This is a genomic window from Bacteroides sp. OM05-10AA, from assembly GCF_003439055.1.
Classification (GTDB): Bacteria; Bacteroidota; Bacteroidia; order Bacteroidales; family Bacteroidaceae; genus Bacteroides; species Bacteroides intestinigallinarum.
The window spans coordinates 1-57671 of record NZ_QSUR01000023.1; the positions used below are offsets into that span (position 1 = coordinate 1).

The following is a 57671-nucleotide window of genomic DNA, read 5'->3' on the forward strand; positions in this document are numbered from 1 at the left end:
AGCCTTTTTATTTTAATACACTATATAGAATCGCGGAGACGCTTACAGGTGTGAATGGTGTGAATACCGTATTTTATTTGATTAGTTCACCGGAAGCACCTGTAAATGAGTTGATATGCGTCTTGTGAAAGACGTGAAGAATGGATAATGAAGTTAAGATAGGTAAGATTGTGCAAGGATTATCACCAGATGTAGAATAAAATTCGTAGCTTTGCCACATAATTTATAAGAAAGATTATGATCGAAGTTGTAGAATCTGCATTGCAAAAGGCAGCGGGTGAAGGAATGGATGAATTCATCCAAGTGTTTACTGATAAATATAAGGAAGTGATTGGCGGTGAATTGACTGCTGATACGATGCCTTTGCTCACTGGCGAGCAACATTCTTTGCTGGCATATCAGATTTTTCGTGATGAAATAATGGTTGGTGGATTTTGCCAATTAATTCAGAACGGCTATGGTGGATATATCTTTGATAATCCGTTTGCGAAAGTGATGCGTTTATGGGGGGCAGAAGAATTCTCTAAATTAGTTTATAAGGCTAAGAAAATCTTTGATGCCAATCGGAAAGACTTGGAAAAGGAACGGACGGATGATGAATTTATGGCTATGTATGAGCAATATGAAGCTTTCGATGAGCTGGAAGAGACTTATTTGGAAATGGAAGAACAAGTTACAGCATTGATTGCGAGTTATGTAGACGATCACTTAGAGCTTTTTGCAAAAATAATAAAGTAATGGATGCAGTATTTTTTAAGTCCTTGCATTTATTAATTATGAATTAGAATTTATATCTTTGCAAAATCTAAAAAATATGTTTATGAAACAGATGAAATTTTTCTTGGTGGCTTTGATGGCTGTGGTTATGGGTATGTCAGTTACTTCATGTATGAATGGAGATGATAATACAATTGTTCAGCGGAATGACTTTGTACGAGTTGTTCAAGACTTTCCTGTTTATTTTAAAGATATGGCTGGTAATAAACTGGTACCTACTTCTGCAATAACAACGTCAGAAACTATGGCATTGATAGCATATCAATATGATAGAGCTACAATTGCAGAAAATGCAACTTCTGTAACTATCACTTTATTGGCAGAACCTTCTTATATAAAGGAATCATATGCGACCACTACTCCATATGTAACGTCTAATTCTCCAGTGATGACATTAGAACCTTCTACGATATATGGTGTATTAAAAGGTGGCTTTTTTGATAAGAATACATTGATTCTTCCGATTGCTTATAAATACAAAAAGTATGAAAAGGAAGAAGATGCACAGGCTGAGTTGAATAGACATTCTTTTGAGCTATATTATGATTCTGAAACAGGTTTCAAAGATGGGATTTTGACTTTGCGTTTGCATCATAATGCTCAAGCTATAGAGAGTGAAAGTGGAGATGGTAAGACTGTAGAAAGAAAGGATAGTAATTTTGAGTATAAAGCATTTAATTTATCAATGATTCTTCGTACATTATCTTCTGTTCCAACTAAGGTTTATGTTGTGATTGATCAAAACGAAAGTAATGATAAGTTTGATGAAGGAAGTATTAAGGATGCAAAATTCCCATATGAGTATCTATTTAAAGAATAACAATTGAACTACAAAGAACTATTTAACATAGCAATGAAATTGATTTCCTCTCCGGCCAAGGCCTGGGAGGAAATTTCTATGGAAGAGGATAGGCGAAAAGTATATATGACTTTTGTCTATCCTATGATTGGTTTATGCGGTCTGTCCGTGTTCGTCGGTTCATTATTGACGAATGGATGGGGAGGTCCGCAAAGTTTCCAGATAGCTATGACCAACTGTTGTGCCGTAGCTGTGGCCCTGTTCGGTGGCTATTTTCTGGCAGCTTATGCCATTAATGAAATGGGAACAAGAATGTTTGGCATGCATAGCAATATGCCGTTGACACAACAGTTTGCAGGATATGCATTAGTTGTGCCTTTCCTGCTTCAGATAGTAACCGGACTATTACCTGATTTTAGAATTATTGCCTGGTTGCTGCAGTTCTACATCGTCTATGTGGTATGGGAGGGAGTTCCTGTATTGATGGGAGTAGAAGAAAAACAACGATTAAAATACACCCTTTTGTCGTCTGTATTGTTAATACTATGTCCGACGGTGATACAGATTGTATTTAATAGACTGACGGCTATACTTAATTAATGAGTGAAGATGAAACAACCTTCTGTAAATATAAAGAATAAACGGGCCACGTTTGATTACGAGCTGATAGATACCTACACAGCAGGTATTGTGTTGACCGGTACGGAAATAAAATCCATTCGTTTGGGAAAAGCCAGTCTGGTAGATACGTTTTGCTATTTTACGAAAGGCGAATTGTGGGTGAAGAATATGCACATCGCCGAATATTTCTATGGATCGTACAATAATCATACGGCACGTAGAGAGAGGAAGTTGTTGCTTAGTAAAAAAGAATTGGAAAAACTTCAGCGGGAGATGAAAAATCCCGGCTTTACGATTGTCCCTGTACGTTTGTTTATCAATGAGAAAGGTTTGGCGAAACTGGTCATAGCTTTGGCGAAAGGTAAGAAAGAGTATGATAAACGGGAATCCATTAAGGAGAAAGACGACCGTAGAGATATGGCAAGAATGTTCAAGCGGTAAATAAAACGCTATAAGATAAAACGCCGGACTACGAGAAGTCTGGCAATGTTGGCAGAGTGGTAATTAGGTATTAATGTGATAGGGTAATGAAAAAGACAATTTCTCAGATCGTATCCGAGCGCATCCTTATTCTGGATGGGGCAATGGGTACAATGATTCAACAATATAATCTCAAAGAAGAAGATTTTCGTGGTGAACGGTTTGCGCATATTCCCGGACAGCTGAAAGGGAATAATGACTTGTTGTGTCTGACACGTCCCGACGTGATTCAGGATATTCATCGTAAATACCTGGAAGCGGGTGCGGATATCATCGAGACCAATACATTTAGTTCAACCACAGTTTCTATGGCCGATTACCACGTAGAAGAATACGTGCGTGAGATGAATCTTGCAGCCGTAAAACTGGCTCGTGACCTTGCTGACGAGTATACAGCCAAGAATCCCGATAAACCACGTTTTGTGGCCGGCTCCGTAGGACCTACCAATAAAACCTGTTCTATGAGCCCGGACGTGAACAACCCGGCTTATCGTGCTTTGAGTTACGACGAACTGGCTGCATCCTATCAGCAACAAATGGAAGCAATGCTCGAAGGTGGGGTTGACGCCATTCTGATTGAAACAATCTTTGATACCCTAAATGCCAAAGCTGCAATTTTTGCAGCCGAACAAGCTATGAAAATGACAGGCGTAGAAGTGCCGATCATGTTATCTGTAACAGTGTCTGATATTGGTGGACGAACATTGTCCGGACAAACATTGGATGCATTTCTAGCTTCTGTGCAACATGCCAATATCTTTTCAGTCGGTTTGAATTGCTCATTCGGTGCCCGTCAGTTGAAGCCGTTCCTGGAACAGCTGGCATCCCGTGCACCTTATTATATTAGTGCCTATCCGAATGCCGGGTTACCGAATAGTCTGGGTAAGTATGACCAGACACCTGCGGATATGGCTCATGAAGTGAGAGAATATATTGAAGAAGGATTAATTAATATTATTGGTGGCTGTTGTGGTACGACAGATGCTTATATTGCTGAATATCCTGCCCTTGTAGAAGGAGCTAAACCACACGTTCCTGCCTCTGCGCCGGATTGTATGTGGCTCTCCGGACTTGAACTGTTGGAAGTGAAGCCGGAAATAAACTTTGTGAATGTCGGCGAACGTTGCAACGTAGCCGGTTCGCGCAAGTTCCTTCGTCTCATCAATGAAAAGAAATACGATGAAGCTCTCTCTATCGCCCGTCAACAAGTGGAGGACGGTGCTTTAGTGATTGACGTCAATATGGACGATGGATTGTTGGAGGCAAAGACAGAGATGACTACTTTCCTGAACCTTATCATGTCTGAACCGGAAATAGCCCGTGTTCCGATCATGATTGATTCTTCCAAATGGGAAGTTATTGAAGCCGGACTGAAGTGTCTTCAGGGCAAATCAATCGTCAATTCTATTTCTTTGAAAGAGGGAGAGGAAGTTTTCCTTGAACATGCCCGAATCATCCGGCAATATGGAGCCGCTGCTGTGGTTATGGCGTTCGACGAGAAAGGACAGGCAGATACAGCCGCCCGTAAAATCGAAGTTTGCCAACGGGCTTACCGTCTTTTGGTTGACAAAATCGGTTTTAATCCTCATGATATTATTTTTGACCCCAATGTGCTTGCTGTAGCTACGGGGATTGAAGAACATAATAACTATGCTGTAGATTTTATTGAAGCTACCGCTTGGATAAAGAAAAATCTCCCCGGTGCACACATCAGCGGAGGAGTCAGCAACCTTTCTTTCTCTTTCCGTGGCAACAATTATATCCGTGAAGCCATGCATGCGGTGTTCCTTTATCATGCCATCCAGCAAGGAATGGACATGGGGATTGTGAATCCGGGAACTTCCGTATTGTACACTGATATTCCGACCGATGTCTTGGAAAAGATAGAAGATGTTGTCTTAAACCGTTGTCCGGATGCGGCGGAACGGCTTATCGAATTAGCGGAATCTCTGAAAGCAAACATGAGCGAAACTGCCGGACAACCGGCTGTCAAGCAAGATGCCTGGAGAGAAGGAACTGTTCAGGAACGTTTGAAGTATGCCTTGATGAAAGGAATTGGAGATTTTCTGGAACAGGACTTGGCAGAGGCATTGCCTCTTTATGATAAAGCTGTCGATGTAATTGAAGGGCCGTTGATGGATGGAATGAACCATGTTGGTGAACTGTTTGGTGCCGGTAAAATGTTTCTTCCCCAGGTTGTGAAGACTGCCCGCACCATGAAGAAAGCCGTAGCTATCTTGCAACCGATCATTGAATCGGAAAAAGTGGAAGGAAGTGCTTCGGCAGGTAAAGTGCTACTGGCAACTGTAAAGGGGGATGTGCACGACATCGGAAAAAACATTGTAGCTGTAGTGATGGCCTGCAATGGTTATGATATTGTAGATTTAGGAGTAATGGTTCCTGCAGAAACCATCGTTCAGCGTGCTATTGAAGAAAAGGTAGATATGATCGGGTTGAGTGGACTGATTACTCCATCTTTGGAAGAAATGGCTCACGTGGCTGTTGAACTTGAAAAAGCAGGTTTGGATATTCCTCTTTTGATTGGTGGAGCCACTACATCGAAGATGCATACGGCATTAAAGATTGCTCCTGTTTATCATGCTCCGGTAGTACACCTGAAAGATGCTTCCCAAAATGCAAGTGTCGCTTCCAAATTGCTCAACCCGCAGGCAAAAGCCGAGCTGGTGAATGAATTGGAAACAGAATATGAAGCACTCCGTGAAAAGAGTGGGCTGATGAAGCGTGAAACTGTTTCGTTGGAAGAAGCACAGAAAAATAAGTTGAACCTGTTTTAAACATTGTCACAATGAAAAAGATTTTCTCTTTCTTATGTCTGATTGTAGCAGTCACTGCTATGACCTCCTGTTCTTCTGCAAAAGAAGAAAAAGGAACATCCGGAACCGGAAATGCTGTGTTGGATAATATTTTCGAGCGCAAAAGTGTGCGTGCTTATCTGAATAAAGGAGTAGAGAAAGAGAAAATCGACTTGATGCTTCGTGCCGGAATGGCTGCTCCTACGGGTAGGGATATCCGTCCATGGGAATTTGTGGTAGTATCTGATCGTGCCAAACTGGATTCAATGGCAGCAGCACTTCCTTATGCCAAAATGCTGACGCAGGCCCGTAACGCCATCATCGTCTGTGGAGATTCAGTACGCTCGTCATATTGGTATTTAGATTGTTCCGCAGCAGCACAGAATATTTTGTTGGCTGCTGAAAGTCTGGGATTGGGTGCTGTATGGACAGCGGCCTATCCTTATGAAGACCGTATGCAAGTAGTGCGTAAATATACTAACCTGCCCGATAATATTCTTCCGCTTTGTGTCATTCCTTTTGGCTATCCGGCTACAAAAGAGAACCCGAAACAGAAATTTGACGAGAAAAAGATACATTATAATCAGTATTAGTAAACAAAAGTTTTGTCTTTTCAATAATTTCCTTACATTTGCGTCTAAATTGATTAAAATCTGATACGCAAATGTTTGGAATAGACGACCCTTTTATAATTCTGCCTTACCTGCTTTCGGTGGTATGTGTGATTTTTGCTGCCTGGTTTGGGCTGAAATATTGGAATAAGGACGACGAAAAAGACGAAACCCGATGAATACATTTACTCTTGGACTAATTGTGGTAGCTTATCTGCTGTCACTGGCCTACCTCGGCTTTTTGGGATATAAGAAAACAACGAATACCAGTGACTATTTGGTAGGCGGACGTCAGATGAATCCCATCGTAATGGCACTTTCTTATGGTGCTACGTTTATTTCCGCATCTGCTATTGTAGGTTTTGGAGGAGTGGCGGCTGCTTTTGGAATGGGTATTCAGTGGCTCTGTTTCCTCAATATGTTTGTAGGGGTGGTTATAGCTTTTATCTTTTTTGGTTTGCGTACCCGGCGTATGGGGGCGAAGTTGAATGTGAGTACTTTCCCTCAATTGTTAGGCCGTCATTTCCGTTCCCGTAATATACAGGTATTTATTGCTGCTGTTATTTTCATCGGAATGCCGCTTTATGCAGCGGTTGTAATGAAGGGTGGAGCCGTATTCATCGAACAGATTTTCCAGATTGATTTCAATATCTCTTTGTTGATATTTACATTGGTCATTGCTGCTTATGTCATAGCAGGAGGAATGAAAGGAGTGATGTATACAGATGCGTTACAGGCAGTTATTATGTTTGGCTGTATGTTGTTCCTGTTATTCTCTCTATATCAGGTGCTCGGCATGGGCTTTACCGAAGCTAATAAAGAGTTGACTGCTATTGCTCCATTGGTTCCTGAAAAATTTAAAGCATTGGGGCATCAGGGGTGGACAGCAATGCCTGTAATGGGGTCACCGCAGTGGTATTCACTTGTTACTTCTCTCATTTTAGGGGTAGGAATCGGTTGTCTTGCACAACCCCAGCTGGTGGTTCGCTTTATGACCGTGGAGAGTAGTAAGCAGTTGAACCGCGGTGTATTCATCGGTTGTTTCTTTCTGATTATAACAGTAGGAGCTATCTATCATGCCGGAGCCTTGAGTAATCTTTTCTTCCTGAAAACAGAAGGAGCGGTTGCTACCGAAGTTGTGCAGGATATTGATAAGATAATTCCGTATTTTATTAATAAAGCGATGCCCGACTGGTTTGCCGCACTCTTTATGTTGTGTATCCTTTCAGCCAGTATGTCTACGCTAAGTTCGCAGTTTCACACGATGGGTGCTTCGGTAGGTTCTGATATTTACGGAACTTATAAACCCCGTTCACGGAATAAACTTACCAATGTGATTCGTCTGGGCGTATTGTTCTCTATCCTAGTCAGCTATATTATTTGTTATATGTTGCCTCATGATATTATAGCCCGCGGAACTTCTATCTTTATGGGAATTTGTGCAGCCGCTTTTCTTCCGGCTTATTTCTGTGCTTTATATTGGAAGAAAGCTACTAAACAAGGCGTCATGGCAAGTCTTTGGGTGGGAACAATCGGCAGTCTGTTTGCTCTTGTGTTTCTTCATCAGAAAGAATCTGCAGCATTAGGTATCTGTAAAGCGTTATTCGGACGGGATGTGTTGATAACCACTTATCCTTTCCCTGTGATTGACCCGATATTATTTGCCTTACCATTATCTGTATTGGCTATTGTCGTAATCAGTCTGATGACCTATAAGAAATAAGTATTAGGTATTACACCTAATACTTTACTTATGCTTTTATTTTCTTTTTGTAGGATTCATAGCGCGACATAATATCTCGAACGAAATTGTAAGTCTCGATGCCACGGAAATATCCGTTTTTGCAGACAGGATCGTTGAAGTATTCTTGATTGCTTTTAAGCAAGATGAAGTTTTCTACATTATCTTTCCATACTAATTTGTTCTTCCCGTATTTTTCGGCTAGTGCCATTGCGTCATATATATGTCCCAAACCGGCATTGTAAGATGCCAGGATAAAATTGAGCCGTTCCTGCTTATCGGGAATCATGCTGAAACTCCGGTCGGTGGCAGTAATATATTTAATAGCCGCTTTCACACTTTCCTCCGGATTCTGCTCTTTGCCGGGAGGTACTCCCATTGCACGTGCTGTGGCAGGCATTAACTGCATGAGTCCTTTGGCACCTGCCCAAGATACAGCGGTAGTGTCAAAATTGGATTCTGTATACGCTAATGATGCAAGCATGCGCCAGTCCCAGCCGATGTCTTTGGAATACTTCTTGAATAAATGGTCATAATGAGATATCTTTCCTTCTTTTAAGGAGAGGATAGGGGAGTGCGGCATCATTTTACTATTCTCAAAATAGCGTTTCATACTGGCTGTGTAAGCAGGAGAAGTCATGTTTTCCTGATGCCATTGGGTAGCGGCAGCTGCCAGTTCGGGGCTGTCTTTCCGTACCGCCCACGAAGAGCGTTGATCGAAACTGATGGACAGATCGATATTTAAATTGGGATAATAGGTCTTATTAAGTCTGGCTAAATCATTGTCGGCCACCGTATACGGAATTTTTCCTTGTGCCACTTGCGTAATCAAGTCCTCAATAGTGATACTGTCATTGGTGACTTCATGAATCCGGATACCTCCTCCTAATTCACTGTTCAGATTGACGAGGCGGTCATAATATTTCCCCGGTTTTACATATATATCTTTTCCGACCAGTTCGGTTACATCTTTCAATGGTTTCTGTTTTCCTCTCCCTTGCTGAACAATTACCTGGTGAGTAATTACATCTTCGCCACAATAAAGAAGACTGTCTTTCCACTCTTTGGTGATTGGCAGATTATAGGCAATCATGTCTCCTTCGCCTGCCAATAATTTTTGGATCATTTCGTCGACACTGTTGGCTACTTCAACCCTGAGCTTTAGTCCCAGGCTTTTAGCAAACTGTTCACTAAGTTCATACTGGAACCCCATTTCTTGTCCCCGGTAAATGAAATAGGAAGTAGAACTATATAATGTCAATACAACGAGTTCACCACTATCTTTTATTTGTGGAAGATCACGTGCTGTCTCATCCATCTTGTTATGATGCTTATTCCGGCATCCGAGCATACAACAAAATAGAATAAGAAATAAAGGAATACTCAGTGTCTTGACATTCATTTCTTAATTTTTAATTTTCAATTTTTAATTCTTAAGGTGCTTCTTGATGTACATGGTCAGTATATCAATAGCTACCCTATTACTGCCTCCTTCCGGTACAATAAGGTCGGCATATCGTTTGCAAGGTTCGATAAACTGCAGGTGCATAGGTTTTAAAACCCGTGTATAACGTTCCATTACAGCTTCGGCAGTACGTCCGCGCTCAATGACATCTCTCTGGATGACACGTATCAGGCGTTCGTCGGGATCGGCATCAACAAATATTTTGAGGTCCATCATATTGCGCAGCCTTTTATCACATAAGGCAAGGATTCCTTCAATGATAACCACTTCACGAGGTTCGATATGAATGGTTTCGGGCTGGCGTGTACATGTGAGATAAGAATAGGTGGGCTGTTCGATGCTCTTTCCTTCTTTCAGCGTCATGACATGCTTGGAAAGCAGACTCCATTCAAAAGCATCCGGATGGTCAAAATTGATATTCTGGCGTTCTTCAACCGGGACATGACTACTGTCTTTGTAGTATGAATCCTGTGGTAAGAGTACTACTTCTCCTGCGGGGAGGCTTTCTATAATTTTCCGTACGACGGTGGTCTTTCCGGAGCCCGTTCCGCCTGCTATTCCTATAATTAACATCTCTTTAAATGTATATTTGAACCAAATAGAGTATTTTTGCATTACTATTAATGTGGTAAACGCATTAACAAGACAAATATAGAAACAATTCATTAAAATAACAACGTAATGGTAAAACACATTGTATTATTTAAGTTAAAAGACGAAGTTCCTGCTGAAGAGAAACTGGAAGTCATGACTAAATTCAAGGAAGCGATAGAAGCTCTTCCTGCTAAAATTTCTGTAATTCGCAAAGTGGAGGTCGGATTGAATATGAATCCTGGTGAAACATGGAATATTGCGCTTTACAGTGAGTTTGATACACTAGAAGATGTTAAATTCTACGCAACACATCCCGACCACGTAGCTGCCGGAAAGATTCTGGCTGAAACGAAGGAGGGCCGTGCGTGCGTAGACTATGAATTATAAACCCCAAAAATAAAGATGAGAAAAATAATTTCTTTCCTGCTTTTAAGCTTTGTTGTATATGCATTGCAAGCGCAGATCAAAGATCCGGTAAAGTTTAAAACAGAGCTGACAGCTCTCTCCGATACGGAGGCAGAGGTGGTGTTTACAGCTACCATGGATAAAGGTTGGCATGTTTATTCTACCGATCTGGGAGATGGCGGCCCTATTTCCGCAACATTCAATGTTGATAATAAATCGGGTGTCGAGCTTGTTGGCAAACTGAAGCCTGTAGGCAAAGAAGTAGCTACTTTCGATAAATTGTTCGAAATGAAGGTACGCTATTTCGAGAATACAGCAAAGTTTGTGCAGAAAGTAAAATTCACGGGTGGAGCTTACGCAATCGAAGGTTATCTGGAATATGGAGCTTGTGATGACGAGAGTTGTCTGCCTCCTACTCAGGTGCCGTTCAAGTATTCCGGAGTAGCAAAAGCCGGAAATGCCGCTGCAACGAAAACAGAGCAACCGGAGCAAAAGGTAGCGGATAAGCAAAAAGAAGAACCCGTTCCTGCTGCTACGAAAGATTCTTCTGCGATGATGGAACTGGTGCCTGCAACTACAACCGAAGCTGCTACGGATATTCAGCCTGCTGTTGCATCGGGTGATCTTTGGAAACCGGTAATCAGTGATTTACAAGCCTTGGGAGAAGAACATGGTCAGGAAGACATGTCCTGGATATATATATTCATAACAGGTTTTCTGGGTGGATTATTGGCATTGTTTACCCCTTGTGTATGGCCGATTATTCCGATGACAGTCAGTTTCTTCTTAAAACGTAGTAAAGACAAAAAGAAAGGAATTCGTGATGCGTGGACATACGGTGCATCTATCGTAGTGATTTATGTGGCATTGGGCTTGGCTATTACTTTGATTTTCGGAGCCAGTGCATTAAATGCTTTATCTACCAATGCTATTTTCAACATTCTCTTCTTCCTGATGCTGGTGATTTTTGCTGCTTCATTCTTTGGAGCGTTTGAAATCAGGCTGCCGTCGAAGTGGGGAAATGCGGTAGATAGTAAAGCTGAATCTACGACCGGATTGCTAAGTATTTTCCTGATGGCTTTCACGCTTTCATTGGTATCTTTCTCTTGTACAGGTCCGATTATCGGCTTCCTGCTGGTACAGGTATCTACAACAGGAAGCGTAGTTGCTCCGGCAATCGGTATGTTAGGATTTGCCATTGCTTTGGCGTTGCCGTTCACACTCTTTGCCCTGTTCCCGTCTTGGCTGAAATCGATGCCAAAATCCGGCGGATGGATGAATGTTATCAAGGTTACGCTGGGTTTCCTCGAATTGGCATTTGCACTTAAATTCTTGTCTGTTGCTGATTTGGCTTATGGTTGGAGATTGCTTGACCGCGAAACATTCCTAGCTTTATGGATTGTCATCTTTGCTTTGCTTGGATTCTACCTGTTGGGCAAGATCAAATTCCCGCACGATGACGATGATAATAAGGTGGGAGTAACCCGCTTCTTTATGGCGTTAATCTCTTTAGCATTTGCCGTATATATGGTTCCCGGTTTGTGGGGAGCACCATTGAAAGCCGTATCTGCATTTGCTCCGCCTATGCAGACGCAAGATTTCAATCTGCATAAGAATGATGTACACGCGAAATTCGATGACTATGATTTAGGAATGGAATATGCCCGTTTGAACGGAAAACCGGTTATGCTCGATTTTACCGGATATGGTTGCGTAAACTGCCGTAAGATGGAAGCAGCGGTATGGACTGACCCGAAAGTGAGTGATTTGATTAATAACGACTACGTATTGATAACACTTTATGTAGATAATAAAACTCCGTTGACCGAACCCGTGAAGATTATCGAAAATGGTACAGAACGAACTTTGCGTACTGTCGGCGATAAATGGAGCTATCTGCAACGTGTGAAATTCGGAGCTAATGCCCAGCCTTTCTATGTATTGCTGGACAATCAGGGTAAACCGTTGAATAAGTCGTATGCTTATAACGAAGATATCCCTAAGTATATTGAATTCTTACAGACCGGATTGGAGAATTATAAGAAAGGGAAATAACGATTTCTCCGATAATGACCAATCTTGGATAATGAATAAAAAAGCGGTCTCATCTTTTCGATGCGGCCGCTTTTTGAATAGAATAAATTGAAATTTTAGCGAAAATTACATGGGTACTTCTATTAATAGAAGTTGGGTTCCTTTTAATATATGTATCGGGAATTCTTTTGTATCCCAAACACCGATACCATCACGTTTGGACAGTCGTTCTTCCGCCACTGTGATTTCTCCTTCAAGTACGAAGATATATACTCCGTTACCTTCCTGATGCATCTTATATTCGATTGTTTTTTCCGTATCGAAACTTCCCATAGAGAACCATGCATCTTGTTTGATGGAAGCCGGAGTTTTACCGTTCGGAGAGAGGATTAATGCCAGCTCATTTTGTTTCAGGAGCGGACGAATATCGAAGTTATTATACTCTGGTTTCGTATTTTCAACTCGTGGAAATATCCATATCTGCAGGAATTCCAATTGTTCTTTATCACTGCCATTGTATTCACTGTGATAAATGCCACTGCCTGTACTCATAACCTGAATATCGCCTGGAGTGATGGTTTTTGTGTTTTGTACACTGTCACCATGTTTCAGGTATCCTTTCAGGGGGATGGAAATCACTTCCATATTTTTATGCGGATGTGTATCGAATCCCATAGACGGGTCTACACTGTCATCGTTCAGCACTCGTAATGCTCCGAAATGAATTCTTTCCGGATTATAATAGTTGGCAAAACTGAATGTGTGATGGGTCTTGAGCCAGCCGTGATTAAAATAGCCTCTTGATGAAGCTCTGTCGATTACTTTTTTCATAATCTTCCTTTCTTTTTTAATAGAACTTTGGTGTGCATCGTATTTGCACTTTACTGTTACTAATAACAATAGAAAGGAGGATAAAGTTCTTAACAGGAGATTTAATAAGAAGAGAGCTTTATTTTTTTATTTCAGAAAAAATACATACGTTTGTAACATCATAACAATACCTTTGTGACCAAAAATAAAGAAAGTATGTACGCAACAGACACTCTAATGGATGAACGGGAACTAGTTCTCCGTCTGATAGACGGAGATGAAGAGGCCTTTTGCGAACTTTATGCCGCTTATAAGAATCGTTTGCTCTACTTCGCCCTGAAATTCGTCAAGTCGCGTGAATTTGCGGAGGATATATTTCAGGATGCGTTTACAGTGGTTTGGCAGACTCGTCGTTTCATCAATCCCGAAGTCTCTTTCTCTTCCTATCTTTATACTATTGTGCGTAATCGTATTTTGAATCAGTTGCGTGACATGGCTAATGAAGATCAGCTGAAAGAACAGATTCTTTCTCAAGCGATCGATTCAACGAACGAAACGAATAATCATATTCTGCTCAATGATTTGAAAGAGATTATTGCTCATGCGTTGGAGCAATTAACGCCCCGCCAGCGTGAGGTATTCAAAATGAGCCGTGAACTACAGATGTCTCATAAAGAAATAGCCGAAGCATTGGGTGTTTCTGTTCATACGGTGCAAGAACATATTTCTCTTTCTCTAAAAGTGATTCGTTCTTATTTGACTAAATATTCAAGTACATCAGCCGATGTACTTTTGATTCTATTGTGCTTGAATTTATAATAAATGTTAATCACACCCTAGCTCTTTCTTACTTTTGTGTATTACTTATACAAAGGGAAGGAAATTAATATCCTTATTTTGAATATATGATGAAAGATACTAAAACAGAAAAAGATAAATTGCATCGCTACCTGGATGATCTTTATACCCTGGATGATGCTTCACAGTTGTTGCAAAGTATTAAGGATTCAGAAAACCAAGATATATTGGACGAACTGGCAGCAGAGGTTTGGGAAGAATCCGGGAATCTGCAACCTGGTAATGATTTGGAGCGGGAAAAATATAAGAGAGAGGCACGCCAATTACTGAAGCGTATTGAACACAAAAAACGTACATGGTTTCGTCGGGCTTCTGTGGTGGCAGTCAGTACAGCGGCTGTAATAGCCATTATCATAGGGAGTGTCAACTTTTTCCGGTATATGAATGCACAACAGGTCACACTGGCTGAAATCACCACTTCCTTTGGTGAGAAAAGACAAGTGACTTTGCCGGACGGAACTCTTTTGGTTCTGAACTCTTGTTCGCAAGTGCGTTATCCGGATCGTTTTGTTGGAGATCTCCGTGAAGTGGAACTTGAAGGAGAGGGATATTTCCGTGTTGCCCGTAATGAAAAGATGCCATTTGTTGTGAGGACGAAGCGACTGGATGTTCAGGTGTTAGGTACCCGGTTTGATGTAAAATCCTATTCAACAGATGAAATAGTGTCTGTGAGTGTGGAGAGTGGTAAGGTGCAGGTCGATTTGCCGGAAGCGATGATGAGGTTGACTGCTAAAGAACAGGTGCTTATCAATACTGTTTCCGGAGAATATAGTAAGAAAGCAGAGGATAGGGGAGTGGCTGTCTGGATGAAAGGTGGGTTACGCTTTTACAGTACACCTATCCGCGATGTGGCAAAGGAACTGGAACGGGTATATAATTGCCGGATTACTTTTGCTCCCGGTCAGGATTTCAACAACTTGATTACCGGCGAACATGATAACAAGAGTCTGGAAGCGGTACTTAAATCCATTGAATTTATCAGCGGTGATATCAAATATAAGAAAGAGGGCATCAATGTACTTCTTTATAAAGAATGAGATGAATAATAGATAATGTTCAACCTTTTAAAAAATAATAGATGAAAACAGCTCCTTCATGAACCTCCCCAAAATGATAGAAGCACTCCAAAGGAATGCCTCTATCCGCAATCCGGACGGATATTCATAAGCTTCGACCCAAATGAATAACGTATCGTGCATTGCTTGTTTTTAATAACTTTAGTCAATTACTAAAACGCACAAATTTATGAATAATCTTCTTATTTGTAAAGGGATAAGTAAAAATAGCTGTTCGTTTTTAGCTTTTTTACTATTCACCTTCATTTTAATAGCTCCGGCTGCTGCTCAGACATTGAAAGAGCATGATATTACGCTTCGTGTGCAAAATGAGCCGGTAGAGAGTGTTTTCAATAAAATCAGCAAACAGACTAATTTTAAGTTTCTCTATGATCAGGAGACGGTGAACAAGGCTCCGAGAGTTTCTTTCGACATTAAAAATGCTTCATTAAAACAGATTCTGGGAGAAATTACTTCCCAGGCCAAGCTTTATTTCAATAGGACCGATCATACAATTGCTGTCAGCAAACAGCCGCTTAAAAAAGAAGAAACTGCTCAACGTGCACGCACTATCCAGGGAATAGTTGCAGATGATAAAGGAGAGCCGGTGATTGGTGCCAGTGTGCAGATTAAGGGAGAAGGCAGTGGTACGATTACCGATATTGACGGACGTTATTCATTAATGAATGTACCGGAGTCTGCAACATTGACTATTTCTTATATTGGATATAAAACGGTAAATATCTCTGCAAAGGATAAAAATACGGCGAAAATCACGTTGGTAGAAGATAGTAAGATGATTGATGAGGTAGTAGTGGTGGGATATGGAGTTCAGAGAAAAAGAGACGTCTCTACTTCTATTTCTTCCGTGAAAGCTGAACAAATTGCGGATGTTTCTGCTTCAGACTTTCGTCAGGCGTTGGCAGGTAAGATGCCGGGGGTACAGGTTACACAGCCAAGTGGTGATCCGGAGGGAAGTGTAAGTATCCGTGTTCGTGGTATCAGTACGGTTAATGCCGGTAGTGATCCTCTTTATATTATTGATGGCGTGCCGGTGGAACGTGGATTTGCCAATCTGAATAATAATGATGTCGAATCTGTGGAAGTTTTGAAAGATGCTTCGTCGGCAGCTATTTATGGTAGTCGCGGTTCCAACGGTGTAATTATTATCACGACCAAGCAGGGACAGTCGGAAAAGATGAAAGTGCAGTATGATGGATATTATGGTATCCAGAGTGTTTCGAAGAAACTTTCAATGATGAATGCATATCAGTTTGCCGAATTTGCAAAGGATGGTCATGACAACGCTTATCTGGATGCTAATCCCGGAGGTTCACCGGATGACCCGAATGGAATGCGCCCGAATTCATGGGAACGTATTCCTACCGAACTCTTTCCCTATCTGAATGGTGATAAGGGGTTGACGGATACGGATTGGCAAGATGCTATTTTTCGTACTGCTGCTACTACCAGCCACAATGTTTCTATTTCCGGCAGAGGAAAAACAGTCGGCTATTTCATTTCAGCCAACTATTATGATAAAGAGGGTATTATTATTAATTCCGACTTTAAGAAATATAGTATGCGTATGAATTTGGACGGGAAATATAAAAGACTGAAATTCGGTTTGAATTTCTCTCCTTCCTATTCTACTTCCAATCGGGTAGATGCTTCCGGATCTAATGGTATTGTGCAATCGGCATTGATGATGCCTCCGGTATGGCCGGTGTATAATGCGGATGGCAGCTATAATTATCAGGGAAATGGCTATTGGAGAATTGGAAATGACTATCAGCATAATGCCGTATTGAACCCGGTAGCCATGGCAAACTTACAATCGGATGTCGTAGACCGTATGGCGATTGTCGGAAAAGTTTTTGCTGAATTGGAGTTGTATAAGGGGCTTACTTATAACATTTCTTTTGGTGGCGATTATTATGGTTCGCATAATGACCAATATCGTTCTTCGGAACTTCCTTTATTGGGACAGAAGTATTATGATGTAAAGTCAAATCCGACAGCCTACAGTTCATCAGGTTTTTATTTCAACTGGTTGGTGGAGAATAAAATCAATTATAACACAACGATTAAGGATGCTCATTCTATCAATGTGGTCTTAGTACAGTCGGCTCAAAAAGAGACATATAAAGGAGATAATGTGACGGCAACCGATTTCCCGAACGACTATATACAAACAATTTCCGGAGGTACGGTGACGAAAGGTGCATCTGATAAAACCCAATGGACGATTGCTTCTTATCTGGCACGTATGCAGTACAGTTATAAAGGTAAATATATGGCTTCGGTAGCTATTCGTGCAGACGGTTCTTCCCGTTTTGGCAAGAATAACCGGTGGGGATATTTTCCTTCAGCTTCTTTGGCGTGGAGAATAAGCGGAGAAGACTTCTTTATGAAGGCTAAGTGTCTGTCGTTTGTTGATGATTTGAAGTTAAGAGCGAGTTATGGAGTGACCGGTAACTTTCAGATTGGCAATTATGATCATTTGTCTCTGATGGCTTTGGATAATTATGTGCTTGGCACAGGTAACGGACAATTGGTGAATGGTTACAAGCCAAGTACCATAAAGAATGAAGATTTGAGTTGGGAAAAGAATGCGATGGTGAATGTGGGTATCGATTTGCAGATGTTCAAAGGATTGCTGGGATTGACTGTGGATTATTATAATACCAATACCTCTAATATGTTGTTGAATGTACTAGTTCCCCACCTGACCGGATATAGCACTGCATTGATGAATATCGGTAAAGTGAATAATAGGGGATGGGAAGTTGCTTTGACCTCACAGAAGAATATAACTAAAGATTTCGGTTATTCGTTCAATGCTAATTATGCCACTAATACGAACGAAGTGAAGGCACTCGGTCCGGGTAATGCTCCTATCATATCTACCGGTAGCGTAGATCATGCTTATTACATAACGAAAGTCGGTGAACCTATCGGATGTTATTATTTGTTGGTGCAGGATGGAATTTTCTCCAATGAAGAAGAATTAAAAAAGTATCCTCATTTCAGCAATACCCAGCCGGGAGATTTCCGCTTTGTGGATGTAGACGGGGATGGAGTGATGGACTTGGATAAAGATCGTACAATCGTAGGTAACTATATGCCCGATTTTACCTATGGGTTTGGTGGTAAAGTCTGGTTTAAGGGATTTGACCTTGATTTTAATTTTCAAGGAGTATATGGTAATGAGATTCTGAATCTGAATCGTCGTTACATTGATAATCTGGAAGGTAATACCAATGGCACCACTATAGCCTTGAATCGTTGGAAAAGTCCGGAAGATCCGGGAAACGGTCAGGTGAACCGTGCCAACCGTAAGTCAAAGGGGTATAATGGTCGTACTTCAACCTGGCATCTGGAAGATGGTTCTTATCTGCGACTGCAGAATGTGACACTAGGATATACCTTGCCGAAGAACCTGACTCAACGCTTTTTCGTGGAAAAATTAAGAGTTTACGTTTCCGGACAAAATTTATGGACTTCGACTAATTATAGCGGATATAATCCGGAAGTAAATGCACGTCCGAGTAATTCTCTTTCACCGGGTGAGGATTATGGAACTTATCCATTAGCTAAAACATTCTTGTTTGGGCTAAACATAACACTTTAATCATCCTTTAAAATACACGTTATATGAAAAAATATAAACTAATACTATTCCTATCAACTGCCTTGTTATCAGTTGCTTGTACAGATAGTTTCTTCGATTTGGAACCGAGTAGCAGTGTGCCTACCGACAAGGTATATAAGACAGCGGAAGATTTTAATGTAGCCGTGATAGGATGTTACTCCAAATTGCAGACACAAGTTTCCTATTTTACAGAGTGTTGCGAATATCGGAGTGATAATTTGACATTGAGTGCGCCCACTGCCGGAACACAAGACCGTTATGATATCGATCAGTTTGCAGATAAAGCCTCTAACGGAATTTTGGAAGATGCCTGGGCGAACTTTAATAATGGAGTCTATCGTTGCAATCTTGTATTAGATAGAATTGATGAGGCCAACTTCGACGCAACTCTGAAAAAACAATATAAAGGCGAAGCTCTTTTTATCCGTGCCCTTACTTATTTTAATATGTATCGTTTATGGGGAGGGATACCGATGACTAATAAAGTGGTGACGGTGGCTGAAGCTCTTAAAATCGGGCGCAGTTCCGATCAACAGGTTTATGATTTTCTTGTTGGTGATTTGAATCAGGTTATTAATGAAAATATGTTGCCGTCTTCTTATACAAGTGCCGATATGGGACGAGTGACTTCCGGTGCTGCAATGGCATTGCTCGGCAAGATTTACCTGACTTTCCATAAATGGACGGAGGCTCGCAATGTGCTATCTCAACTAGTGGGGCGATATTCTTTAATGACTACTCCCGAACAGGTGTTTGACGTGAACAATAAAATGAACGATGAGATTATTTTTGCTGTTCGCTTTAATAAAGATGTCGAAGGAGAAGGACATGGATATTGGTTCTCTATTATTAATCTGACTGATGATACCAATCAGACAAAGTCTCTGAAAGAGTGCTACAAAGATGGGGATAAGCGAAAGAATCTGATTACCTATGTAAAGGTGGAAGATAAAGTATGCGTGATGAATAAATTTAAAGATGTCAAAAGTGCGACCTATAATACAGTCGGTAATGACCAGATTATTCTCCGTTATGCCGATGTGTTGTTGATGTACGCCGAAGCTTTGAATGAAATCAGTTATAGTAATTTGCAGAATTCAGAAGCTATGGTTGCTTTGAATGCTGTGCATACTCGTGCCGGATTGTCTCCGCTTCAGATAACAGAGCTTCCCGATCAGGATAGCTTCCGTAAAGCGATTATGTTGGAACGTCAACAGGAGTTTCCTTATGAAGGACAGCGTTGGTTCGATTTGGTACGTATGGGAGGTGCTAAGGAGGCTATGAAAGCAGAAGGACATATTATTCAGGACTATCAATTCCTGTATCCTATTCCAAAAACGGAGTTGGAAAGAATAAACAACACAGAACTGTTGTGGCAGAATACGGGATATTAATAGGATTAAACTAAAAGAAATCAAACGATGAAAAAAATACTATATAGCTTGTTGTTTATTTTCACGGTAGTCTTTACTGCTTGTGAAGAAGATCTGCCAAAGGCAAGTTTCGATTTATATGAACTGAAGTCACTAACGGCAACAGCCGGAGATATGAATGTGACTCTTTCCTGGGAAGCATACGAGAACGCCCGTCCGAATGAATATTTGATTCTTTGGACTTCCGGATCATCAGAAGCGGAAGGAGGCGAGATGACTGTGGATGCAAAAACAATGACTGCCACTATCAATAATCTGGTGAATGATGTTGCTTACACTTTTTCTGTGCAACCTCGTTATGCGGGAGGATTGGCCAGTAAAACTACTGCTGCCTGTACACCGAAGAATGCAAGATATCCGATTTCTGATCTGACGGCAGCAGCTGGCAATGAAAGAGTGCGTTTGAGATGGACGAAACCTGCAAGTGAACGTTTCACTCGCTATCAGGTTACCGTGAATCCCGGTAATCAGATTATCAATCTGGATGATACTTCATTGGAAGAATACATCGTTGATGGTTTGACTAACGATCAGGAATATACATTCAATGTAGTCTGTGTTTATCCTACAGGCAATTCTATTGCGGTGGAAACTTCTGCTACTCCCGGATTGATCTATCCTATTCTTGCTAGTACGGAATTGGTTGTGTGGGAGCCTTCTACCTTTGCTTATAACGATATGTATTTCATGGCTGGTGAAGTGAAATCGGTAAGTTGGGATTTTGGTGATGGTACGACATCGGGAGAAAACAATCCGGTGCATGCTTTTGCTACTACCGGTACTTATACAGTGGCCGTAACGGTGACTTATGTTAATAATACTACCGAGTCGGGCAGTCTGACTGTCATGGTCGGCAATTATAAATGGAATTCTGTCGATTTGAACTTCGGTGGACTTACCGGATATGTAAAGACCTCCAATCCGGTGTTCTCTCCGGATGGAAAAACAATGTATATCCCGACATCTACTCCTGCGGGTCATTTATTTGCTATTGACGTAGTGAGCGGTGAGTTCAAGTGGGTGTTTGCTATCAGTCAGATAACTTATGGCGGCGGTGCGTTGGTGGCTCCTGATGGTACAATCTATCAGTGTGTAAGAAATGCCACTATTAATAATGTATATGCTATTAATCCGAACGGAACTCAAAAGTGGGCAGTAAAATTGGATGCTGCGATAGGAGCTTTCCCTGCATTGTCGGCCGATGGTGTTCTTTACTGTCTCACCAATAAGAGTACGTTGTATGCGCTGGATGCATCCAGTGGTGCTATTAAATGGCAACAATCGCTTGACGGAGCAACCGGTAGTGCTGTGGCTATTGATAAAGCCGGAAATGTTTATGCAGGTACAAGTGCAGCCATTTATTCTTTTAAATCGAATAAAGAGCAGAATTGGAAATTGGAAGAAGTGAATGTGACAGAACAGGCTACGTTTGCTTTGAAGGATCAGGTACTTTATGCGACTTTGAAAAACGGAGGACTCGTTGCTGTTGATATGACAAACGGAACGAAGAAATGGACGTATCCGACTACAAAAGGAGATGCTTATTTCCCGATTGCTGATAAAAATGGCAATGTCTATTTTACTGAAAAAGGATCGCAGACTGTTCATGCAGTAAATGCCAGCGGATCTAAAATCTGGGAGAAAAATGTGGGTAACAATTTGAACTACAGTGGAGGTGCTTTGAGTACGGATGGTATTCTTTATATAGGTACCCAATCGAATAACAAAGTGCTGGGACTTGACATCACTAATGGAAACATTGTTTTTGAAGAGACTGTGGGACAACAAGTCATGGCAGCTGTTAGCATTGGCCCCGACAGACGGCTTTATTGCGGAACGATCGGATCTAATAATATCGGTTCGATAAAGGCTTTTGCTGTCAATAAGACATTAGCAACAGACTCCTGGAGTATTCGTGGTGGTGATATTCAAGGTACAAACCGTCAAAAGTAAGCGATAATGAGAGTTCCTGTTTTTATCTTATTTATGGCGATGACAATGGGTTTATATGCACAGAAATATAAAGTAGGTACGACTACAGCTTTGTGGAAAGTACCTGCTTCCACAGACTTTTCTCAAGCCCGGTCTGTAGGGGTAGAGTATGTGGAAGTAGCATTTAACCAGTGTTATAGAGGAGTTCCGGCAGATGAAGTTGTTCCTCGTATCCGGGATATGAAAGCAAAAATTGATAGTGCCGGTATCAAGGTCTGGTCTATACATCTTCCTTTCTCACGCACGTTGGACATATCGGTGCTGGATGAAAAGAAAAGGAAAGAAAATGTAGATTTTATGGCGGAGATGATTGGACAGTGTGCTCAGTTTCAGCCGAAATGTTTGGTATTGCATCCTAGTTCCGAGCCTATTGCTGACAGTATTCGGGCACAAAGAATAACTAACGCTTCCAGGTCTATCGCTTATCTGAAAAAATATGCGGATCAAATAGGAGCACAGTTGTGCATCGAAAATCTGCCGAGAACTTGTCTGGGTAATACTCCTGAAGAGCTTTTGGAGATAATCAAAGATATTCCGGGTGTGAAGGTTTGTTTTGATACCAATCATTATACTAAAGGGACGACAGAGCATTTTGTAGAAACTGTTGGTGAACGTATAGGTACTATACATGCCTCGGACTTTGACTTTGTCAACGAGTGTCACTGGCTTCCTACACAAGGTGACATTCAATGGGGAAAGTTAATGCATGCACTCGAAGGAATCGGCTATGAAGGGGTTTTCATGTATGAAGCTACCAAAGACCATGAAAACGACAATACGCGTCCGACACCGGAACGGGTGGTTGAGACTTTCAATAAAATAATTAATGACTATAAAAATCAGAAATAAGATGGATATAATAAGAAAAATACAATATTTACTGTTTTGTCTTTTGGCAATAGGTTTTGTTGCTTGTGATGATGATGACAACAACAGTACCGAAACAGGTCATGAAGGAATTCTTACGCAATTGGCAGAGGAAGTAGATGCCACTGCACAACAGTTGTGGAGTTCTTCTCCTTTGATTGTTAATACCGGACGTACCACTACTTTGACCAAGATCCAGGGATATGCGGATAAGTGTAAAGATGATTATTTCATCAGTTATCTGAATGGCTTCGATCAGGCAAGTACGAGTATGGAAAAGTGTGATCCGATTATCTATTTTTATCGGAGTGCATTTGATCGTGTGATGGATGGAATTAAAAACTCAAAAGTAGAAAATGGTACGGCAGCGATCTGGTTACTCTATAATATGGGGTATGTGGTAAAAACTCCGTCAGGATGTTTTGCTATTGACATTTCTCATCGTTGGGCGAAAGAGCTGGCACCTTATATTGATTTTCTCTGTGTTACACACAAGCACTCCGATCATTATGATAATGATCTTATCCAGGCTATGTTTGATTTAGGTAAACCGGTGTTATCCAACTATTTGAAAGATACGACATATCCTTATACTGCAAAGGGGGATAAAGATTATGAAATTGGAAAATTCAAGATTAAAACCTGTATCACTGACCATAACAATGCCGGGTTATCTAATTTTGTGACTGTGTTTTCGATCGATTGTGGGGAAGATACCGGTAATTTCGTTTTTATGCATGTAGGAGACTCTAATTATAAACCGGAACAATATACGAATCTGGCTTCTCATGTGAATGTTTTGATACCGCGTTATGCTCCCAATGCTCTGACCGAAAATAATATTCTGGGTTCAGGTGCGGGACAGGTGGAGCCTGATTATGTCTTGTTATCACATATCTTGGAACTGGCTCATGCAGGTGTTGATGAATCAAGATGGTCATTGGATATGGCACTCGAACGGGTTTCGAAGATTAACTGTGAACAGACTTATGTACCAATGTGGGGAGAAAAACTAGTCTGGAAAAACAATAAACTGAATTAAAATTCTTAATGCTTGAACTTATGAAACGGATATGTAACTTCATACTTCTTCTGTGTTTGGTGCAACTGGCTGTTGCCCAAAATAGAATAGCTGAAATCAGAGAAAATCTGCTGGGAAATCATCCCGATAAAATATTGGTTGTATCCCACCGGGCTGACTGGCGTAATGCCCCGGAAAACTCATTGCAAGGTATACAGAATTGCATTGATATGGGTGTCGATATGGTGGAGATCGATTTGAAACGAACCAAAGACGGACATTTAGTAGTGATGCATGATAAAACAATCAATCGTACCATGTCCGGAAAAGGACTGGTGGAAGATTATACATTGGCCGAATTGAAAGCAATGCGTCTTAAAAATGGAGTAGCTTGTAAGACACGACATCAGATTCCTACATTGGAAGAAGTGATGTTGCTTTGTAAAGGTAAGATTATGGTAAATATTGATAAGGGGTATGATTATTTTCAGGAAGCTTATATTGTACTCGAAAAGACGGGAACGGTTGACCAGTGTGTTATCAAAGCCGGTCTTCCTTATGAACAAGTGAAAGCCGAAAACGGTGCTGTATTGGATAAAGTGATTTTTATGCCTATTGTACAGTTGCATAAAAAAGGAGCCGAAGCTATTATTGACAGTTACCAGACTCACATGAAGCCTGCTGCTTATGAGTTAGTGTTTGATAATAATAGTCCGGAGGTGCTTAACCTGATAAAAAAAGTGCGTGATACAGGTTCTAAGTTGTTTATAAACTCTCTTTGGCCCGAATTATGCGGTGGTCATGATGACGACCGTGCAGTAGAACTTCATCAACCGGATGAAAGCTGGGGATGGATCATTAATCAGGGAGCCAAATTAATTCAAACTGACCGTCCTGCCCTCTTATTGGAGTATCTGCGCAAAAAGAAACTTCACGACTAAATAGACTTTTTCATGTTGAAACAACTTATAAACTTTTACAAGGTCTCTTCACCGAGACCTTGTAACGGGGAAGCTTTGTCTTCATCCGGCTCACAACATCTTCATTCCGATGCCCGTCGTCTGAAATACCTGAAATGGTCTACTTTCCTTTCAGCCACTTTCGGTTACGGCATGTACTATGTTTGCCGCCTTAGCCTGAATGTCGTGAAGAAGCCCATCGTAGATGAAGGAATTTTCTCCGAAACGGAACTGGGAATTATCGGTTCGGTATTGTTCTTTACTTACGCCCTTGGAAAATTTACGAATGGTTTTCTGGCCGACCGTAGCAATATCAACCGCTTTATGACTACCGGTTTACTGGTAACTGCTTTAGTGAACCTGTGCCTGGGTTTTACCCATTCTTTTATTCTGTTTGCTCTCCTTTGGGGGATTAGTGGCTGGTTTCAGTCTATGGGTGCTGCTTCTTGTGTAGTGGGACTTTCCCGTTGGTTTACGGACAAAGAACGGGGTTCTTATTACGGGTTTTGGTCTGCCAGCCACAATATCGGTGAGGCGTTGACCTTCCTAATTGTTGCGTCTATCGTTAGTGTATTGGGGTGGAGATACGGTTTCTTTGGTGCCGGTATTGTTGGTTTGCTTGGTACTTTAATTGTGTGGAAGTTCTTCCATGACACTCCCGAGAGTCAGGGCTTTCCTCCTGTGAATGCTCCCAAACAGAAAGAGGAGATGAGTATGGCGGAAACGACAGACTTTAATAAAGCCCAACGCCAGGTATTGATGATGCCTGCCATCTGGATACTGGCTCTTTCGAGTGCTTTCATGTATATCAGTCGCTATGCTATCAATAGCTGGGGTGTTTTTTATCTGGAAGCGCAAAAGGGATATTCCACACTGGATGCCAGCTTCATTATTTCCATCTGTCCGGTCTGTGGTATCGTAGGTACCGTATTTTCGGGTGTTATTTCTGACAAGTTATTTGGCGGTCGTCGAAATGTTCCCGCCCTGATTTTCGGATTGATGAATGTTCTTGCACTTAGCCTGTTCTTGTTGGTTCCCGGCGTACACTTCTGGATAGATGTGTTGGCCATGGTTCTTTTCGGTTTGGGTATCGGAGTTCTCATTTGTTTTTTAGGTGGCCTGATGGCTGTCGATATTGCTCCCCGTAATGCGTCGGGAGCAGCGTTGGGGGTGGTCGGCATTGCCAGTTATATTGGGGCCGGATTACAGGATGTAATGAGTGGTGTTCTGATAGAGGGGCAGAAGACGGTTCAGAATGGAGTCGATGTTTATGATTTCACTTATATCAATTGGTTCTGGATAGGAGCGGCTCTGCTGTCGGTATTCTTTGCATTATTGGTTTGGAATGCAAAATCAAAAGAGTCAGATTAGTTTCAGGTATATTAGATATATCAGGTATATTAGGCTAGATTGAAAAAACTTGTTTCCAAAAGAGGATGACAAATGTCTATTTTCAATGGTATCGGTTTTTATTTCGGGAAGTTCGTAGCTACGATTCTTCCCGAAATGTTTTTATCATATGTATGTTTTCTCTGCCAACCAACGATTGATATTACGAGTTTCCGCACTAAATTCCACACCGATTTTTATTATTTCCCGGTGGTCTTTCTGATAAGGAATCAGATATCCTTTCTCGTCAATTTGCTTCATCGCTTCTTCTGCTGTTCCATTTAATTTGAACTCAAACACATAGACATATTTCGGCGTTTTAACCATAGCATCGGCACGTCCACGGGTGCTGCGCACTTCCGCTTCCGTGAATTGTCCCATCAGTTTGAATACGAGATAGAAGATAACCTGATAGTGGCGTTCAGTCTGGTCATTTAATTCATACGGAATATCAGCAAAGAAAGCTTCCAGACGGGTGAGGAAAGATTCATAATCACCTGTGCGTAATTCCTGAACAAATTTGCCGATATAAAATCCCTGATCGTTGTTCTTCATTGGAGTGTAAAATGGAACAAGGAAATTAATGAATCCGTAGCGCACTTCATCATTCGGAAAATCAAGTAGATAGTTCTGAAACTCTCTGTCATAATCCTTAATAGTCAGATATCCACTTTGATAAATGAGTGGTACGGGATTATTAGCATCCATTCTATATTCTGCAAAAGAAGAGGCAGGTGCTTCTATGCCATTTAATAAAGTACGGAGATCATACTCACTTTTTTGCAATAATTCAACCAAGAATGTCGGCGTACCAGTCTGGAACCAATAGCTACCCAACTCCAGTTTGCTGAAAGCATTCAATACACTAAACGGATTGAATACTCCTGCACCATCCGGATGAAAATGATAGCCGTCGTAGTTGCGTTCCATTGCAGTGACCACCTCTTCCGGTGTCTGATTGTTTTTGCGGCCGAAAGTTTCAATTTCGGGTTCGAAAGTATTTTTCAGTTCTTCGCGGGTGATACCGCAAAGCGTGGCGTAAGAATAATCTAGACTAATGTCATTCAACTGATTCAGATCGCTGAATACGCTGACTTGTGAGAACTTTGTAACTCCGGTCAGAAAAACAAAACGGAGATATGCGTCGGCACTTTTTAGTACTCCATAAAAGGCTTTCAATGTCTGACGATATTCTTCGAACAATTTCGGACGGGTAATGGCCTGTAAAAGAGGTTTGTCATATTCATCTACCAATACGACTACACCTTTTCCTGTTTTCAAGGAAGCCTGTTCGATTACATAACTAAAGCGCTCTTCAGGACTCCGGTCTTTTTTCTCATCACCATAAATAGCTTCCCATTTTTCTAAATATTGGTTTAGCATTGCAATTAAATCTGCTGCCGTTTCATATTTTTTTGCATTCAGATCAAGATGTAAAACCGGATGATGTTCCCATTTCGTCTCCAGTTGTTCAATAGCCAAACCGTCGAATAGTTCTTTTTTTCCTTGAAAATAAGCATCGAATGTAGAAATTAATAAGCTTTTACCAAAGCGACGCGGCCTGCTTAGAAAATATGGCTTTCCTAGATTAGCCATACGCCATACAAGTGCTGTTTTATCCACATAAAGATAATTTTCCTTCCGTATCCCTTCGAATGTTTGTATTCCAATAGGAAGTTTACGCATCAAGTTGTCCATATCCGATGATTTTAGAGTTTCTTGTGCAAATATACAATATGCATATGAGAATTTAGACAGAATGCGAATATAATCTTTTCAGAATCTTTTCAGTATCATGCTTTTTCTTTGCGTAGAATAATTTACTATCTTTGCTACTTTAACCCGAAAATCAATGAGTAGAATAATATTAAATACTAAGACTTGGCTATTATTTGTGCTGTTGTTTGGATCATTTTCTGTATGGGCACAAAGTGATGATTTCAATACATGGACTAAATTCAAGGTCAATCATAAGATCGATTCTCGCTTTTCGGTTTCAGGTGATTTGGAGCTGCGCATGAAAGATGATGTGAGTAAATTGGATCGTTGGGGGCTGACTGTTGGTGGAAGTTACCGGCCCTATTCGTTTTTGAATCTGGGTGTTGGCTATGAAACCCATTTTCGGAATTTGGGTGACTCGGACTGGAAATTCAGGCATCGTTATCATATAACTGCTACTGCCAGTTTTCGTTATCAATGGTTGAAAGTAGCTGTAAGGGAAAGATTTCAGCAGACGTTGGATCGTGGCAACTCTGAAACTCGTTTGCGTTCCCGCTTGAAATTATCCTATGTTCCTACAAAAGGAATTGTTTCTCCTTATTTCTCTGTTGAAATCTATCAGAGTCTGGATGACGCTTCTTTCTGGAGAGCCGATCGTATGCGCTATCGTCCCGGAGTGGAAATAGCTTTGGCCAAATGTTGGTCGTTGGATGCATTCTATTGTTATCAATATGCATCTTCACAAGGCAGACACATTGCCGGAATAGAAGTGGGGTATTCTTTCTGAAATTAGTAGGCTCTTAATATAATAATGTGAGAGTTTAATACTTGGTTTCTGACTACTTGCTTATAACTCATTGGTTATTTGTGTTTTAACTTAAAATGTAAAATTTTCCTATAGAAACCATACTTCGGTTTAATATAATTATATACTTTTGCTTTCAAGACATCAAAATGATATCTTGAAATTGATGATTCCACAGTACAACAGACGTGTTGTTCAGTATCCCATAACCGAAAGCGAATAACTTCCTCTTATGTCATCCTTTCTGTTCAATCAAAAGTTTCTATTGGGAAATTAAAAAATAAATGTGATGAAACTATTTTATAACCTACAAAGGGGCGTGGGTTTACTTGTTTTTTGTTCTATTTTGCTTAGTGCTTGTGTGAACCATATTTCGGAGGAAGAGGAGGATAGTGTTAATAATGGAGATATTCTATTGAAATTTATTGCCGATATTCGTGAGTCAGTTGGTACCCGTATGGCAAATAATAACTTTGCCGAAGGGGATGAAGTCGGTCTGTTTGCTCTTGCCGGAACTACTACAATGCAAGAAGAACGTTATGTAGATAATCTTCATTTCATACGTTCATCCAATGGCGAGTTTGAATCTAACGAGTCGGTATACTATCCGGATGATGGAGTTACATTGAATTTAATCAGTTATTATCCTTATCAAAAGAGTGGAGTGGGGATAGGGGAGAGTACCATGCAGGTGGCGGTTTCAACGACTCAAAATATTCCTGATGATTATTCACATTCTGATTTCCTGATTGCTTCTAAAGAAGAGGTATTAGCCAGTAAGGAGGCGGTCGCTCTGACCTATAATCATCAGTTTTTTCGTCTGAAAATTGTTCTTATTCCTGGAGAGGGGGAGAATCTGGAAGATATGTTATCCGTTAAGCCTACGCTTTCGGTGAGTGGCTTTTATACTAAAACAAGTTATGATTTTCAGAAAAAGACCTTCTCTGGTTATTCCGAAGAGAAAGATATTATTCCTGCAGGAGAATGGGAGATAAAAGATGGTCGATTGATAGGAAAAGAATTTATTCTGATACCGCAGGAGGCGACTCCGGGATACCAATACATAACGTTGGAAGCTGCAGGAAAGCTATATACAAGTCTATTACCATCTACTTTACAATTAAAAAGTGGAAAGCAGCGCGAATTGGAAATAAAGTTTGTATCAGCCGAAGATGTATTAATGAGCAAAGTGAATGGGGAAATCGGAGATTGGGACGGAACCGAAATAGATCATACTGAATCGGTCACGCTCCATAAATACATAGATGTTTCGAAGTTGACTTTTGAAAAGTCGAATGTGTATAAAGTGTTACATTCGGGAAAGCAAGTAGCCGAAATATGTAAGGAGTATCTTGTTACTTCGGAATTTTCTTCGCAGGCAATCGTTGCCTATCCGATGAAAAAAGATGGTAGTGTGGACTTATCTCAAGGTGTTGTGGCACAGTTACTAGGGAAATCCGGAAAAGTGAATGGAGGAAGCGTATCATGGAATATGGAAGATCACTCATTGGCCTATGTTGACGGAACTTTGCCGATTCGTAATAATGTATATGTGATGGCAGACGGAACCGTTTCTTTATCCGTTACAATGGCAGATGACATACTACCTGTTTTGGCATTGGAAGATATCGTTCGTGATGTACGTGGAGGAATCATTCATAATTATCCGTTAGTGAAGATCGGAACTCAATATTGGATGCGGGATAATCTGGAGGTATCTTCGTATATAGACGGTGAAGCACTTTCCAGACTGGATGCAGTGACAGCGAATGTTGTCGGATATCTGCAATCTGCTACGGAACACTATTTTTATACAGCTAATGTAGTACTTTCTAATAAAATTCTACCTATTCATTGGAGTATACCGGATTGGAAAGACTGGAATATTTTAAAAGACTATCTGAATGGAGAGGCTTCTTTGCTGAAATCAGGTACTTGGTTACCTTTGAAAGCGGGAGAACAGGCACAGCCTGCAACTAATTTATCCGGTTTTAATGGAATACCTGTAGGAATGTATGTGGGGGCTTTTCAAACTGATTATGAGAAAAAACATCTGGCATATTGGACACTGGATAATGCAAATGCTGCTATCGACGCCAAGGTTTTCTATCTGAAAAGTGATACGGATATCATTGAAGAATCTAATGCAGGTGTTGATACAAAAGCCTTTGCCATTCGTTGCATAAGAAAGTAAATCGACGAAAAAGGCTTCTCTTTTCCATAAATTGCTTATATTTGGGAAGTAAAACTAACTAAAAGAGAGAACTATGAAGAAGATAATAAACCCCTGGAAAGGTTTGGAAGGGTACAACTGCTTTGGTTGTGCTTCCAATAATGAAGCCGGATTAAAAATGGAATTTTACGAAGATGGTGACGAAGTAGTAAGCATTTGGAAACCACGTCCCGAATATCAAGGCTGGATTGATACCTTGCATGGCGGTATTCAAGCTGTTTTGATGGATGAAATCTGTGCCTGGGTTATACTTCGTAAACTACAAACCACGGGGGTGACGTCGAAGATGGAAACTCGTTACCGGAAATCGATTGATATCAAAGATTCTCATATAGTACTGCGTGCGTCTATTAAAGAGGTAAAGCGGAACATCGTTATTGTTGAAGCAAAGTTATATAATAAGGATGGAGAAGTTTGTACAGAATCGGTTTGTACTTACTTTACTTTCTCGAAAGAAAAGTCGAAAGATGAAATGCATTTTTCGAAATGCGATGTAGAATCGGAAGAAATATTACCATTAATTTGAAATAAAAACTCAAGTTTTTGTGATAAATGTTTGGTAGTATCAAACAAATGCTTTACTTTTGTCGCAGTTAATAAAAGAAATATGAAATATACAGCTACACATCATCATCATCATTTTCCTAACGAATAATCGGTGGGCGTGGATGATATTGTGTATAACTATATAAACGATAACGAAGGCTTACCGAATACGGTAAGCCTTTTTTGTTTTTTCAACGCAGATTGTATTTGTAATTAATAATTAGTAATTAAATAAAGTCATGTTAAGAATCGCAGTACAAGCCAAAGGACGTCTCTTCGAAGAGACAATGGCACTTTTAGAAGAGTCAGATATCAAGTTAAGCACTACTAAACGTACCTTGTTGGTACAGTCTTCTAACTTTCCTATCGAAGTTCTATTTCTTCGTGATGATGATATTCCGCAAACGGTAGCTACTGGGGTAGCTGATTTGGGAATTGTTGGTGAGAACGAGTTTATGGAAAAGGAGGAAGATGCAGAAATCGTCAAACGTCTGGGATTCAGCAAATGTCGTCTGTCACTGGCTATGCCGAAGGATATTGAATATCCCGGTTTGTCATGGTTTGAAGGCAAGAAGATTGCTACCTCTTATCCGGTGATTCTTCGTAACTTCCTGAAAAAAAATAATGTAAATGCTGAAATACATGTGATAACCGGTTCGGTAGAGGTGTCTCCGGGTATTGGATTGGCTGATGCCATTTTTGATATTGTAAGCTCCGGTTCTACTTTGGTCAGCAACCGTTTGAAAGAAGTGGAAGTTGTAATGAAGTCGGAAGCATTGTTGATTGGCAACAAGAACATGAGCGAAGAGAAAAAAGAAGTGCTCGAAGAATTGCTATTCCGTATGAACGCAGTAAAAACAGCTGAAGATAAAAAATATGTATTGATGAATGCTCCAAAGGACAAACTGGAAGAAATCATAGCTGTATTGCCGGGTATGAAGAGTCCCACAGTGATGCCATTGGCACAGGAAGGCTGGTGTTCTGTTCATACAGTACTTGATGAAAAACGCTTTTGGGAAATCATCGGAAAACTGAAAGGACTGGGAGCAGAAGGTATTTTGGTACTGCCGATTGAAAAGATGATTGTATAAATAGATAGGAACGAAAATTCATTCCTGATAAAATATGAACCATGAAATTGATTAAATATCCCTCAAAAGAGCAATGGACGGAACTTTTGAAACGTCCGGCACTAAATACGGAAAGTTTGTTCGATACTGTTCGTTCTATTATAAATAAGGTAAGGACAGAAGGCGATAAAGCAGTATTGGAATATGAGGCTGCTTTTGATAAAGTAACCTTGTCCGTACTTGCTGTGACTCCTGAAGAGGTTCAAGCCGCCGGGACATTAGTAAACGATGAACTGAAAACTGCCATTTCTTTAGCTAAACAAAACATTGAAACATTCCACTCTTCCCAGCGTTTTGTCGGGAAGAAGGTAGAGACAATGAATGGGGTAACTTGCTGGCAAAAATCAGTGGGAATCGAAAAGGTCGGCTTATATATTCCGGGTGGAACAGCACCGCTTTTCTCAACTGTATTAATGTTGGCTGTTCCGGCTAAAATTGCAGGATGCAAGGAAATCGTACTTTGCACGCCTCCCGATAAGAATGGAAATATTCATCCGGCTATCCTTTTTGCTGCGCAACTGGCAGGTGTCAGCAAAATATTCAAGGCTGGTGGTGTGCAGGCTATTGCTGCTATGGCCTATGGAACGGAGAGTGTCCCCAAAGTATATAAGATATTTGGTCCTGGCAATCAATATGTGACAGCCGCCAAACAGTTGGTAAGCCTGCGTGATGTAGCTATCGATATGCCTGCCGGTCCTTCAGAAGTGGAAGTTCTGGCTGATGCATCTGCCAATCCGGTTTTTGTGGCAGCAGATCTTTTGTCACAGGCAGAACACGGAATAGATAGCCAGGCTATATTGATTACCACTTCCGAGAAACTGCAAACAGAGGTGATGGCAGAAGTGGAGCGTCAATTAGCAGAACTTCCCCGTCGTGAAATTGCAGCGAAATCACTGGAGAATAGTAAATTGATTTTAGTGAAGGATCTGGATGAAGCATTGGAACTGACTAACGCGTATGCTCCGGAACATCTAATCATAGAAACGGAAAACTATATGGAAGTGGCCGAACGTGTGATAAATGCAGGTTCTGTCTTCTTAGGTTCGTTAACTCCCGAGAGTGCCGGCGACTATGCTTCCGGAACGAATCACACCCTGCCGACCAACGGTTATGCCAAAGCCTATAGTGGTGTAAGTCTGGATAGTTTTATCCGTAAGATTACATTTCAGGAAATTCTCCCGGAAGGAATAAAAGCTATCGGTCCTGCTATTGAAGAGATGGCGGCTAATGAACAGCTGGATGCACATAAAAATGCCGTCACAGTTCGTCTCAAAGCAATTCAAAATTCATAATTTAAAACTTAAAGAAGTGAAAACGTTACAAGAACTAACCCGGCCGAATATCTGGAAATTAAAACCCTACTCTTCGGCACGAGATGAATATAAAGGAGTTACAGCCTCTGTTTTCCTGGATGCAAACGAGAACCCCTACAATACGCCTCATAACCGCTATCCGGATCCTATGCAGTGCGAACTGAAGACGCTGTTGTCGAAAATCAAAAAAGTATCCCCTGAACATATTTTTCTTGGAAACGGTAGCGATGAGGCCATCGACTTGGTTTTTCGTGCATTCTGCGAACCGGGAAAAGATAATGTCGTAGCCATCGACCCTACTTATGGTATGTATCAGGTTTGTGCCGATGTGAACGATGTGGAATATCGGAAAGTATTACTGGATGATGATTTCCAGTTCTCTGCCGATAAACTGCTGGCGGCTACCGACGAACACACCAAATTGATTTTCCTTTGCTCGCCTAATAACCCGACAGGAAATGATTTGCTCCGTTCTGAAATAGAAAAAGTGCTCTGTCAGTTCGAAGGATTGGTGATGCTGGATGAGGCTTACAATGATTTTTCCCAGGCTCCGTCTTTCCTCGAAGAGCTGGATAAATACCCCAACCTTGTCGTATTCCAGACCTTCTCCAAGGCTTGGGGATGTGCTGCAATTCGCTTGGGAATGGCTTTTGCTTCCAAAGAAATTATAGACATCCTTAGCAAAATCAAATACCCCTATAATGTCAATCAGTTGACCCAACAACAAGCTATTTCTATGTTGCATAAGTACTATGAGATAGAGCGTTGGGTGAAAACGTTGAAGGAAGAGCGTGATTATCTGGAAGCGGAATTTGAAAAGCTTCCATGTACCATCAAATTGTTTCCTTCTGACGCCAACTTCTTTTTGGCTAAAGTGACAGATGCTGTGAAGATATACAACTATTTGGTCAGTGAAGGAATCATAGTGCGTAATCGTCATAATATTTCACTTTGTTGCAACTGTTTGCGTGTAACTGTCGGTACCCGTGTAGAAAATAATACCCTACTGGCTGCCCTTAAAAACTATCAAGGATAATTTATGAAGAAGAAAGTATTATTTATCGATAGAGATGGTACGTTGGTAATCGAACCTCCCATTGATTATCAGCTCGATTCATTGGAAAAACTGGAATTCTATCCGAAGGTATTCCGTAATTTGGGTTTCATCCGTAGTAAACTTGACTTTGAATTTGTGATGGTCACCAATCAAGACGGATTGGGTACATCCTCTTTTCCGGAGGAGACATTTTGGCCTGCTCATAATCTGATGCTTAAAACATTGGCAGGAGAGGGGATTACTTTTGATGAAATTCTGATAGACCGTAGCTTCCCTGAAGATAATGCGCCTACCCGCAAACCACGTACGGGAATGTTGACGAAGTATTTAAATAGTCCCGATTATGATCTTACCGGAAGTTTTGTGATAGGTGATCGTCCTACGGATGTGGAACTTGCCAAAAATCTAGGTTGCCGAGCAATTTATTTGCAAGACTCGACCGAAGCTCTGAAAGAAAAAGGATTAGAAGAAGTCTGTGTCCTTGCAACTACTGACTGGGACCGGATAGCCGAATTCCTTTTTGCCGGAGAACGGAAAGCGGAAGTACGTCGTACTACAAAAGAAACAGATATTTATGTTGCTTTGAATCTGGATGGAAATGGAACTTGTGACATTTCTACCGGTCTTGGCTTTTTCGATCACATGCTTGAACAGATTGGAAAACATTCCGGCATGGACTTGACCATCCGTGTTAAAGGAGATTTGGAAGTAGATGAACATCACACGATCGAAGATACCGCTATTGCATTGGGCGAATGTATCTATCAGGCTTTAGGTAGCAAACGAGGGATTGAACGTTATGGTTATGCCTTGCCGATGGATGATTGTCTTTGTCAGGTTTGTTTGGACTTCGGCGGTCGTCCTTGGCTGGTTTGGGATGCTGAATTCAAGCGTGAAAAAATAGGAGAGATGCCAACAGAAATGTTCCTTCATTTCTTTAAATCATTAAGCGATGCAGCGAAGATGAATCTGAATATCAAAGCCGAAGGACAGAATGAACATCATAAAATAGAAGGAATTTTTAAAGCTCTCGCACGTGCACTAAAGATGGCATTGAAACGTGATATCTATCATTTTGAACTTCCATCCAGTAAAGGAGTTCTTTAATTTTTTAATAATAACATATAAACTTATGCAGAAAAGAATCCTGTTAAGTCTATTGGGAACAGTTTTGTCTGTCTTTCTTTTCGGTCAGAATCTGAAAGCAGATAAGATCACTCTACCTGACAGTGATTTAACGAATCTGTATAGAATCGATTCAGGTGTATACCGTTCAGAACAACCTTCAAAGGATGACTTTAAAGCTTTGGAAAAGTATGGTATTGGAGAAGTACTCAACTTGCGGAATAGGCATAGTGATGATGATGAAGCAAAAGGAACGAATATCAAGCTTTATCGGGTGAAAACTAAAGCACATTCGATTAGTGAAGAAGAATTGATACAGGCATTACGCATTATTAAAAATCGTAATGCGCCTATCATTTTTCATTGTCACCATGGCTCTGATCGTACAGGAGCTGTTTGTGCGCTTTATCGTATCGTCTTTCAGAATGTCTCAAAAGAAGATGCAATCCGTGAAATGATAGAAGGAGAGTATGGCTTTCATCGTATTTATAAAAACATCATTCGAAGGATTAAAGAAGCAGATATAGAGCAAATAAGAAGAAGGGTTATGTCGGCAGAGTAACTTTAGTTCGTATGCTTTATACAAATGTATCGGATTAAATGATTGTTTAATAGTGATTTATCTGTTACGCTATTCTCAAAGTATTCTCACGCTTATGAGAAAAAATTCTCACCGTGATGAGAAGATTTTCTCATAGGGATGAGAATTCTTTCTCATCACGGCAAGAATACTTTGAGAATTATAGATTATGATAATCTGTATTATAATACTTATAAATTCTCTATTTCTTTGAGCCACATAGCTGAACTTGCATCACTAGGCATCCTCCAGTCTCCTCGCGGGCTAATAGAAATGCTTCCTACTTTAGGCCCATCGGGCAGACAGGAGCGTTTGAATTGCTGATTAAAGAAGCGGCGGAAAAAAGTATAAAGCCATTTCTTGATGGTTTCTTCGTCATAGACATCTTTGAAGGCAATATTTGCCAGATAGAATATCTTGGATGGGCGGAAACCACAACGTAAGAAATAATAAAGGAAGAAGTCATGCAGCTCATAAGGACCTACCAAATCTTCTGTTTTTTGTTTAATCTCTCCGTTTTCATCTGCAGGAATCAGTTCCGGACTAATGGGAGTGTCTACTATATCAAGTAAAGTCGCTTTTGAATTTTCATCTATACCGTTTTCCGCTACCCATTGTACCAGGTACTTCACCAGAGTTTTCGGTACACTTGCATTTACTCCGTACATAGACATGTGATCGCCGTTGTAGGTTGCCCATCCCAGTGCAAGTTCTGATAAATCTCCTGTGCCAATAACCATTCCCCAAGTTTGATTGGCTACGTCCATCAATATTTGGGTACGTTCCCGCGCCTGCGAATTCTCGTATGTAACGTCATGTACATTTATATCATGGTTTATATCTTTGAAATGCTGGATGCAGGCATCTTTTATACTGATTTCACGAATCGAAATACCTAACGATTTCATCAGGTCAATAGCATTGTGATATGTACGATCTGTTGTTCCGAAACCTGGCATTGTGATTCCGAGGATATCTTTCCGGGACAATCCCAACTTATCAAAAGTCTTCACGCAAACAAGCAGTGCGAGTGTTGAATCCAATCCACCGGAAATGCCAACTACGGCAGTTTTAGCTCCGGTATGAACCAATCTTTGTGCCAGTCCGGCTATCTGAATGGAGAATACTTCTTCGCAATGCTCGTTCAGTTCTGCTCCCTGCGGCACAAAGGGATGGGAATTGAACTTGCGGGTTAAAGTCAGTTCTTTGCTCTTAACAAATTCTGTTGCAATGGAAACGGCCTTTTTATCTTCTAGATTACCTTGATTGGCGGCAAAAGTGGTGTTTATCCTGCGCTCTGCCCGGATGCGTTCTACATCTATTTCACTGATAATAAGTTGTTCTTTCATACTGAAACGTTCACTGCGTGCAAGAAGTGAACCGTTTTCATAAATCAGTCCATTACCTGCAAAAACGACATCAGTAGTAGACTCTCCGAAGCCACAGGATGAGAATACATATCCGGCAATGCAACGTGCAGATTGCTGGCTGATGAGAGAGCAGAGATAATTGTTCTTTCCAATACCTTCATTATCTGCAGACATATTGAAGATAATTTCTGCTCCTTGCAGTGCCAATGAAGAACTGGGAGGGATGGTAGACCAAAGGTCTTCACATATTTCAATACCAAAGGTCGTATCCGAAGTTTCAAATAGCAAATTGGCACCTATCGGAACTACTTGTCCGCAAAGCCGTACATTATTGGTTGTCAGTTGAAGTGCCGAAGTGAACCAGCGTTGTTCATAGAATTCTTTATAATTTGGCAGATAAGTTTTGGCAGCAACTCCCAATACTTTCCCTTTCTGAATCACTACGGCTGCATTGATAACTGTCGAATTGACAATAACAGGCATGCCAACAATAGAAATAATGTCTAATTGACGAGTATTATTAAGGATTTGCATTAGCCCCATTTCTGCCTCTTCAAGCAAAAGCTGTTGTCCAAACAGGTCGCCACAAGTATATCCGGTAATACTCATTTCTGGAAATACGATCATTTGCACTCCTTTGCCTTCGGCTACCGCAATCAGACTTTCTATCTTCTCTGCATTAAATTTACAGTCTGCCACTTTTACGTGTGGCACAGCTGCAGCTACTTTTACGAATCCGTAGTTCATCTTATACCTTGTTTATATATAATGGATGCAAAAATAGGAAATTGTTTTGAATTAAGTTGAATTGGCCGGCTTATTTGAATAAACATATGTCTAAAGATATAAGCTTTTTATTTTATGATATATAAAAAAACAAAGATTTATTTGGAAATAAAACAAAGACTTTTTATCTTTGCATTGAATTAATATTTGTAATAAATACAAATATGTAATAACGGAGAATAATGAAACCATACGAACGATTATTAGAGCATAATATCAAGCCGTCCATGCAGCGTATCGCTATCATGGAATATCTGATGGATAATCCGATTCATCCATCAGCTGATGATATATATACTGCACTATCTCCCTCGATGCCGACACTTTCAAAAACTACGGTTTATAATACATTGAAATTGTTTTCGGAGCAAGGAGCGGCCTTGATGCTTACGATTGATGAGAAGAATACGAACTTTGACGCAGACACTTCCGTACATTCTCATTTTTTGTGCAAGCGTTGTGGACACATTTATGATCTGAAATGCCCGGAAGCCATAAAGAAAGTGGAGAATGTAGACATGGACGGTCATCAGGTATCGGAAGTTCATTATTATTATAAAGGTATTTGCAAGAATTGCTTAAGTAAAGATAAAGAAACACGTATTGACTAATTAATTTAAAATTGAGAAGAAAATGAAAAAATTTAGATGTACTGTATGCGGTTACGTTCATGAAGGTGACGCAGCTCCTGAAAAATGTCCTTTATGTAAAGCTCCTGCCAGCAAATTCGTAGAAGTTGTTGAGGTAGAAGGTGGCGCATTGTCTTTTGCTGACGAACACGTTATTGGTGTGGCAAAAGGTTGTGACGAAGAAATGATTAAGGACCTGAACAATCACTTCATGGGAGAATGTACTGAAGTTGGTATGTATTTGGCTATGAGCCGTCAGGCAGACCGTGAAGGTTATCCTGAAGTTGCTGAAGCTTTCAAACGTTACGCTTGGGAAGAAGCTGAACATGCTGCTAAGTTTGCAGAATTGTTGGGCGACTGCGTATGGGATACTAAAACGAACCTGCAGAAACGTAAAGATGCTGAACAAGGTGCATGCGAAGATAAAAAACGTATCGCAACTCGTGCTAAAGCTCTGAATCTGGATGCTATCCATGACACTGTACACGAAATGTGCAAAGACGAAGCTCGTCACGGTAAAGGTTTTGAAGGATTGTACAACCGTTATTTCGGTGATAAGAAATAATTAAGCCTAATAAACTCTTAAAAGGTCTGTATTCCGCAACGAATACAGACCTTTTTTATTTATATTTGTCTATCAATTTTTAAATACCACAGTTATGAGAAAAGTACAACTATTGTTAGTTTGTTTAATGCTTTCGGTGGCTGCTTTTGCTGCTGATAAAGTGATTAAATTGCCGAAGCCTAATTTAAACCGTACCGGTGCGGTGATGAAGGCATTGTCTGAACGACATTCAACTCGCGAGTATGCTTCTAAATCATTGAGTCTGTCGGATCTGTCTGATTTGTTATGGGCTGCTAATGGGATAAACCGTAAGGAATCCGGAATGAGAACAGCTCCGTCGGCGTTGAATAAGCAGGATGTGGATGTATATGTAGTATTACCTGAAGGAAGTTATCTGTATGATGCTAAAAATCATCAGTTGACTCTGGTTGCTGAAGGAGATCATCGTGGAGCAGTAGCCGGTGGACAGGCATTTGTGAAAACAGCTCCGGTGTCTTTGGTGTTAATCAGTGATCTTTCCAGATTTGGAGATGCGAAGAGTGCACGCAGCCAGTTGATGGGGGCTATGGATTCCGGCATCGTTTCTCAAAATATTTCAATATTCTGTTCCGCTGCTAACATAGCAACAGTGCCACGCGCTTCGATGGACAATGAACAATTGAAGAAAGTTTTGAAATTGAAAGATAGCCAAATGCCAATGATGAATCATCCTGTGGGATACTTCAAATAAGGATTGGCAAGATATACAAAAGAGTGACGGTATCCCGCAAGGATACCGTCACTCTTTTCCTATTATAGCGTTACTATCCCGACCGGATAGCGTCACTATATTTTCTTCTTTACTTCAAGAGAAATTCATCAATCGCTTTTTTGTAAGTTGCCTTGTCAGCAGCTCCACGGAAAAGCTGTGGATCTCCTTTCATGGGAATGAATACAAACAATGGAATACTTGTTGCATTAAATAAAGCTGCCAGTTCTTTTTGTTTATCTACATTGACTTTGTAGATGACAATTTTTCCGGCATATTCCTTTGCCAATTCTTTCATGATAGGAGCTGTCTGGCGACATGGTCCGCACCAATCTGCATATAGGTCGATGATGGCGGGCTTATTACCTTTGTAATTCCACTCCTTTGATTTCTCATAATCGAAGACGTCTTTCAGAAACATTTCTTTGTCCATTACGACGACTTCACCGTTACCTGTTACCTCTTTTTTACCTTGATTAGTTTCCCTACTGTCATTGAATGCGTATACAATTACGCTTGCCATGACGAGGGCTACCATTACTAATACTTTCTTCATTCGTTATTATTATCTTTTTATGTATAATGCTTCTCGATAACCCCTTGCAGTTCGCTACTATGGATTACGCCGGAATGTCTCCAGACAGCCTCTCCATTCTTGAACAGTATAAAGGTCGGTACAGCTTGTATGCGATATTTAGTAGCCAGGTCTTCATGCTGGTCAACGTCTATCTTTGCAATACGTGCTTTATCTCCCACAATAAGTTTTAGTTCTTCTAAAACCGGTTTCATTGCTTTGCAAGGTCCACACCATTCTGCAAAGAAATCAACTAAAACGGGCACTGGTGACTGTATTAAATCTTCAAATTTTTCCATAATCTTTTCTTTCTTAGAGTTAAAAAGCAGTCTTTGAAGACCGCAAATATAATTTCTATTTTATTATATAACGAGAAAAAGCTGATTTTGTTCATGAAATAGTAATCATAGAGTCATCATCTTGTAATGTGAAAGAGGGAACTTTGCGTATCGAAAAATAATAGAGCTATGCATTTACGTACGTATTATCCAACAGTAGTCCTCTCGGATATTCATCTGGGAACTCAACACTCTAAAACAGCAGAGGTCACAAGTTTTCTGAAATCAATCAATTGTGACCGGCTCATCTTGAATGGAGATATTATTGACGGATGGCATCTTCAGAAGAGCGGTTCCGGCAAGAAATGGAAGTCACAGCATACGGACTTTTTCAAAGTAATCATGAAAATGATGGAGAACTTCGGTACGCAGGTGATTTATGTTCGTGGTAATCATGATGATTTTCTGGACAATCTGGCTCCCCTGGATTTTTATAATATAAAGATCGTGAAAGACTGTATCTATGAAAGCCACGGAAAGCGGTATTATGTGACGCATGGTGACATCTTCGATACGGTGACTACAAAAATGCGTTGGCTGGCGAAGCTGGGAGATGTGGGATATACTTTTTTGTTGTGGTTGAACAAGGTATATAATGCACGCAGGATAAAACAGGGTAAACCTTATTATTCTCTTTCCCAATCTATCAAAAATAAAGTAAAGACGGCTGTTTCTTATATCTCCGATTTTGAAAAAGAACTCGTGAACTTTGCACGTATGAAGAAGTGTGACGGAGTGATTTGCGGACATATTCATCATCCTGCAAATACTTATTATGACGGAATACACTACCTGAATTCCGGTGACTGGGTAGAAACGCTTTCTGCTCTGACAGAAGACGAAAAAGGAAATTGGAGTATCAGGTATTTTGATGGAGTGATTACGGAAGAGCAAACCGAAAAATTGGAAGATACACAAATAACGATAGCCTCATGAAATTCTTATTTATTGTTCAAGGTGAGGGGAGAGGGCATTTTACACAAGCAATCACCCTCGAAGAAATGTTATTGCGCAATGGGCATGAAGTAGTGGAAGTCTTGGTCGGGAAAAGTTCGACACGTACTTTGCCGGGATTTTTCAATCGGAGTATTCATGCACCGGTGAAGCGATTTATTAGTCCGAACTTTCTGCCTACGGCAGATAATAAACGGGCGAACCTGACGAAAAGCTTTACATACAATTTATTAAGATTACCGGAGTATCTTCGTAGCATGTATTATATAAATCAGCGGATCAGGGAGACAGGGGCGGAAGTTGTCATCAACTTCTACGAGCTTTTAACCGGACTTACCTATGCACTCTTCCGTCCCTCCGTTCCGTATATTTGTGTTGGACATCAGTATCTGTTTTTACATCGTGATTTCGAGTTTCCGGATAAAAATTCGTGCCAGTTATGGATGCTGCGTTTCTTTACCCGGATGACCGCTCTAAGATCTTCGAAGAAACTGGCTTTGTCTTTCCTGGAAATGGAACAGGATGATATGAATCAAATAGTGACCGTTCCTCCATTGATTCGTCAGGAAGTGACCGCTATCCGTCCGGAAAAGGGTGATTATATTCATGGATATATGGTTAATTCCGGGTTTGCTGATGGCGTAGAGAGCTTTCATGCGAAGCATCCGGAAGTTCCTTTAACTTTTTTCTGGGATAGATCGGATGCTGAAGAGGTGACACAGATTGACGAAACATTGAGTTTCCATCAAATAGATGATGTGAAGTTTCTTAATGCTATGGCGGGTTGTAAGGCTTATGCCAGTACAGCAGGCTTCGAGTCTATTTGCGAAGCAATGTATCTTGGAAAACCTGTATTAATGGTTCCGGCACATATTGAACAAGACTGCAATGCCTATGACGCAATGAAAGCGGGGGCAGGAATAATCAGTGATTCCTTTGATTTGCAACCGTTGCTTCGTTTTGCTGGAAAATATACTCCGAACCGTCATTTCGTTTATTGGGTTCGCAATTGTGAACGTCGGATAATCCGTGAACTGGAGAAACTGGCAGCTTCGCATTCAGAAATAACTTCAATACCAACATTTACTAATTATTTACCAATATGAAACTAAACAGAACGGATTATGTGCTTGAACGCGCATCAGATGGTGGCTATTATGCCTGGTTGACTGTAAATATGCAATGTAATGCTTATGGGGAATCTCCTGAAGAAGCAGTTCAGAATTTACAGAATATAATGAATGAGATGATTGACGAGATGTATATGGTAGAAGAGTTTATATAAATTGAAAGTTGAGAATTAAAAATTGAGAAATATGATGCCCAGTGGCATGACTTTTATTTCTCAATTTTTAATTCTCAACTCTCAATTTACTCAATTTACTCAATTTACTCAATGCTAAGTTCGTCGATGATATGAGAGGCTCCTGCGTATTTATCGATGATAAACAAGGTATAGCGGATGTCAACACAAGCGGCTCGCTGCGATGAAGGACGGAAAGCGATGTCTCCTGTTAAGCCTTCAAAGTTGCGGTCGAAAGCAGTTCCAATCAGCTGACCTTTGCTGTTAAATACCGGGCTGCCGGAGTTTCCTCCTGTATTATCGGTGTTTACGATAAAACAGACAGGCATTTCACCGTTTTTGCCATAACGTCCATAATCCTGGGAGTTATATAGCTCTTTTAGTTTTTGAGGCACTACGAATTCCCAGTTTTCTTGATCTTCTTTTTCCATCACACCTTTGAGGGTGGTATGAGCATCATATACCACACCGTCAGCCGGTTCATAAGAAAGCACCTGGCCGTATGTCAATCGTAAAGTAGAGTTCGCATCCGGATAAATCGGCATTCCTTTTTCCCGTCTCATGTCCATCATGCCTTTCACCCATACTTTATGAGCTGCGTCATAGTTCTGATTGGCTTCTTTCATGGCAATGGCTGTTTTCAGAATTCCGTCGGTAACAGAATATTTGAATAATACCATCCAGTCATATCCTATTTTATACAAACTTGGTTTCTTGATAAACTTCTCAAAGTTTTTAGGATTGCCGAAAATGGAATGTTCGAAACAGGCATCAACGAAGGCGTCAATACTTCCCTTGAAACGAGAATTGATGATTTCGAAGATGTTGATTCGTTGTTCTGCAGGAATGTAGTTGGCATAAGTTTTCAGCATTTCTTTCGCTACCATCCGTTCTACGTCCGGGAAGGGGACAGATGCAAAATACTTATCACCTTCTTTCTTCAGTTTTAGTTTTGCTTCTTTTATCTGCTCCTTATCTTTCGATTTCAGAGCGGTAACCAATTCTGTCGTGGAAGGAATACGCATAAAATCAAGGGCGGTGACCAATGCTTCATTGATAGCCTGCTGATGATATAGCGCATCGCGTCGGTGAGATACAATAGAGCGAATCTCATCAAAGGCTTTCTGATACGAATCATCTCCCTTCTCACGGCCGCGGGCTAATAGTTCTTCTTGCTGTGCACGTTTGGTATCCAGTACATTGAGGCGTATCAGTCCTTCATTCATGCCGATTGCATTTTTCCAATAATTGGCCGAAGAAGCATATTTGCTTGCATAATGAATACGCACTGCCGGATCTTTCAGCATTTGCTCCATAAGTACTTTCTGACGGGCTCCGCGTACATGCTGGCGCATGAAATTGGTCGTTTGCATCCGTTCTTCCACTTCGTCGGCAATCATATACCGCCAGTTACGTCCGGGGAATCCCATGACAAAGGTGAAATCTCCTTCCTGAACTCCGGCGAGGCTGATCTTCAGATGTTTTTTCACTTGCAGAGGAACGTTGTCTTTAGAATATTCTGCCGGTTTTCCATTCTTGTCCGCGTAAATACGGAAGAGAGAAAAGTCGCCTGTGTGACGAGGCCACATCCAGTTGTCGGTATCAGCTCCGAATTTACCGATGGAAGAAGGAGGAGCCCCTACCATACGAATATCACTGTATACTGTTTTGATGAACAGATAATATTTGTTTCCTCCATAAAAAGCCTTGAGCTCCAGCTTTGTTGCAGGAGTTATTTCTATATTCTCCGCTTTGGCAAAACGTTCTGCTACGTTACCAAGATAACTTGGAGATAGATAATTAACACCATCCGGGTCCGGATCTTTTTTCAGTTGTTCGTTGACGTAATCCGTCACATCGAGAATCCGGTCGATAAAAGTGACGGTCAATCCCGGAGTAGGGAGTTCCGCATCACGGTTCATAGCCCAGAAACCATCTGTCAGATAGTCATGTTCTACATTACTATGTTGCTGGATAGCTCCATAACCACAGTGATGGTTAGTCAGTACCAGTCCTTCGGAAGAGATAACTTCTCCCGTACATCCTCCTCCGAAGTGTACAACAGCGTCTTTTAGAGAAAGACCATTTGCGTTGTATACTTCCTCTATCGGAATTTCGAGGCCAAGTTCGCGCATGGCAACAGCGTTCTGTGCTTTCAGATCGGTTAGCATCCACATGCCTTCGTCGGCGTGGATGCTAAGAGTTGCCAGTGAAAATAGGACAAATAGGATTTGTTTTCTCATTTATTCTACGATTGTCATTTCATTGATTAGGTGTCCGCAGTTTCCTAACTTTTCCAGAATGAACAGGACATAACGGATATCCAGGTTAATACAACGTTGTAGGTTGTTGTCGAAATTGATGTCACCGCTTAATGATTCCCAGTTGCCATCAAAAGCACAACCGATCAGTTCTCCGTTTTCATTCAATACCGGGCTGCCGGAGTTACCACCGGTGATGTCGTTGGTCGACAGGAAGCAGACAGGCATATCACCATTTGGCAAAGCATAACGGCCGTAATCTTTCTTTTCGATCAGTTCTTTCAGTTTGGCAGGTACAACGAATTCACGGTCTTCCGGATTTTCTTTTTCAAGAATACCTTTAGTGGTCGTATAGTAGTTGTAGTGTACGCCGTCTTTCGGATCATAAGGTTTCACGTTACCATAGGTCAGACGAATGGTGAAGTTTGCATCCGGATAAGAAGGTACAGGCAACTTCATTTCACCTAGACCACGGATATAAGTTTTGTGCAGCAAAGCTAGTTCCCGATCCATATCCTTGAGCTGGGAAGCCAGTGTATCCATCAAGTCGTATTTAGACTGGCAGTATTGCAGTGCCAGATCATTGTCAATCGCTTTCACTGAAGGCTTCTTTGTAAACTTCTCGAAGTTTGCCCGGTTGGCAAAAATAGAGTTGTCATACATATCATCAACGAATTTGTTATAATCGCCTTTATATTTCTGTTCAATAACCTTATAAATAGAAGGACGTTGGTTTGCCGGAATCATTTCAGCATATAAGGGGAACAAGGCTTTCGCTACCTTGCGGTCTACTTCATGATCGTAATCTTTGTTATGGATGCTTTCGTAAGTGCTTTCCAAGGCTTTCATGCGTGCTTCGATTACAGAATCGTTTTTCTCAAGCAATGCTTCGCGTGTTTTAGTCAACATCACATTGCCAAATTCGATAGCTCCGAAGAAAGTCTCTCTCAAACAGGTGTACTGATAGTTGAGGGGAGTTGTCTTAGCTACCAGGTCATCAATGTTCTTTACTACCGCTGCATATTCAGCATTGTTTTGTGCTTTTGCAAACTCTGCGAATTTGGCTTCTTGTGCAGCTTTTGTTCCCAATACATCATTATCGATGATGGCCTTATTCATGCCGATGGAGTTTTTCCAATAGTTGCTGGAACCCGCATACTTGTTAGCATATTGAATACGGATTTTGTCACTGGCATTCATTACCTCTTTCAGGACAGCCAAACGTGCACCACGAATACGGATACGTGGATCGTTTTCCGATTCCATACGTTCTTTTACTTCTGATACAGTCAGGTAGCGGCTCGTACTTCCGGGGAATCCCATAATCATTGCATAATCTCCTTCTTTCAATCCTTTGATAGAGATAGACAAATGTTTCTTGGTTTTCAGTGGGACGTTGCTCTCGCTGTATTCTGCCGGTTCACCATTTGCATCTGCATAAATACGGAACATGGAAAAGTCGCCGGTATGACGCGGCCACATCCAGTTGTCTGTTTCACCGCCAAACTTACCGATAGAAGAAGGGGGAGCGGCTACCATACGTACATCCGGATATATTTTCTTGTAGAAAAGATAGAATTTATTTCCGGCATAGAACGGAAGAGCTTGCGGCACAATTCCTTTTTTGTCTGCCAGGTCACTTTTAAAATAAAGATCATGAGCCAGCTTTTGAAGGAATATATTGCTGAATGATTCGGATTCGGTGATTTCTTTCGCCGCAATCTTGGCATTGACAATATCCGTAATATCTTCGATACGTTCGATAAATGTAAATTTCAGTCCCGGAGTAGGGAGCTCTTTGTCTCTGGAAGTAGCCCAGAAACCATCAGTCAGATAATCGTGCTCAACACTACTATGTTGCTGGATGGAGGCGTAGCCACAATGGTGATTGGTCAGAATCAAACCTTCGGGTGAGATAATTTCTCCGGTACATCCGCCTCCGAATATACCTACGGCATCTTTAAGAGAAATTCCATTCGGATTATATAGGTCCTGTGCTTCCAGTTTTAATCCTTGTTTTTTCATCATGTCTATGGAGTGTTGCTGTTGCATCAGTTGCAATAGCCACATACCCTCATCCGCTTTAACGGAACATACAAAAAGCGCAGCCAGCGCTAATAGATAAAGTCTTAGTCTGTTCATTATTTAATGATAAAATTAAAATATATGATTGGTTAGTATTCAATTTTCAAATCTCCGTTCTTCAGTGCTTCCATGATATTAGCAGGCGGACGTTGATTCATCAGTTCGTTTTTCATAAAGTCCATATAAGGAGCTACATGCTTAAAGAACTGGTAATAGCCTTTGCATAAGTAATTCAATCCCGGTTCGCCTTCTGCCGTTTGGCTGAAACGATTTTTCGGGCATTCTCCGTTGCAGGCAAACAGGAACTCACATTCCTTGCATTGAGTAGGGAGAGACTGATATTTCATGTTCCCGAAATTGTGCTGACGCTCGCTATGCATCATTTCCACCAGAGTTTTACTATAAATGTTACCTAATTTATATTCGGGAAATACAAAATGGTCGCACGAATAAACATCTCCGTTGAATTCCATCACACCGGCATGACCGCAGGTCTTTGCCATTGTGCATATACCAGGCTGTTCGCCCATCCAATTCGCCAGAGTCGAATCGAATATTTGTACATAGTACTTGCCTACATCTTCTTTCACCCATTCGTCGAAAAGAGCACAAAGGAAGTTGCCCCATTGCTCCGGAGTGATCGAAAAATCGGCAAGGGTTCCGGCTTTATTTTCTGCAAGAGAAGCGAGATGACGACCGTCCTCATGTGAGAGAATACGTTCAACGATAGGAGCGAACTGGATATACTGACAACCGATTTCTTTGAAGAAACGATAAAAGTCTAGTGGATAGTCGGCATTGAAGTCATTAATAACTGCCATCGCATTCCATTCCACCCCATGTTTTTTCAAAAGATTGATGCCTTGCATCACTTTCACAAAAGAGGGTTTTCCCATTTTGTTTTTGCGATACTCGTCATGAAACTCCTGGGGACCATCGATAGAGACTCCTACCAGCCAATTATTTTCACGGAAGAACTCGCACCATTCGTCGGTGAGCATGGTTCCGTTGGTTTGGATGCAGTTGTCGATCGTTCGTCCGCGGGCATACTTTTTTTGTAGTTCCATCGCCTTTTTGTAGAAGGAGAGCGGTCGCATCAGTGTTTCTCCTCCGTGCCAGGTGAAAAGCACCTGCGGCATGGTTTGTGAGTTAATGTACTCGTCGATAAACTTTTCCAGAAGTTCATCGCTCATTACGTGTTTCAGATTGTCTTTGTATAGGTTGGCCTTTTCCAAATAGTAGCAATAATCGCATGCTAGATTACATACGGCACCTACAGGCTTTACCATTACATAAAGCGGTTTGGCAAAAGGGGCAAATGTTGATGTTTTCATGACCGCAAAATTAGATAAACTAAATGAAAAAAATAGCCTTATACCTATGTTTATAAGGATTATTAAAGAAAAGAGTCTTACAAGATTTAAATATTGATAAAATGTTTCTTTGAATTCTGAATCAGTTGTACCTTTGTACCCAGAATTTAATGAATAGATGAACGTGAATAAAATTTTGCCTTTTTTGCTTTTGCTTCCGTTTTTGACTTCCTGCACCAGTAAGTACAAGATTGAAGGAACCTCTTCAGTGAATAGTCTGGATGGAAAGATGTTGTATCTTAAGTCCCTTCGTGATGGAGAGTGGGTGAAGCTGGATTCAGCTGAAGTAGTGCATGGTCTGTTCTCAATGAAAGGGAAAATAGATTCCGTACAGATGGTGACACTTTATATGGATGAAGAAAGCATAATGCCGATTGTGCTGGAAAGTGGGAAGATAACTGTTACCATTAGCAATACGGACCTCAAGGCAGTCGGAACATCTTTAAATAATGCACTGTACGAGTTTATCAGCAAAAGAAACCAATTGGAAGAAAGCATTGGTGAACTGGAGCAGAAGGAAACCCGTATGGTACTGGATGGAGGCGATCTGGATGAAATTCACGGTCAGTTGGTGGTGGAAGGAGACTCACTGATGAAAGCGATGAATCAGTATGTAAAAACGTTCATCTCCGATAATTACGAAAATGTGCTGGGACCCAGTGTGTTTATGATGCTCTGTAGCTCTTTGCCCTATCCCATTATGACTCCGCAGATTGATGATATAATCAAGGATGCTCCTTATTCTTTTAAAGATAATAAGCTGGTTAGAGAGTTCCTGTCTAAAGCAAGAGAAAACATGAAGTTGATAGAAGAACATCAACGATTGGAACAAAATGCTTCAACAAATAAGTAATACTTGAGTTTTTTGTGTATTTTTGCACAAAACTCAAGTAAAGTGAAAACGACTACTGTTTCGGTATACGCCGCTTTCTTTTTTATTTTAGTCTTATCGGTTTCTTGTCATAGAGATTCGGAGGTCCCTGATGCGGCATTCCAGAGGATCGAAATGTGCATGGAATCTCTTCCGGATACAGCTCTGTATCTATTAAAGTCAATACCTCATACTGAAAAATTGCGTGGAAAGTTGCAGGCGGATTATGCACTTTTATTGACGCAGGCGATGGATCAGAACTATGTGAAGTTTACTTCTGACTCATTGATTGCACTGGCGCTGAATTACTATACTGTAGAGCGTGGTGACTCTGTTACGCGTGCTAAAGCACAGTATTATTATGGAAGAGTGTTGCGTGAATTGGGCAAAGATGAAGAGGCTTTGACGTTTTTGTCTTCGGCAAAAGAAATGTTCGGGAATATTCAATGTTGTAAGATGTTTGCAATGGCTACTGATGAGATAGGGATGATTAACCGGAAAAAGAAATTGTATCAGGAGTCGTTGAAGAATTTTCGGGAGTCATATACGATCTATGAAGAGTTGAAAGATTCTTTGAGTCTTGTCAGAGCCGGGCAAAATATAGGCCGGGCTTATTTGTTTCAGAATAAATGGGATAGCTGCTATTTCTATTATACTTACGCTTTAGAACTAGCCAGGGAAAAGCAATATCCGTCTGAAGTTTCCATTTTACATGAGTTGGGGATACTGTACCGTTCTATGGGAGAACTGAAAAAGTCAGAACGCTATTTTCTTGCTGCTTATGAAAAAGAAACGGATGAAGAAAGGAAATACGTGGAGTGTATGTCTCTCGGCTATTTGTATATACAGATGGGTGATGTAGAGAATGCCCGGAAATATTTTAAGATGAGTATCAATTCTTCTAAAGAATATACCCGTATTGATGCGTACAATAATTTATACTTTCTGGAAAAAGATATTGATAATTTTGAAGAGGCGATTACCTACCATGAAAAAGCGGACTCTATTGTGAATGTATTGGATGAAGTCGATTCGCAGGAGTTGATAACAAAACTCCAGAAGCAGTATGAGAACGAGAAACTCCGAAATGACAATTTGCAATTGAAAGTGGACCGTACGGTTTTTATATTTTGCAGTACGATTATTTTCCTGATTATAGCCTTCTATATGTGTTATTACTACTACAAAAGTAAGAATCACAGGAAGAAGATTGCCGAAATCGAATCCCAGATTAGAGATAATGAAGAGGAGATAAAGCGATACCAGCAGGAGATGGAAGAAATCCAGGAGTTGAAAGATCAAGTACTGGAAGAGAACCGCATACTGGAAGAAAATCGAATGAAGGTAGGCGAGTTGAATGGAAAGATTGTACTTCTAAGTATGCAGAACAAAACCTTATCGGGACTGTTGAAAGAACTGGGAGGAGAATTAACAGTCGGACCCTCTTCTGAACAGTACATATCCGCTTTTCGTCTGCTGCTTGCTATCAAGGAGGGGACATTAAGAGGTAAATTGTCTAATGGAGAACGCTATAAATTGTTTAGCCTGTTTGATTTACTCTATTCTAATTACGTTACCCGGTTGCTTGACAAAACTCCTTTATTAACTAAACATGATCTTGAGATCTGTTGCTTTCTTAAATTTGGACTGACCAATGAAGAACTGGCGCGTATTTTTCAGACCTCTTCCGATTCTGTTACCAAAGCAAAAGGAAGGCTGAAAGGTCGATTAGGCATTTCTCCACAAGAAGATTTGAATGTGTTTTTAAGGGATTTTTGATAAATAAAAAATGAATTGTCCGGGTCATTAATAGAACGCTAATCTGTATTTTGTTGAATTGTAGGTGTTTACGGGAAATCAGGCGCGCTGATTTTGTCCGGGTGACTTTTTTTGTGTTTTCGGATGCATGTTGTACTTTTGACCCAACAAAAACCAAATAGCTATATGAAAAATCCTAATGAATTATCTGCTACCTCTTCTTGGAGAGGTAACGAACTGCAGTTGATGGAACAAAAAGCCAGCATTGTTGTCGGAATAGCTAATTCTCGCACAAGGCTAAAGGTAGGAGTTCTATTAAGTAAATTTTCAGAGTATCAGGTGGATTATATATCCTCCGAAAGTGAAATCGGTAAACTGATTGAAGAAGCCGATTTGATTATTGGTGCGGGGATTACCGCTTACGAAGGGGTATTGCGCCGAAAGCCGGTGATTGTAGTGGGTGATTATGGTCTGGGAGGCCTAGTTACTCCGGATACATTCCGCAAGCATTATAACAATCGGTTTAGAGGGAAGATTAATGGCGTCAGAAATGAATCTTTCTCATTAGAGAATTTAGAAAAGGAGATTTATAAAAGTTTTAATTTGACTTTTCAAGAATTACAAATGATGTCAAACCAAACCATAACCTTGCAAAACATCTAAATATCTGAATTTCTTAATTTAATAGTTTGATGCATAAAACTGGTTAGGAATATGGGGGTGCGTGAGCATCCCCATATTTATATAAGATTATGTACTGACTATCGGTCTTGATCTTCGTTTTTCACCATTCCCTTGTATTGTTCCGGCAGGGCACTTTCAACCGCAGCGTAGGCTTCTGCCATGGTTGCCTTGATATTTTCCATTCCTTTCCCTTTGGGAGGAATAGGCTCATGAATAGTCAGAATCATGCGATGACGGTGTATCCATTTGCCTGTGCGTGGCAGAATTTCGAATGAGCCGTCAATGGTGACGGGTACAACCGCCAACTGTAAATCATCTGCCAACTGGAAAGCGCCTTTCTTAAAGTATCCCATGTGTCCTGTAAATGTACGCGCTCCTTCGGGAAAGACAACGAGAGAAACCCCATCTTTCAATGAGTCTTTTGCCTGCCGGATTGTTTCCAATACTTTTTTAGGACCGGATCTGTCTACAAAGATATGTCCTGCACTCTCACAGGCTTTTCCTACAAACGGCAGTTTGCGCAGGCTTTTTTTCATCATCCACTTAAAGTTTCTTCCGATGAAGCCGTAAATAAGGAAAATATCAAATGACCCCTGATGGTTAGGTACGAAAATATAGGAAGTTTTGTCATGCAACTTTTCACGTCCCTCAATCTTCACGGGAATCAACAGAAACAGACAAATTAATTGTGACCAAATCTTCCCCGGATAATATCCCCAGATGTGGGCTCCTCCCAAGAGAGAACCTACAATAGTGACGATTGCCGTGAGGATGGTCAACACTAATAAAATAGGCAAAGCGATGCAAATCTGATAAATATAATACAGTATCTTCATAGGGTTGGATTTTTATCCTGCAAATATACATGATTATTGGTAAAAAAGAGAGGCAGATGTGATATAATCTTTTTGATTGTGTTATTTTTGCCTCTTGTTATTAGAGATAGTTACAAAATTATGATACGTATATTACATACTGCCGACTGGCATCTGGGACAAACCTTTTTTGGTTATGATCGCACGGAAGAACATGAAGTATTCCTGAATTGGCTGGCAGAAGAAATTCGTCAGAAAGAGATTGATGCATTGATTATAGCCGGAGATGTTTTTGATGTTTCCAACCCTTCCGCTGCATCCCAAAGCATGTATTATCAGTTTATTTATCGGGTGACAGCGGAGAATCCGTATTTGCAGATTGTCATTGTTGCCGGCAACCATGATTCGGCAGCACGCCTGGAAGCTCCTTTGCCTCTGTTGCAAGCTATGCGGACGGAAGTCAGAGGGGTAGTTCGCAAGCTCGCAGGCGGAGAAATCGATTATGACCATTTGACTGTGGAACTGAAGAACCGGAAAGGGGAAGTGGAATTGCTTTGCATGGCAGTTCCTTTTCTGCGTCAGGGAGATTATCCGGCCGTGCAAACGGAAGGCAATCCGTATGCGGAGGGAGTTCGCGAACTTTATGCACAACTTTTGCAAAGGCTATGGAAGCGAAGGACGGAGAATCAGGCGATTCTTGCCATCGGTCATTTGCAGGCTACAGGATCGGAGATTGCAGAGAAGGATTATAGCGAGCGTACCGTGATTGGTGGGTTGGAGTGCGTATCTCCGGAAGCTTTTTCCGAACAGATAGCTTATACGGCATTGGGACATATACATAAAGCGCAGCGAGTGTCCGGAAGAGAGAATGTACGGTATGCCGGAAGCCCCATTCCGATGTCTTTTGCCGAGAAACATTATCATCATGGAGTCGTGATGGTGACTTTCGACGGAGGTTGTGCCGTGGACATTGAACGGTTGGAATGCCCGAAATTAATACCTTTGGTGAGTGTCCCGAACGGAGAACCTGTTTCACCGGAAGCTATCTTGGAAGCCTTGAAGGAACTACCCGAGACAGAAGCCGTAGCCCCATATCTGGAAGTAAAGGTATTGTTAGAGGAACCGGAACCCATGCTTCGACAGGAGATTGAAGATGCACTGGCAGATAAAAACTATCGGTTGGCGCGTATTGTTTCTACCTATCGCACTGAAACTGGAAATGCGACGAAAGAAAATGAAAACTGGAAGAGGGGATTGCAGGAAATGTCTCCTTTACAGATTGCACAGTCTGCCTTTGAGAAGATTTATCAGGTGGAAATGCCTGTAGAACTGACAGGTTTGTTTGAAGAGGCCTATCTGGCTGCTACCCGTAAAGAAGAGGAGGAAGAAGAATGAAAATACTAGCTATACGATTGAAGAATCTGACCTCGATAGAAGGAACGGTAGAAGTGGATTTTAGGACAGAACCATTACATTCTGCAGGTATCTTTGCCATTTCAGGACCTACTGGTGCAGGTAAGTCTACTTTATTAGATGCCTTATGCCTGGCATTGTATGATAAGGCTCCCCGTTTCGCTACTTCAGTGGAAAATGTGAACCTGGCAGATGTGGGAGACAATCAGATTAATCAGTCTGATGTTAGAAATTTGCTGCGCCGGGGGACAAGTGATGGTTATGCGGAAGTCGATTTTTTAGGTATTGACGGACGGCGTTACCGTTCTCGTTGGTCGGTGAGGCGGACAAGAAACAAGATAAACGGTTCTTTGCAGCCACAAACGCTGGAAGTGAAAGAACTGGATACGGAGAAAGAATTTCAAGGTACCAAGAAAGAGTTGTTGATTCAGTTGGTGGAGTTGGTTGGCCTGACGTATGAACAGTTCACCCGTACAGTATTATTGGCACAAAATGATTTTGCCACATTTCTGAAATCAAAAGGGGCGGCAAAAGCAGAATTACTGGAGAAGTTGACAGGAACCGGCGTGTATTCCCGGATTTCTCAAGAGGTCTATGCCCGGAATAAGGCGGCACAAGAAGAGGTGACCTTGATTCAGAATCGAATGAATGTGATCGAATTGATGCCGGAAGAAGAGCTGCTTGCTCTGCAAAAAGAGAAAGAACTATCGACTGAAAAGCGTGCATTAGGGATTAAACTGCTGGCAGAACAGAATGAACAACTGAATGTGGTTCGTTCATTAAAAATACAGGAAGAACTTTGGAAGAAAAAGCAGCAGGAAGAACAGGAGGAACAGGCTAGGGAGAAAGTTCTGCAGGGTGCATTGGCTTCCCAAGAGGAAGGACTGGTGCATTTTAAGGCACAATGGGAGGCCATACAGCCAGACTTGAAGAAAGCACGTCAATTGGATGTACAGATACAGTCTCAACAAAGCAGCTATATACAGTCGCAGCAGATTTTACAAGCGGCTAACAGGCAGGTGGCGGAGCAGGAACAAAAAATGCGAGTGGCTGCGGAACAATTACAGGTGTCTTATTCTTCTCTGAACCGCTTATTAAGCCATGTAGGGATAGAAGAAACACTGCAACTTGAACAGGTGGAAGAGATTCTACGGCAAGAAGAAAGCAAACTGGCTGCCGCTACAAGTACGAATGAGGAACGTTTATTGCGCTTAAATTCTTTCGGATATCCGTTATTGGCCGAAGAACAGGTGAAGTTGCAAAAGGAGTTGACTCGTCAGCAGAATATCCGGCAATTAACGGAAACGCAGACGAAAGCAAAGACGGAAATAGAAAGACTGGAGAAAGAAGTGGGCGATTGTCTGAAACAATTGACGGAGCAAGAAACCGCATTGAAAGTTACTCAACGTCTTTACGAAAATGCACGTATGGCAGTGGGAAAAGACGTGAAAGCATTGCGCCGGCAATTACAGGAAGGGGAGGCTTGTCCGGTTTGCGGTAGCACAGCGCATCCTTATCATCAGGAGCAGGAGGTAGTAGATACTCTTTTCCGGAGTATTGAGCAGGAGTATAATGTGGCAGCAGCCAACTGCCAGCAGATGAATAACCGGAGCATTGCTCTGCAACGTGATTTGGCGCATCAAAAAACGGTGGACGGACAGATCGCGGAACAGTTGGCGGCATTATATAAAGCAGGGATTGAAACCGGAAACGAAGAGCAAATACAACACCGTTTGGCGGAACTGGCAGAACGTATTTTGGAATATCGTAATCTTTATGCAGAATGGCAGCGCGGCGATGAAGAAATTAAAAAGATGCGTGCACATTGTGAAGCCCTCCGTGAGAATGTTTCTCTCTGTCGTTTGGCTATGCAGAAAGTATCGTCTGCCAAAGAACAGCTGGTAATCTTACAGAATGCTGCTTCGGCCGAACTAAAGAGATTTGAAGTGATAGAGAAAGCGCTGAATGTGCTTCGTCAGGAACGTTCTCAGCTATTGAAAGGAAAAAGTGCGGATGAAGCGGAAGCTGCCGTAGCAAAAAGAGAGAAAGAGCTGAATCTCGCTTTGGAGAAAGCACGTAAAGAAGTAGAGGCGGTACACAACCGGCTTTCCGGTTTGCAAGGAGAGATGAAGCAAATTGCACTGGCTATAGGAGAGTTGCAAGAACAGTATAAAAAGATAGAGTCTCCCGAACTGCTTCCCGAAATAATAAAGAAGCAACAGGAAGAAAACCTGAATATAGAACGTGCCCTTTCTAC

49 protein-coding genes (1 of these 49 running past the window's edge) are annotated in these 57671 nt (G+C 41.1%); 38 read left to right on the forward strand and 11 right to left on the reverse strand.

What is annotated here, in order from left to right; all coding sequences use genetic code 11:
• The first annotated feature begins 237 nt into the window (after positions 1 to 237).
• The 8 genes from DXB58_RS17450 (at position 238) to DXB58_RS17480 (ending at position 7824) form a co-directional block, all read left to right on the forward strand.
• Positions 238 to 738, forward strand: coding sequence for a DMP19 family protein (locus tag DXB58_RS17450; RefSeq protein ID WP_122137680.1), 501 nt, complete (start codon positions 238 to 240; stop codon positions 736 to 738).
• A gap of 82 nt (positions 739 to 820) precedes the next feature.
• Entirely contained in the window at positions 821 to 1597 is a 777-nt protein-coding gene (locus tag DXB58_RS17455) for a hypothetical protein (RefSeq protein WP_147338737.1), read from the forward strand.
• Positions 1598 to 1630: 33 nt separating this feature from the next.
• Entirely contained in the window at positions 1631 to 2176 is a 546-nt protein-coding gene (locus DXB58_RS17460; protein ID WP_122137682.1) for a Yip1 family protein, read from the forward strand.
• Between the two features lie 9 nt (positions 2177 to 2185).
• Positions 2186 to 2638, forward strand: coding sequence for an SsrA-binding protein (smpB, locus tag DXB58_RS17465; protein ID WP_117937536.1), 453 nt, complete (start codon positions 2186 to 2188; stop codon positions 2636 to 2638).
• 86 nt (positions 2639 to 2724) lie between these two features.
• Positions 2725 to 5472 carry a methionine synthase gene (metH, locus tag DXB58_RS17470; protein WP_122137683.1) on the forward strand — a complete coding sequence of 916 codons (2748 nt, stop codon included), beginning with the start codon at positions 2725 to 2727 and terminating at the stop codon, positions 5470 to 5472.
• An 11-nt stretch (positions 5473 to 5483) separates the two neighbouring features.
• The gene (locus DXB58_RS17475; protein ID WP_004296933.1) at positions 5484 to 6083 is read left to right on the forward strand and encodes a nitroreductase family protein; all 600 of its coding nucleotides are present in this window, start codon (positions 5484 to 5486) and stop codon (positions 6081 to 6083) included.
• 71 nt (positions 6084 to 6154) lie between these two features.
• Positions 6155 to 6280, forward strand: a complete 126-nt coding sequence (locus DXB58_RS28220; protein WP_004296931.1) for a symporter small accessory protein — start codon at positions 6155 to 6157, stop codon at positions 6278 to 6280.
• Positions 6277 to 7824, forward strand: a complete 1548-nt coding sequence (locus DXB58_RS17480; RefSeq protein WP_122137684.1) for a sodium:solute symporter — start codon at positions 6277 to 6279, stop codon at positions 7822 to 7824. Before DXB58_RS28220 ends, DXB58_RS17480 begins: the two co-directional genes overlap by 4 nt.
• 28 nt (positions 7825 to 7852) lie before the next feature.
• Here DXB58_RS17480 and DXB58_RS17485 read toward each other — a convergent pair whose 3' ends face one another.
• Together DXB58_RS17485 and udk are read right to left on the reverse strand one after the other, a co-directional pair.
• Positions 7853 to 9244 carry a transporter substrate-binding domain-containing protein gene (locus DXB58_RS17485; RefSeq protein ID WP_122137685.1) on the reverse strand — a complete coding sequence of 464 codons (1392 nt, stop codon included), beginning with the start codon at positions 9242 to 9244 and terminating at the stop codon, positions 7853 to 7855.
• Positions 9245 to 9268: 24 nt separating this feature from the next.
• Entirely contained in the window at positions 9269 to 9880 is a 612-nt protein-coding gene (gene udk / locus DXB58_RS17490) for a uridine kinase (RefSeq protein WP_122137686.1), read from the reverse strand.
• A 108-nt stretch (positions 9881 to 9988) separates the two neighbouring features.
• Here udk and DXB58_RS17495 point away from each other — a divergent pair, with 108 nt between their 5' ends.
• Together DXB58_RS17495 and DXB58_RS17500 are read left to right on the forward strand one after the other, a co-directional pair.
• Positions 9989 to 10288, forward strand: coding sequence for a Dabb family protein (locus DXB58_RS17495; protein WP_009000894.1), 300 nt, complete (start codon positions 9989 to 9991; stop codon positions 10286 to 10288).
• Positions 10289 to 10303: 15 nt separating this feature from the next.
• Positions 10304 to 12361, forward strand: coding sequence for a cytochrome c biogenesis protein CcdA (locus tag DXB58_RS17500; protein ID WP_199487977.1), 2058 nt, complete (start codon positions 10304 to 10306; stop codon positions 12359 to 12361).
• Between the two features lie 105 nt (positions 12362 to 12466).
• Here the strand turns inward: DXB58_RS17500 and DXB58_RS17505 are convergent, their stop codons facing one another.
• Positions 12467 to 13171, reverse strand: a complete 705-nt coding sequence (locus DXB58_RS17505; protein WP_122137688.1) for a pirin family protein — start codon at positions 13169 to 13171, stop codon at positions 12467 to 12469.
• Positions 13172 to 13366: 195 nt separating this feature from the next.
• On the opposite strand from DXB58_RS17505, the gene DXB58_RS17510 reads away from it, so the two are divergent.
• The 9 genes from DXB58_RS17510 to DXB58_RS17550 all read left to right on the forward strand — a co-directional run bounded on the left by DXB58_RS17510 (position 13367) and on the right by DXB58_RS17550 (position 26361).
• Entirely contained in the window at positions 13367 to 13969 is a 603-nt protein-coding gene (locus DXB58_RS17510) for an RNA polymerase sigma-70 factor (protein WP_122137743.1), read from the forward strand.
• Positions 13970 to 14055: 86 nt separating this feature from the next.
• Positions 14056 to 15045, forward strand: coding sequence for a FecR family protein (locus tag DXB58_RS17515; protein ID WP_199487978.1), 990 nt, complete (start codon positions 14056 to 14058; stop codon positions 15043 to 15045).
• A 208-nt stretch (positions 15046 to 15253) separates the two neighbouring features.
• Positions 15254 to 18697, forward strand: coding sequence for a TonB-dependent receptor (locus tag DXB58_RS17520; protein ID WP_122137689.1), 3444 nt, complete (start codon positions 15254 to 15256; stop codon positions 18695 to 18697).
• 23 nt (positions 18698 to 18720) lie between these two features.
• Positions 18721 to 20112, forward strand: a complete 1392-nt coding sequence (locus tag DXB58_RS17525; protein WP_004305970.1) for a RagB/SusD family nutrient uptake outer membrane protein — start codon at positions 18721 to 18723, stop codon at positions 20110 to 20112.
• A 27-nt stretch (positions 20113 to 20139) separates the two neighbouring features.
• Positions 20140 to 22104, forward strand: a complete 1965-nt coding sequence (locus DXB58_RS17530) for a PQQ-binding-like beta-propeller repeat protein (protein WP_122137690.1) — start codon at positions 20140 to 20142, stop codon at positions 22102 to 22104.
• Between the two features lie 6 nt (positions 22105 to 22110).
• On the forward strand, positions 22111 to 22992 hold the full coding sequence (locus DXB58_RS17535) for a sugar phosphate isomerase/epimerase (RefSeq protein ID WP_122137691.1): 882 nt from the start codon (positions 22111 to 22113) through the stop codon (positions 22990 to 22992).
• Between the two features lies 1 nt (position 22993).
• Complete coding sequence (locus tag DXB58_RS17540) at positions 22994 to 24052, forward strand: MBL fold metallo-hydrolase (protein WP_122137692.1); 1059 nt, start codon at positions 22994 to 22996, stop codon at positions 24050 to 24052.
• A gap of 20 nt (positions 24053 to 24072) precedes the next feature.
• A complete protein-coding gene (locus DXB58_RS17545) occupies positions 24073 to 24972 on the forward strand; it encodes a glycerophosphodiester phosphodiesterase family protein (RefSeq protein WP_122137745.1) in 900 nt (299 codons plus the stop codon).
• Positions 24973 to 24984: 12 nt separating this feature from the next.
• Positions 24985 to 26361 carry an MFS transporter gene (locus DXB58_RS17550; protein ID WP_122137693.1) on the forward strand — a complete coding sequence of 459 codons (1377 nt, stop codon included), beginning with the start codon at positions 24985 to 24987 and terminating at the stop codon, positions 26359 to 26361.
• 144 nt (positions 26362 to 26505) lie between these two features.
• Here DXB58_RS17550 and DXB58_RS17555 read toward each other — a convergent pair whose 3' ends face one another.
• Entirely contained in the window at positions 26506 to 28077 is a 1572-nt protein-coding gene (locus DXB58_RS17555) for an ATP-binding protein (RefSeq protein WP_122137694.1), read from the reverse strand.
• 154 nt (positions 28078 to 28231) lie between these two features.
• Here DXB58_RS17555 and DXB58_RS17560 point away from each other — a divergent pair, with 154 nt between their 5' ends.
• From DXB58_RS17560 to DXB58_RS17595, 8 genes are all read left to right on the forward strand, one after another.
• Entirely contained in the window at positions 28232 to 28885 is a 654-nt protein-coding gene (locus DXB58_RS17560; protein WP_122137695.1) for a DUF2490 domain-containing protein, read from the forward strand.
• Positions 28886 to 29192: 307 nt separating this feature from the next.
• Positions 29193 to 31097, forward strand: coding sequence for a fimbrillin family protein (locus DXB58_RS17565; protein WP_122137696.1), 1905 nt, complete (start codon positions 29193 to 29195; stop codon positions 31095 to 31097).
• Positions 31098 to 31170: 73 nt separating this feature from the next.
• Positions 31171 to 31662: a PaaI family thioesterase gene (locus DXB58_RS17570; protein WP_122137697.1), complete on the forward strand. Its 492-nt coding sequence runs from the start codon at positions 31171 to 31173 to the stop codon at positions 31660 to 31662.
• Positions 31663 to 31921: 259 nt separating this feature from the next.
• Positions 31922 to 32773 (forward strand): ATP phosphoribosyltransferase, encoded by an 852-nt coding sequence (gene hisG / locus DXB58_RS17575; protein ID WP_117937510.1) that lies wholly within the window; start codon positions 31922 to 31924, stop codon positions 32771 to 32773.
• A gap of 41 nt (positions 32774 to 32814) precedes the next feature.
• Complete coding sequence (hisD, locus tag DXB58_RS17580; RefSeq protein WP_122137698.1) at positions 32815 to 34104, forward strand: histidinol dehydrogenase; 1290 nt, start codon at positions 32815 to 32817, stop codon at positions 34102 to 34104.
• The gene (gene hisC, locus DXB58_RS17585; protein ID WP_199487980.1) at positions 34064 to 35161 is read left to right on the forward strand and encodes a histidinol-phosphate transaminase; all 1098 of its coding nucleotides are present in this window, start codon (positions 34064 to 34066) and stop codon (positions 35159 to 35161) included. Before hisD ends, hisC begins: the two co-directional genes overlap by 41 nt.
• 3 nt (positions 35162 to 35164) lie before the next feature.
• On the forward strand, positions 35165 to 36289 hold the full coding sequence (gene hisB / locus DXB58_RS17590; RefSeq protein WP_122137699.1) for a bifunctional histidinol-phosphatase/imidazoleglycerol-phosphate dehydratase HisB: 1125 nt from the start codon (positions 35165 to 35167) through the stop codon (positions 36287 to 36289).
• A 25-nt stretch (positions 36290 to 36314) separates the two neighbouring features.
• A complete protein-coding gene (locus DXB58_RS17595; protein WP_074556410.1) occupies positions 36315 to 36869 on the forward strand; it encodes a dual specificity protein phosphatase family protein in 555 nt (184 codons plus the stop codon).
• 209 nt (positions 36870 to 37078) lie between these two features.
• On the opposite strand, the gene DXB58_RS17600 is transcribed toward DXB58_RS17595, so the two are convergent.
• The gene (locus DXB58_RS17600) at positions 37079 to 39004 is read right to left on the reverse strand and encodes an NAD(+) synthase (RefSeq protein WP_122137700.1); all 1926 of its coding nucleotides are present in this window, start codon (positions 39002 to 39004) and stop codon (positions 37079 to 37081) included.
• A 221-nt stretch (positions 39005 to 39225) separates the two neighbouring features.
• Here DXB58_RS17600 and DXB58_RS17605 point away from each other — a divergent pair, with 221 nt between their 5' ends.
• The 3 genes from DXB58_RS17605 (at position 39226) to DXB58_RS17615 (ending at position 40967) form a co-directional block, all read left to right on the forward strand.
• Entirely contained in the window at positions 39226 to 39654 is a 429-nt protein-coding gene (locus tag DXB58_RS17605) for a Fur family transcriptional regulator (RefSeq protein WP_074556412.1), read from the forward strand.
• Positions 39655 to 39676: 22 nt separating this feature from the next.
• Positions 39677 to 40237, forward strand: a complete 561-nt coding sequence (locus tag DXB58_RS17610; RefSeq protein WP_004297333.1) for an NADH peroxidase — start codon at positions 39677 to 39679, stop codon at positions 40235 to 40237.
• A gap of 94 nt (positions 40238 to 40331) precedes the next feature.
• Positions 40332 to 40967: a SagB/ThcOx family dehydrogenase gene (locus DXB58_RS17615; protein ID WP_004306006.1), complete on the forward strand. Its 636-nt coding sequence runs from the start codon at positions 40332 to 40334 to the stop codon at positions 40965 to 40967.
• A 109-nt stretch (positions 40968 to 41076) separates the two neighbouring features.
• Here the strand turns inward: DXB58_RS17615 and DXB58_RS17620 are convergent, their stop codons facing one another.
• Complete coding sequence (locus tag DXB58_RS17620; RefSeq protein WP_004306007.1) at positions 41077 to 41541, reverse strand: thioredoxin domain-containing protein; 465 nt, start codon at positions 41539 to 41541, stop codon at positions 41077 to 41079.
• Between the two features lie 17 nt (positions 41542 to 41558).
• A complete protein-coding gene (trxA, locus tag DXB58_RS17625) occupies positions 41559 to 41858 on the reverse strand; it encodes a thioredoxin (protein WP_004306008.1) in 300 nt (99 codons plus the stop codon).
• Positions 41859 to 42026: 168 nt separating this feature from the next.
• Here trxA and DXB58_RS17630 point away from each other — a divergent pair, with 168 nt between their 5' ends.
• From DXB58_RS17630 to DXB58_RS17640, 3 genes are read left to right on the forward strand one after another with little or no spacing between them, the layout of a single operon-like run.
• Positions 42027 to 42833, forward strand: a complete 807-nt coding sequence (locus tag DXB58_RS17630; protein ID WP_122137701.1) for a UDP-2,3-diacylglucosamine diphosphatase — start codon at positions 42027 to 42029, stop codon at positions 42831 to 42833.
• The gene (locus DXB58_RS17635) at positions 42830 to 43957 is read left to right on the forward strand and encodes a glycosyltransferase family protein (protein WP_122137702.1); all 1128 of its coding nucleotides are present in this window, start codon (positions 42830 to 42832) and stop codon (positions 43955 to 43957) included. The genes DXB58_RS17630 and DXB58_RS17635 overlap by 4 nt, the downstream gene beginning before the upstream one ends.
• Positions 43954 to 44136, forward strand: coding sequence for a type II toxin-antitoxin system HicB family antitoxin (locus DXB58_RS17640; RefSeq protein ID WP_004297339.1), 183 nt, complete (start codon positions 43954 to 43956; stop codon positions 44134 to 44136). Before DXB58_RS17635 ends, DXB58_RS17640 begins: the two co-directional genes overlap by 4 nt.
• 104 nt (positions 44137 to 44240) lie before the next feature.
• Here DXB58_RS17640 and DXB58_RS17645 read toward each other — a convergent pair whose 3' ends face one another.
• From DXB58_RS17645 to DXB58_RS17655, 3 genes are read right to left on the reverse strand one after another with little or no spacing between them, the layout of a single operon-like run.
• Positions 44241 to 46397: a S46 family peptidase gene (locus tag DXB58_RS17645; protein ID WP_122137703.1), complete on the reverse strand. Its 2157-nt coding sequence runs from the start codon at positions 46395 to 46397 to the stop codon at positions 44241 to 44243.
• Entirely contained in the window at positions 46398 to 48557 is a 2160-nt protein-coding gene (locus DXB58_RS17650) for a S46 family peptidase (protein WP_199487979.1), read from the reverse strand.
• A 32-nt stretch (positions 48558 to 48589) separates the two neighbouring features.
• Positions 48590 to 49834: an anaerobic sulfatase-maturation protein gene (locus DXB58_RS17655; RefSeq protein ID WP_004297342.1), complete on the reverse strand. Its 1245-nt coding sequence runs from the start codon at positions 49832 to 49834 to the stop codon at positions 48590 to 48592.
• Positions 49835 to 49991: 157 nt separating this feature from the next.
• On the opposite strand from DXB58_RS17655, the gene DXB58_RS17660 reads away from it, so the two are divergent.
• The 3 genes from DXB58_RS17660 (at position 49992) to DXB58_RS17670 (ending at position 53165) form a co-directional block, all read left to right on the forward strand.
• Positions 49992 to 50726, forward strand: coding sequence for a DUF4369 domain-containing protein (locus DXB58_RS17660; protein ID WP_122137705.1), 735 nt, complete (start codon positions 49992 to 49994; stop codon positions 50724 to 50726).
• A gap of 42 nt (positions 50727 to 50768) precedes the next feature.
• Entirely contained in the window at positions 50769 to 52523 is a 1755-nt protein-coding gene (locus tag DXB58_RS17665) for a hypothetical protein (protein ID WP_122137747.1), read from the forward strand.
• Positions 52524 to 52688: 165 nt separating this feature from the next.
• Positions 52689 to 53165 carry a polysaccharide deacetylase gene (locus tag DXB58_RS17670; RefSeq protein WP_122137706.1) on the forward strand — a complete coding sequence of 159 codons (477 nt, stop codon included), beginning with the start codon at positions 52689 to 52691 and terminating at the stop codon, positions 53163 to 53165.
• Positions 53166 to 53263: 98 nt separating this feature from the next.
• Here DXB58_RS17670 and DXB58_RS17675 read toward each other — a convergent pair whose 3' ends face one another.
• Positions 53264 to 54022 (reverse strand): 1-acyl-sn-glycerol-3-phosphate acyltransferase, encoded by a 759-nt coding sequence (locus tag DXB58_RS17675; RefSeq protein ID WP_004297350.1) that lies wholly within the window; start codon positions 54020 to 54022, stop codon positions 53264 to 53266.
• Between the two features lie 120 nt (positions 54023 to 54142).
• Here DXB58_RS17675 and DXB58_RS17680 point away from each other — a divergent pair, with 120 nt between their 5' ends.
• Both DXB58_RS17680 and DXB58_RS17685 read left to right on the forward strand, forming a co-directional pair.
• Complete coding sequence (locus DXB58_RS17680; RefSeq protein WP_122137707.1) at positions 54143 to 55396, forward strand: exonuclease SbcCD subunit D C-terminal domain-containing protein; 1254 nt, start codon at positions 54143 to 54145, stop codon at positions 55394 to 55396.
• Positions 55393 to 57671, forward strand: partial view of an SbcC/MukB-like Walker B domain-containing protein gene (locus DXB58_RS17685; RefSeq protein WP_122137708.1) — the 5' portion only. The gene runs 589 nt beyond the window's last position; only the first 2279 of its 2868 coding nucleotides appear in the window; its start codon is at positions 55393 to 55395; the stop codon falls past the right edge of the window. The genes DXB58_RS17680 and DXB58_RS17685 overlap by 4 nt, the downstream gene beginning before the upstream one ends.

Bases quoted from the DNA above. Each gene is read 5' to 3' on its own strand.
- DXB58_RS17635 (WP_122137702.1), top strand. From the start codon at position 42,830: ATGAAATTCTTATTTATTGTTCAAGGTGAGGGGAGAGGGCATTTTACA.
- DXB58_RS17630 (WP_122137701.1), top strand. From the start codon at position 42,027: ATGCATTTACGTACGTATTATCCAACAGTAGTCCTCTCGGATATTCAT.
- DXB58_RS17595 (WP_074556410.1), top strand. From the start codon at position 36,315: ATGCAGAAAAGAATCCTGTTAAGTCTATTGGGAACAGTTTTGTCTGTC.
- DXB58_RS17480 (WP_122137684.1), top strand. From the start codon at position 6,277: ATGAATACATTTACTCTTGGACTAATTGTGGTAGCTTATCTGCTGTCA.
- DXB58_RS17495 (WP_009000894.1), top strand. From the start codon at position 9,989: ATGGTAAAACACATTGTATTATTTAAGTTAAAAGACGAAGTTCCTGCT.
- DXB58_RS17670 (WP_122137706.1), top strand. From the start codon at position 52,689: ATGAAAAATCCTAATGAATTATCTGCTACCTCTTCTTGGAGAGGTAAC.
- DXB58_RS17475 (WP_004296933.1), top strand. From the start codon at position 5,484: ATGAAAAAGATTTTCTCTTTCTTATGTCTGATTGTAGCAGTCACTGCT.
- DXB58_RS17510 (WP_122137743.1), top strand. From the start codon at position 13,367: ATGTACGCAACAGACACTCTAATGGATGAACGGGAACTAGTTCTCCGT.
- DXB58_RS17620 (WP_004306007.1), bottom strand. From the start codon at position 41,541: ATGAAGAAAGTATTAGTAATGGTAGCCCTCGTCATGGCAAGCGTAATT.
- DXB58_RS17550 (WP_122137693.1), top strand. From the start codon at position 24,985: ATGTTGAAACAACTTATAAACTTTTACAAGGTCTCTTCACCGAGACCT.
- DXB58_RS17450 (WP_122137680.1), top strand. From the start codon at position 238: ATGATCGAAGTTGTAGAATCTGCATTGCAAAAGGCAGCGGGTGAAGGA.
- DXB58_RS17640 (WP_004297339.1), top strand. From the start codon at position 43,954: ATGAAACTAAACAGAACGGATTATGTGCTTGAACGCGCATCAGATGGT.
- DXB58_RS17530 (WP_122137690.1), top strand. From the start codon at position 20,140: ATGAAAAAAATACTATATAGCTTGTTGTTTATTTTCACGGTAGTCTTT.
- smpB (WP_117937536.1), top strand. From the start codon at position 2,186: ATGAAACAACCTTCTGTAAATATAAAGAATAAACGGGCCACGTTTGAT.
- DXB58_RS17615 (WP_004306006.1), top strand. From the start codon at position 40,332: ATGAGAAAAGTACAACTATTGTTAGTTTGTTTAATGCTTTCGGTGGCT.
- DXB58_RS17565 (WP_122137696.1), top strand. From the start codon at position 29,193: ATGAAACTATTTTATAACCTACAAAGGGGCGTGGGTTTACTTGTTTTT.
- DXB58_RS17535 (WP_122137691.1), top strand. From the start codon at position 22,111: ATGAGAGTTCCTGTTTTTATCTTATTTATGGCGATGACAATGGGTTTA.
- DXB58_RS17605 (WP_074556412.1), top strand. From the start codon at position 39,226: ATGAAACCATACGAACGATTATTAGAGCATAATATCAAGCCGTCCATG.
- DXB58_RS17655 (WP_004297342.1), bottom strand. From the start codon at position 49,834: ATGAAAACATCAACATTTGCCCCTTTTGCCAAACCGCTTTATGTAATG.
- DXB58_RS17520 (WP_122137689.1), top strand. From the start codon at position 15,254: ATGAATAATCTTCTTATTTGTAAAGGGATAAGTAAAAATAGCTGTTCG.
- DXB58_RS17645 (WP_122137703.1), bottom strand. From the start codon at position 46,397: ATGAGAAAACAAATCCTATTTGTCCTATTTTCACTGGCAACTCTTAGC.
- metH (WP_122137683.1), top strand. From the start codon at position 2,725: ATGAAAAAGACAATTTCTCAGATCGTATCCGAGCGCATCCTTATTCTG.
- DXB58_RS17555 (WP_122137694.1), bottom strand. From the start codon at position 28,077: ATGGACAACTTGATGCGTAAACTTCCTATTGGAATACAAACATTCGAA.
- hisC (WP_199487980.1), top strand. From the start codon at position 34,064: ATGCCGTCACAGTTCGTCTCAAAGCAATTCAAAATTCATAATTTAAAA.
- hisB (WP_122137699.1), top strand. From the start codon at position 35,165: ATGAAGAAGAAAGTATTATTTATCGATAGAGATGGTACGTTGGTAATC.
- DXB58_RS17500 (WP_199487977.1), top strand. From the start codon at position 10,304: ATGAGAAAAATAATTTCTTTCCTGCTTTTAAGCTTTGTTGTATATGCA.
- DXB58_RS17455 (WP_147338737.1), top strand. From the start codon at position 821: ATGAAACAGATGAAATTTTTCTTGGTGGCTTTGATGGCTGTGGTTATG.
- DXB58_RS17545 (WP_122137745.1), top strand. From the start codon at position 24,073: ATGAAACGGATATGTAACTTCATACTTCTTCTGTGTTTGGTGCAACTG.
- DXB58_RS17675 (WP_004297350.1), bottom strand. From the start codon at position 54,022: ATGAAGATACTGTATTATATTTATCAGATTTGCATCGCTTTGCCTATT.
- trxA (WP_004306008.1), bottom strand. From the start codon at position 41,858: ATGGAAAAATTTGAAGATTTAATACAGTCACCAGTGCCCGTTTTAGTT.
- DXB58_RS17570 (WP_122137697.1), top strand. From the start codon at position 31,171: ATGAAGAAGATAATAAACCCCTGGAAAGGTTTGGAAGGGTACAACTGC.
- DXB58_RS17600 (WP_122137700.1), bottom strand. From the start codon at position 39,004: ATGAACTACGGATTCGTAAAAGTAGCTGCAGCTGTGCCACACGTAAAA.
- DXB58_RS17460 (WP_122137682.1), top strand. From the start codon at position 1,631: ATGAAATTGATTTCCTCTCCGGCCAAGGCCTGGGAGGAAATTTCTATG.
- hisD (WP_122137698.1), top strand. From the start codon at position 32,815: ATGAAATTGATTAAATATCCCTCAAAAGAGCAATGGACGGAACTTTTG.
- DXB58_RS17650 (WP_199487979.1), bottom strand. From the start codon at position 48,557: ATGAACAGACTAAGACTTTATCTATTAGCGCTGGCTGCGCTTTTTGTA.
- DXB58_RS17505 (WP_122137688.1), bottom strand. From the start codon at position 13,171: ATGAAAAAAGTAATCGACAGAGCTTCATCAAGAGGCTATTTTAATCAC.
- DXB58_RS17485 (WP_122137685.1), bottom strand. From the start codon at position 9,244: ATGAATGTCAAGACACTGAGTATTCCTTTATTTCTTATTCTATTTTGT.
- DXB58_RS17660 (WP_122137705.1), top strand. From the start codon at position 49,992: ATGAACGTGAATAAAATTTTGCCTTTTTTGCTTTTGCTTCCGTTTTTG.
- udk (WP_122137686.1), bottom strand. From the start codon at position 9,880: ATGTTAATTATAGGAATAGCAGGCGGAACGGGCTCCGGAAAGACCACC.
- DXB58_RS17525 (WP_004305970.1), top strand. From the start codon at position 18,721: ATGAAAAAATATAAACTAATACTATTCCTATCAACTGCCTTGTTATCA.
- DXB58_RS17540 (WP_122137692.1), top strand. From the start codon at position 22,994: ATGGATATAATAAGAAAAATACAATATTTACTGTTTTGTCTTTTGGCA.
- DXB58_RS17560 (WP_122137695.1), top strand. From the start codon at position 28,232: ATGAGTAGAATAATATTAAATACTAAGACTTGGCTATTATTTGTGCTG.
- DXB58_RS17680 (WP_122137707.1), top strand. From the start codon at position 54,143: ATGATACGTATATTACATACTGCCGACTGGCATCTGGGACAAACCTTT.
- DXB58_RS17515 (WP_199487978.1), top strand. From the start codon at position 14,056: ATGATGAAAGATACTAAAACAGAAAAAGATAAATTGCATCGCTACCTG.
- DXB58_RS17610 (WP_004297333.1), top strand. From the start codon at position 39,677: ATGAAAAAATTTAGATGTACTGTATGCGGTTACGTTCATGAAGGTGAC.
- DXB58_RS28220 (WP_004296931.1), top strand. From the start codon at position 6,155: ATGTTTGGAATAGACGACCCTTTTATAATTCTGCCTTACCTGCTTTCG.
- hisG (WP_117937510.1), top strand. From the start codon at position 31,922: ATGTTAAGAATCGCAGTACAAGCCAAAGGACGTCTCTTCGAAGAGACA.